The following is a 57,520-nucleotide window of genomic DNA, read 5'->3' as shown; positions in this document are numbered from 1 at the left end:
CCGGTCAACGCCCCCGGCGGTCCGCCGACCCGGGTGTGAACGGTCCCGTTCCCGGTGTGAACGCCGCCCCGCAACCCCCGCCCGGAACGCCCCGACCGGTGACAAACCCCCTTCCACATGTGAATATTCACGACCAGCCGGACCCGCCCCGTCCGCCACCCGAGGAGGCCGCCATGCAGCGGACCGACCACCCCGACCTCGCCACCGCCCTGCGCACCGGCCCGTTCCACCTCGCCCTGCGGACCGCGATCACCACCCGCGGCCTCGCCCTGCACCGCGTCCGCGAACACCTCGCCCTGCGCGGCGTCCACATCGGGGTCACCAGCCTCAGCTACTGGCAGCAGGGCCACCGGCGCCCCGAACGGGCCGAATCCCTGCGCGCGGTACGAGCGTTGGAGGACGTCCTGGACCTCCCCGAGCACTCGCTCACCCGGCTGCTCGGACCTCGGCGCACCACCCCCGACGGCCCGGCCGGCCCTCCCGTCCGCCCCTACCGCGACCTGATCGCCCCGGCCGCCGCCGTCGACGACCTGCTCGCCACCATCGCCGGACCGCGCGACACGGGGCTGCACACCATCACCCACATCGAGCGGATCCGGATCGGCGCCGACCGCCAGCTGGTCCGCCGCGACTCCCAGCACGCCCTGCGCGCCCACCGCGACGGCATCGACCGCTACCTCGCCATCCACCAGGGCGACCCCGGCAGCGACATCACCCGGGTCGGGGTCAGGGCCGAGGAGAACTGCCGCCCGGGCCGGATCCGGCGCGACCAGACCCACGACCTGCTGGTCGCCGAACTCCTCCTCGACCGCCGGCTCCGGGCCGGTGACACCCACCTCCTCGGCTACGGCTTCGACGACGCGCCGTCACCCACGCCCAGCTGCGAGTACGTCCGGGACTTCAACTCCGGGGCCGGGCAGTACGTCCTCCAGATCACCTTCCACCCCGCCGCGCTCCCCGTCCGCTGCCGCCGCTTCGCCCGCCGCGCCCCGGGCGAGAAGTCCTACGAGAGCGAGGAGTTGACGCTCGACGGCCACCGCTGCGTCCATCTGGTGGCCACCGCGCTCCGGCCGTGCCTGCTGGGCATCCGGTGGGACTGGGAGTAGCCGCCTCCCTTCACGGCGCCGGGTTCTCCGCCGTGCGGCGGGTGTCGTAGGCGGGGTCGATGGTGCCGAACAGCCGGTCCCAGACGGTGGTGTAGAAGCCCAGGTTGACCCCGGGGTCGACGTGGTGGCCCGCGTGGAACATCGGCAGCGCCACCCAGCGGAACACCGCGAGCCGCCGGGCCCGGGCCGGGAACGGCTCCACGCCCAGGTGGCCGAGCAGGCCGAAGACCAGGTTGACCACGACGTACCCGGCCAGCGCCAGGGCGGAGATCTCCCGGAGGCAGAGCACCGCGAGCCAGGTACCGCCGAAGCCCAGCACCTCCAGGGGGTGCAGGACGAAGAGCGTGGACGGGCGAGGGTCCGGGTAGCGGTGGTGCAGTTCGTGGGCCAGCCGGTAGAGCCGGCGACGGTGGGCGAGCCAGTGGCCCGCGTACATCAGGGCGTCCATCACCAGGGAGAACAGCAGCAGCTCGGCCACCGCCCGCAGACCGGTGTCCGCCGAGAGCCGCAGCAGACCGTGCCGCCAGAGTGCCCAGCCGGCCACTCCCACACCGGAGTTGAGAAGGACGGCGGTGGCCGTCAGCAGCCACTCGCGGCGGTCCGGCGGCGGGGGCGCCGGCGCCACCCGCCGGTCGCCGAAGCGGCGGACCAGCAGGCTCCCGGCGACCAGCGCCACCGCGAACAGGGCGAGGTTGCCGGCCAGCGCGCCGGCCACCACCTCCCCCGGGCCCAGCCGGCCCGCCCGTTCGAGCAACCCGTCCACCGTCACGGCCACCTCCCCCGGCGGCCGTGGCGGCCGCCCCGTCCGGATCGGACGCCGGCCCGGGACGGGCGGTTCCCCCGTCCGCACCGGCCGGCGGCGCCGCTCAGGCTACGCGGGCCCGCCGGGCCGCCCGGCCCCGGAACTCCAGCACGGTGCAGTCCTCCACCGGCCGGTAGCCGATCTGCTGGTAGATCGAGTTGCTCGTCGGATTGGCGAGGTCGGTGTACAGCAGCACCTCCGTCGCACCGAGCCCCAGCGCGTGGGCCGAGGCCGCCGCCGTGACCCCGCTCCCGTAGCCGCGTCCGCGGTGGTCGCCCGGCGTGTAGACCGGGCCGATCCGGGACATCCCGGCGATCACCGCACTGTGCCCGGCGAGCGCCACCGGGCGCCCCCCGTCCTCCCAGAGGTGGAGCTGCCGGGCGGCGATCCGGTCGTCGGCGAGCGTCGCGACGCCGGAGGCCACCAGCCGGGCCTCGACCACGAACCGTCCGAGCCACTCGATCACCAGCTGCCGGTCCGACGGGTCGGCGAGCCTGGCGCCGCCGGCCGGCGGACGCGGCGGTTCGGTCGGCTCGCCGAGCCGGTAGAGCCGCTCCCTGGTCCGGACGGACCCGGTGGCGCCGGTGGCGGCCTGCCAGGCCGCGGAGAACGCCGCCACGGCCGCGTCACTCCCGGCGACCTCGACGACGTCCGCCGAACCGGCCCCGACCGCAGCCCCTACCGCCGCCCCCGCTCCGGTCCGGGCGGCGGCGAGTTCGGCCGCCAGCTCGCCGGCCGCCGACACCGGCATCTCCCCGAGCCGCAGTCCGAACGGGGGCGTTCGCAGGAAGGCCCCGCCGACCGGCCCGCCGGGCTCGGGGCACCACCAGCCGAAGACCGGCGCGTCCTCGCCGTAGTAGCGCGGACCGCGCTCCCTCAGCCGGTCCGTCACGGTGAGCAGCACGGTGTTCCGGGCCGGGCTCGCGGCGAGGAACCCGCCCGCGCGGGTGTGGAACTCGTCGACGGAGGTGCTCAGGGTCCAGGCCATGGACCATCTTCGCCCGCCCTTTCGTCCGCGCACCACCCGATTTCCGGGGCACGGTCAGGAGGGCGCGCCGCCCGCCTCCGCCGTCGCGCCCAGCCGCTCCGCCAGCACCGCGGGGTCGGTGGTCGGCGCGTCGCAGACGAAGTGCCGGCAGACGTACGCGGCCGGCGCCCCGCCCACCAGCGGTCGGTCGGCCAGCAGCGGCACCTCGTCGCTGCCCGCTCCCGGCTCGCCGAGCGCGACCACCGCGCCGGGTGCGGTACCCAGCAGGGCGACCCGGTGCAGCGCGGCGGTGGCCGGGTCGCCGGCCGACCCGATCACGGCCACCTCGCGCGGCCCGTCGGCCAGGGCCTCGGCGGCGGCCAGGCCCCAGCCGATGAAGCGGGGAGCGCGCGGGGCGAGTGCGCCGACGATGCCGAGCGCCCGCTCGGCCGCGGTCCGGTGACGTGCCGAACCGGTGTACGCGGCGTAGGTGAGCAGGGCGTTGGCGGCGGCGGTCCAGCCGGACGGGGTGGCGTTGTCGGTCGGGTCCTGCGGACGCCGGATCAGCTCCTCGGCGTCGTCGGCGGTGTCGAACAGCGCCCCGGTGGTCCCGTCGGCGAAGTGCTTGAGCACGGTGTCCAGCAGCCCGCCGGCCAGCTGGAGCCACCCGGCCTCACCGGTCACGGCGAACAGGGCGAGGAAGCCCTCGGCGGTGTCGGCGTAGTCCTCCAGCACGCCCGCGTTCGGACCCGGGCGGCCGTCGCGCGAGGTGCGCAGCAGCCGGCCGTCGGGGGTGAGGTGAACGGCGAGCAGCAGGTCGGCGGCACGCTCGGCGGCCTCGACGAGGTCGGGCCGGTCCAGCAGGGCGCCCGTCTCGGCGAGGGCGGCGACGGCCAGCCCGTTCCAGGCGGCGACCACCTTGTCGTCCCGGGCGGGTGCGGGCCGGGCGGCCCGCGCCTCGAACAGCCGGGACCGGACGCGCTCGTGGGCGGCGTCGTCCGCCGGGTCGGCGAGCAGCTGGAGCACCGAGGCCCCGTGCTCGAAGGTCCCCGCGCCGGTCACCTCGAACAGCTCGGCGGCGTACCCGCCGTCCGCGTCCCCCAGCACCTCGGCCAGCTGGGCGGGCGTCCACACGTAGTACGCCCCCTCGACCGAGCGGCCGGTCGCCGGGTCCGTGCTGTCCGCGTCCAGCGCGGAGGCGAACGCGCCCTCGGGGGTGCGCAGTTCGCGCAGCAGGAAGTCCGCGGTGGTCAGTGCGGTGCGGCGGGCGAGCGGGGAGCCGGTGGCCCGCCACAGGTGCAGGTAGGCGCGGAGCAGCAGCGCGTTGTCGTACAGCATCTTCTCGAAGTGGGGGACGACCCAGTCGGCGTCCACCGCGTACCGGGCGAACCCGCCGCCGAGCTGGTCGTGGATGCCGCCGCGGGCCATCGCCTCGCCGGTGCGGACGGCCATCTCCAGCGCCGCCTCCGAACCGGTCCGGGCGTGGTGGCGCAGCAGGTACTCGACGACCATGGCCGGCGGGAACTTGGGTGCCCCTCCGAACCCGCCGCGCCGTTCGTCGAAGTCACGGCTGAGCGCGACCAGCGCCTCGTGCAGGCCGGTCTCCCCCGGCGGCTGGTGCACGCCGCTGCCGACCGCGTACACCGACGCCCGCTCGGAGAGGTCGGCCCGGATCCGGGCGGCGACCTCGCCGACCTCGTCACGCCGGTCCCACCAGGCCGCGTGCACGCCTTCCAGCACCTGCCGGAAGGACGGCATGCCGTGCCGCGGCTCGGGCGGGAAGTAGGTGCCGAAGTAGAACGGCTCCTTGTCGGGGGTCAGGAAGACGGTCATCGGCCAGCCGCCCTGCCCGGTCGCCGCCTGCACCGCCTCCATGTACACGGCGTCGACGTCCGGCCGCTCCTCGCGGTCGACCTTCACGGCCACGAACCGCTCGTTGGCGTACGCCGCGACGCCCTCGTCCTCGAAGGACTCGTGCGCCATCACGTGGCACCAGTGGCAGGCGGCGTACCCGACGCTCAGCAGGACCGGCACGCCGCGGCGGCGGGCCTCCTCGAACGCCTCGGGGCCCCACGGCCACCAGTCCACGGGGTTCCCGGCGTGCTGGAGCAGGTACGGGGACGTCGCGTCGGCGAGGCGGTTAGGCATGCCCCCATCCTTGCGCATCGGGCCGGCGCACCGGCGCGCGGACGGGCGCCGGACTCACTCCTTCGAGGCCTCCGGCTGCTCGACGAAGTCGACCTTCTTGAACTGTCGGTTCATCGACTTGGCCAGGAACCAGGTGGCCACGCCGAGGACGGCGAAGACCACGAAGCCCAGCAGGCCGGGGGTGACCTTGGCGTCGTCGACGGCGAGCTCGGCGGCGAGGTGGGTGAGGTTCACGGAGGCGCTCATATCTCTATGGTGGCCCGGCTCACGGGGAGCCGGGCCGTCGGGGGGTGGTTCAGTCGCGCGTGTCGGCCGATTCGGCCGTCAGGCTGGGCGTGCGAAGGCCGGCGAACAGGTCGTCCTCCGGGAGGTCCACGTCGATGAGGGTACGGGCGAGCTCGTAGTCCTCCGTGGGCCAGACCTCGCGCTGGACCTCCAGCGGGACGCGGAACCAGGGGCCGTCCGGGTCGATCTGGGTGGCGTGCGCGATCAGCGCGCGGTCCCGGGTCTCGAACCAGTCGTCGCAGCGGACCCGGGTGGTGATCTCGCGCTCCTTGCGGCCGCTCTTCTCCCAGCCGGCGATCCACTCGCCGTAGGGGGACTCGTGGCCGTTCTCGGAGAGGTACTGGTGGAGCGCGCGGATCCGGCCCATCGGGAAGCCGTGGTTGTAGTAGACCTTCAGCGGCTGCCAGGGCTCACCGGCGTCCGGGTAGGCGTCCGGGTCCCCCGCGGCCTCGAAGGCCAGCATGGTGATCTTGTGGGTCATGATGTGGTCGGGGTGCGGGTAGCCGCCGTTCTCGTCGTAGGTCGTGATGACCTGCGGCTTGAACTCCCGGATCAGGCGGACCAGCGGTTCGGCCGCGTCCTTGACGTCCTGGAGGGCGAAGCACCCCTCGGGGAGCGGGGGCAGCGGGTCGCCCTCCGGCAGGCCCGAGTCCACGAAGCCCAGCCAGGCCTGCTTGACCCCGAGGATCGCGCGGGCCTCGTCCATCTCCTTGGCCCGGACCTCGTGGATGTTCTCCTCGATCTCCGGCCGGCCCTGCAGCTTGGGGTTGAGAACCGACCCGCGTTCCCCTCCCGTGCAGGTGGCCACGAGCACGTCCACCCCCTGGTCGACGTACATGGCCATGGTCGCCGCGCCCTTGCTGGACTCGTCGTCCGGGTGGGCGTGCACCGCCATCAGTCGCAACTGCTCAGTCAACGCGTGCGTTCCTTCCACAATGTCTGGGCGTCCCGCGCAAGCCGGTCTGCCCACCGTCTGAGCCGCTCGGTACGGGACCGCGTCACCGCGGGACCGGCCGCCGCACCTGTCGCCGACACGGCCGAGCCCCGCCCCCGCCGGACCGGCCGTGGGCGTGCCCCTCCTATAGTGACGGACTGGAGGAGCACCGCATTCCCCCGCACCACCCGCGCGGCCCCCTCCCCACGAGAGGACTGAGCCCGATGACCGCAGGCACCAGGACGCCGCAGCTGCCCGAGGGGCGCTACGGACGGCGCGGCGACCGCGAGGCGGACCGGCGGCTCAAGGTGATCGGCGCGGTCTGCGGAGTGCTGGCGCTGGGCCTGGTCACGTGGCTGGGAGCCTCGTACCTGATCCGCGAGACGAAGATCAACGGCGCCGTGCCGTCCTTCGAGGCGGTCTCCGACGTCGAGATGCAGCTGCACCTGTCGGTGCGCAAGAGCGACGGCACCGCGGGCAGCTGCACCGTCCGCTCGCAGGGCGAGAACGGCGCGGTGGTCGGGGTGGCCGACTTCCCGGTACCGGCGGACGGCTCCGGCTACGACGCGGTGGTCAGTCTGCGGACCACCTCCCGCGGCACCACCGCCGAGCTCCTCGGCTGCACCCCCGCGTAGCCGCCCGCGGAGGGCCGGCCCCCGGTAGTCACTGGCGGCGACGGCCACCCGGAGCGCATATTCGATCTGGAGAGCGGGCATCCGTAGAGGAGTCGCGCACCGCTGCTGTACATCTCGGCGCAATGTCGTCGTCAATGACGCGCCAACGGCCCTCCCGCTTGTCGGTGGGAGTTGTTAGGCTCGTGGTTTCGCCCCTTCCGCACCAGCTGGTACGGGAGCGGGCGTTGCTTTGTAGTTAAGACCGATATCAGCACCACCAGACGCGCTGACGACTCACACCCTCAGCACAGCCCCAGCACCTACGAGGAGCACCCGTGACCCAGACCAGCGAGAACGTGACCTGGCTCACTCAGTCCGGCTACGACCAGCTCAAGGCCGAGCTGGACCACCTGACCGGCCCCTGGCGCATCGAGATCGCCCAGAAGATCGAGGCGGCGCGCGAAGAGGGTGACCTCAAGGAGAACGCCGGCTACCACGCGGCCAAGGAGGAGCAGGGCAAGTACGAGCTGCGCATCCGCCAGCTCACCCAGCTGCTGGAGCGCGCCAAGGTCGGCGAGGCTCCGGCCGACTCGGGTGTGGTGGCTCCGGGCATGGTCGTGACGGTCGCCTTCGACGGCGACACGGACGACACCATGAAGTTCCTGCTCGGCTCGCGCGAGGTGGCCGGCGACGACGACCTGGAGATCTACTCGCCGCAGTCCCCGCTGGGCCGCGCGATCGACGGCAAGACGATCGGCGACGAGGCGACCTACGAGCTGCCGAACGGCAAGCGGGCCATGGTCAAGATCGTCGAGGTCAAGCCCTACGCCGGCTGACCCTTCCGACCGGCATCGGCCCCGGGACCGGACCACCCGTCCGACCGGCGCCGGCCGACCCCCGCAGAACGCCGACGAGGGCGGCCGTGGCACGAGCCACGGCCGCCCTCGCGCGTACCCGCCCACGGGCCGCGCCGCGGGTCAGCCCACGGCCGAGCGGTACTTGCGCACCGACAGCCACGAGAACGCCGCGATGATCGCCAGCGACCAGAGCACCGACATCAGTTCCGCGTGCTGCATCGGCCAGGCGTCGTCCACCGGGCCCACCTGGTTGCCGAAGAGGTTCCGGCAGGCCTGCACCGTGGCGCTGAACGGGTTCCAGTAGGCGATCCCCTGCAGCCAGCCGGGCATCGAGCTGACCGGCACGAAGGCGTTCGAGATGAAGGTCAGCGGGAAGAGCCAGATCAGCCCGGCCGAGGTGGCCGCCTCGGGGCTGCGCACCGAGAGACCGATCAGTGCGCCGATCCAGGAGAAGGCGTAGCCGAGCAGGAGCAGCAGTCCGAACGCGGCCAGCGCGGACAGCAGGCCCTCGTGGATCCGCCAGCCCACCAGGAGCGCCACCAGCGCGAGCACCACCAGCGTGAACGCGGTCTGGACGAGGTCCGCCAGGGTCCGGCCGACCAGGACCGCCGAGCGGGCCATCGGCAGCGAGCGGAACCGGTCGACCAGGCCCTTGGACATGTCCTCGGCGATGCCGGCGGAGGCGCCGGCCGTCGCGAAGGTGACCGTCTGGGCGAAGATGCCGGCCATCAGGAACTGGATGTACGTCGAGGAGCTGGACTGCGTCCCGGGGATCTGGATCGCCCCGCCCATGACGTACGAGAACAGCAGGACGAACATCACCGGCTGCATCAGGCCGAACACCACGATCTCGGGTATCCGGGACATCCGCCGCAGGTTGCGCTTCGCCACCACCCAGGAGTCGTGCAGGGTGGCGGCCGCTCCGCGGCGCTGTTTGGGTACCGCCCCGCCGATGGCGTGCTGGGTGGCCGTCGTCATCTCACAGCTCCTTGCCGGCCGTGACGGCCTGCTTGTCGGCGCCCGGGCCGCTCCCGGCCGGTCCGCCGCGGCCCTTGCCGTGGCCGGCCCCGCCCTTGCCCGCGGCGCCGTTCTCCTCACTCTCGGCCTCGGTGGCGTGGCCGGTGAGCGAGAGGAAGACGTCGTCCAGGGTCGGACGGCGCAGGCCGATGTCGTCGATCTCGATCGAGCGGGTGTCCAGCTCGCGGATCACGTCCGCGAGCACCCGGGCGCCGCCGCTGACCGGGACGGTGATCCTGCGGGTGTTGCGCTCCACGGTCGGCTCGCCCTGGGCGTACCCGGAGAGCGCGGCGAGCGCGTCGGCGACCAGGTCGGGCCGGTGCACCACGACCTCGATCCGCTCGCCGCCGATCTGCGCCTTGAGCTGGTCGGCCGTCCCGCGCGCGATCACCCGTCCGTGGTCGACCACGGCGATGTCGTGGGCGAGGCGGTCGGCCTCCTCCAGGTACTGGGTGGTGAGCAGCAGCGTGGTGCCCTGGTCGACCAGGGTCTCGATGACCTCCCACAGGGCGAGCCGGTTGCGCGGGTCGAGGCCGGTGGTCGGCTCGTCCAGGAACATCACCGGGGGGCGGACCACGAGGGCCGCGGCGAGGTCGAGCCGGCGGCGCATGCCGCCGGAGTAGGTCTTGGCGGTCCGGTCCTTGGCCTCGGTGAGGTTGAACCACTCCAGCAGTTCGAGCGCCCGGACCTTCGCCTCGCGGGCGGTCATCTGGTAGAGCTCACCGACCATCTGGAGGTTCTCGAAGCCGGTGAGGTACTCGTCGACCGCGGCGTACTGGCCGGAGAGGCCGATCAGGCTGCGGACCTCGTTGGGGTGCTTGAGGACGTCGACCCCGGCGACCACGGCACGGCCGGAGTCGGGGCGGAGCAGGGTGGTAAGGATGCGCACGGTGGTGGTCTTCCCGGCGCCGTTCGGGCCGAGCAGCCCGAGCACCGTGCCCTCGGGGACGTCGAGGCTGACGCCGTCCAGGGCTCGTACGTCGCCGAAGGTCTTCACCAGGTTCTCGGCTTGGATGGCTGGCGCCATGGCCTGCCTCATCTCCTTGGACGGTTGAGCGGTTCTGTCCCACTTTGCCCCGAATGAGGGCACGCAAGCGACTCGGTTCTCGCCTGCACGGCAACAAGACGCGATGTATCGCGAGTTTTGCAGAACGCGATATATCGCGCAAGGGAATTCGCTCCGCCATGGTGACACGCACCACTGACAACGGGAGCCCCACGGGAACCCCACCCGGGCCCCACCCCCCTGCCCGGGCACCCCGCACCCGCACCCCGCCTAGCGGGAGACCACGAACCCCGCGTCCCGCAGCTCGCCGAGCACCGCCGCGCAGTGCTCCGGCCCCTTCGTCTCCAGGTGGAGGTCCACCTCGACCTCGGTCAGCCCGAGCTGCGGGTCGACCCGCACGTGCGCCACGTCCAGCACGTTGGCGTCGACCTTCGTCAGCACCCCCAGCAGGTCCGCCAGCGCGCCCGGCTTGTCCGCCAGCCGCACCCGCAGCGACAGGTAGCGGCCGGCCGCCGCCAGCCCGTGCCGCAGCACCCGCTGCATCAGCTGCGGGTCGATGTTGCCCCCGGAGAGCACCGCCACCACCGGCCCCTCGAAGGAACCCGGCTGCTCCAGCAGCGCCGCCACCGGACTCGCCCCGGCCGGCTCCACCACCAGTTTCAGCCGCTCCAGGCCCAGCAGCAGCGCCCGCGAGAGCGAGTCCTCGGAGACCGTCCGGATGCCGTCCGCCAGGGTGTTGACGATCTCGAAGGGGATGTCCCCGGGCCGACCGACCATGATCCCGTCCGCCATGGTGGCGAACCGCTCCAGCGAGACGGGGCGTCCGGCCGCCAGCGAGGGCGGGTACGCGGCCGCGCCGGCCGCCTGCACCCCGATCACCCGCACGTCCGGCCGCAGCGGCTTGACCGCCGCCGCGATCCCGGCCAGCAGACCGCCCCCGCCCACCCCGACCAGGATGGTGCGCACCTCCGGGCACTGCTCCAGGATCTCCAGCCCGACGGTGGCCTGCCCGATGACGATGTCCCGGTGGTCGAAGGGGTGGATGAACACCGCGCCGCCCGCGTCCGCGTACCGCTGCGCGGCCTGCAGCGCCTCGTCCACGGTGGCGCCGTGCAACCGGACCTCGGCGCCGTACTCGCGGGTCGCGGCGACCTTGGGCAGCGGCGCGGCCACCGGCATGAAGACCGTGGAGCGGACCCCGAGCAGCGAGGCCGCCAGCGCCACCCCCTGGGCGTGGTTCCCGGCGCTCGCCGCGACCACCCCGCCGGCCCGCTGCACCGGCGAGAGACCCGCGATCCGCACGTACGCCCCGCGCAGCTTGAAGGAGCCGGTCCGCTGGAGGTTCTCGCACTTCAGGTGGACCGGCGCGCCGACCAGTGCGGACAGGTGCCGGCTGCCCTCCATCGGCGTCACCCGGGCTACCCCGACGAGCATCTTCTGGGCGCCGCGGACGTCGTCGAGGGTGATCGGCCAGCTGTGCATGACAGCAGCGTATGCCTTGGTGGAGGACCACCCGGGGACGTCGGACCTGTTCCCGGGCCCGCCCGGCCCGCGTACGCTGCTGGTTCTGAGCCTCTCTCACCGCACGACGATCGTGAGCCGCGATGACGACGACCTCGCCCCAGGCCACCGACCTCACCGACCCCGTGCACACCCAACTGCAGTACCAGCTCGCGGTGTTCGCCCGCAGGATGGAGCAGGTCCGCGGCTCCGACGGAGTGGCCGCCCTGGTCCGGGCCGCCTACCTGCTGCTGGAACGCCTGGAGCGGGTCGGGCCCGCCAACGTCAAGGCCCTGGCCGACGCGCTCGGCGTCGACTCCTCCACCGTCACCCGGCAGGTCGCCCCGCTGGTGGCGGCCGGCCTGGTCGGCCGGGTCCAGGACCCGGCCGACCGGCGCGCCGTCCGGCTCGCGCTGACCCCGCTCGGCTCCGACCGGCTGGCCGAAGTCCGCGCCGGCCGGGCCGAGTTGACCCGACAGCTGGTGGCCGACTGGCCACTGGAGGAACAGCGCGAGTTCTGCGCCCTGCTGGCCCGCTTCAACCACTCGATGGAGTCGTACTCGGCGGGCCGGCAGAGCGCCTAGGCGTACTCGGGCCGGGAGTTCAGCCCAGCGCCCGCGTGAGGTCGGCCAGCAGGTCGTCGATCGACTCGATGCCGACCGAGACGCGCACCAGGTCCGCCGGCACCTCCAGGGCCGAACCGGCCACCGAGGCGTGGGTCATCCGGCCGGGGTGCTCGATCAGCGACTCCACGCCGCCCAGCGACTCGCCGAGGGTGAACAGCTCGGTCCGGTTGCAGACCTCGACCGCCGCCTCCTCGCCGCCGTGGACGCGGAACGACACCATGCCGCCGAACGCCTTCATCTGCTTCGCGGCGATGTCGTGGCCGGGGTGCTCGGGCAGGCCCGGGTAGAGCACCTGGCTGACCTTGGGGTGGCCGGCCAGCAGCTCGGCGACCTTCTCCGCGTTGGAGCTGTGCCGGTCCATCCGGACGCCGAGGGTCTTGATGCCGCGCAGCACCAGCCAGGCGTCGAACGGGCCGGAGACCGCGCCCATCGCGTTCTGGTGGTACGCGACCTCCTCGCCCAGCGCCGCGTCGGCCAGCACCAGGGCGCCGCCGACGACGTCCGAGTGGCCGCCCATGTACTTGGTGGTCGAGTGCACGACCGCGTCGGCGCCGAGCGCGATCGGCTGCTGCAGGTACGGGCTGGCGAAGGTGTTGTCGACCACCAGCAGCGCGCCGGCGCCGTGCGCGATCTCGGCCAGCGCGGCGAGGTCGGTGATGCCCAGCAGCGGGTTGGACGGGGTCTCCACCCACACCGCGCGGGTGTTCGGGCGCAGCGCCCCGCGGACGGTCGACAGGTCCTGGGTGTTGGCGACGGAGAACTCGACGCCCCAGCGGGTCAGCACCTTGGCGAAGAGCCGGAAGGTGCCGCCGTAGGCGTCGTTGGGGATGACGATGTGGTCGCCCGGCTTGAGGATCGTCCGCAGCAGGGTGTCCTCGGCGGCGAGGCCGGACGCGAAGGCGAGGCCGCGGGCGCCGCCTTCCAGCGCGGCGAGGCACTCCTCCAGCGCGGTACGGGTCGGGTTGGCGCTGCGGCTGTACTCGTAGCCGCCCCGCAGGCCGCCCACCCCGTCCTGCTTGTAGGTGGACACCTGGTAGATCGGCGTGACGACGGCCCCGGTCTGGGGGTCTGCTTCCTGACCCGCGTGGATGGCGAGAGTCTCGAAGCCCTGGGGAAGCTGGTGCTCGGTCATGCTCCGAGCGTAGTCGGCGAACGGCGGGGTGCCGCCCCGAAGGCGGCGACGCCCCGCAGGCCCGGCCGCCGCAGGCCCTACCGCCGCCGACCGCCGCCCGACCGCCGCACGCCCGGCCGGGCGGGGGCGGGCGGGGCCTCCCCCGGAATCCCCGGCGTCCCGTCCGCGTTGGAACGTCCGCAACCCTTCCCGACCCGCTGGAGCAGGCCGTGCTGTTCAACCGCCACAAGACCTCGCTCGTCCCCGCCGACCAGGCGCTCCCCGGCCGGGAGGCCCCGGCCTTCACCCTCGGCGAGCCGCACACCGTGCTCGGCCACCCGCTGACCGGCCCGTACCCGGCGGGGCTGGAGGTGGCCGACTTCGGGCTGGGCTGCTTCTGGGGCGCCGAGCGCACGTTCTGGCGCCTGCCGGGCGTCTGGACGACGCTGGTCGGCTACCAGGGCGGCCACACCCCGAACCCGACGTACGAGGAGGTGTGCAGCGGCCTGACCGGGCACACCGAGGCGGTCCGGGTGGTGTTCGACCCCGCGGTGATCTCCTACGAGCAGCTGCTGAAGACCTTCTGGGAGTCGCACGACCCGACCCAGGGCAACCGCCAGGGCAACGACGTCGGCACCCAGTACCGGTCCGCGGTCTACACCCACTCCCCCGCCCAGGCGGCGTCCGTGGCCGCCACCCGGGACGCCTTCCAGCCTGAGCTCACCGCGCTCGGCCTCGGCCCGGTGACCACCGAGATCGCCCCGGCCGGCCCGTTCTACCCCGCCGAGCCGTACCACCAGCAGTACCTGTCGGACGCCAAGAACCCGAACGGCTACTGCGGCCTCGGCGGCACCGGTGCCAGCTGCCCCATCGGCGTGGCCCGGACCACCGAGGGCTGAGCCCGCGGGTCCCTCCGGCTTTCCGCCGCCTCCCGGCGGGCGCAGACTGGAAGGACCAGTAGGGCGGCCCCGCCACCCCTCCTGGTGGCGGGGCCGCCTCGTCCCCGAGGAGCCCCTCATGGCCGGCCTCATGCGCAGAAGCTTCGACACCGATCCCGAGGAAGTCCGCCCGTTCGAGGGCGGCAAGGGAGAGGTGCGCCTGGTCAACCTGGACGGCGGTGCCGTCGGACGGGGGGTGTTCGAGCCCGGCTGGCAGTGGTCGAAGCACGTCAGGCCCATCGCGCAGACCGACAGCTGTCAGGCCGCCCACGTCGGCTACGTCGTCTCCGGCCGGATGGCGATCGCCATGGACGACGGCGAGGAGGCCGAGTTCGGCCCCGGCGACTTCATGATCTGCCCGCCCGGCCACGACGCCTGGGTGGTGGGCGACGAGCCGGCGGTCATCCTGGACTGGCAGGGCTTCGGCGACTACGCCAAGCGCGGCTGAGCACCCCGCGGCGCCCCGGACGCGGGTCAGGCCCGCCGGACCTCGTGCATGAAGCACCCGAAGTGCAGCGCGCGGACGTGCACCACGGCCACCTCCGGATCGGCGAGCAGGGCCGCCGCGCCCGCCTCGGCGGTCTCCGGGACGACCGGCACGCCGCCCAGGATGTGCCCGCGCCGGTCGTACGCGCGCAGCACCCGCTCGCTGCCGTGGAACCCGGTCGGCCAGCCGTCCCCGCCGACGCCCGCGCACGGCCCGTCGTGCACGAAGACCGGGCCGACCTCGTCGTACGGGCCCGGTTCGGCCCCCGTCTCGGCGGCCCAGCGGCGCAGCGGCGCGTAGGAGACCAGGGCGATCCGGTCCCCCGGCAGGCCCTTGCTCAGGCAGCAGCGCAGCGGGGCGCCGCCGGTCTCGTCGACGGACCGGACCGGCGGGCGGCCCGCGTCGTCGCGGACCAGCAGGGAGCGGTGGACGCCCGGGTCGATCGGGCGGACGGCCAGGGCGGGCGTGGTGGTTGTCGTCATGCCGTCCACCCTGCCGCCGGAGCCGCGCCGGGTCCGGCGGGTTTCGGTCGTCGCGTTCGGCGGCGCCGGGAGGTCCGGCCCGCCCGGGACGGGGCCTGCGGCGGGGCCCGTGACGGGCCCGCGGCGGGGGTCAGACGGCGCTGGCGGCCTTCCAGTCGGCCCAGTCCATGTTCCAGCCGTTGAGGCCGTTGGACGGCACCACGGTCTTGTCGCCGGAGTTCACGACCTCGACGACGTCGCCGATCATCGAGCTCTTGAAGAACCTGGCGCCGTCGGCGCCCTGGTCCTGCCCGCCCTTGACGTCCCGCAGGCCGATGCAGCCGTGGCTGGTGTTCTGGCTGCCGAAGATCGACGGCGAGGACCAGTAGTTGCCGTGGATGAAGGTGCCGGAGGTGCTGAGCCGCTGGGCGTGCGGCACGTCCGGGATGTCGTACTCGCTGCCGAGGCCGACGGTCTGCGAGTTCATCCGGGTCTGCTGGTACTGCTCGGTGATCACCATCTTGCCGCCCCAGGTGCGGAACTCGGGCGAGCCGCCGGAGATCGCGTAGACGGCGCTGACCTGGCCGTCGGTGGTGACGGTGAGCTTCTTGGTGGCGAGGTCGGCGACGCTGGTCTGCGCCCGGCCGACGGTGAAGCGGACGTCCTTGGACTGGGTGCCGTAGACGCCCTTGGCGCCCTGGACGTCCTTGAGCCTGAGCTTGACGGTCACCTTGGTGCCCTTGGCCCAGTACTGCTGCGGCCGGAAGTCGAGGCGGGTGCTGGAGAACCAGTGCCCGACGATCTCGACGCCCGGCTCGGCTATGACGGTGATCGCCTGCTGGACGGTCCTGCGGTCGGTGACCGGCTTGCTGAAGTTGATCGAGACGGGCATGCCGACGCCGACGACCGAGCCGTCCTCGGGGGTGAAGTAGCCGACGAAGGTGTTGGCCGGGGTCGCCGTGGTGAAGACGGCGTTGGCGTCGGCCTCCAGCTTGTCCTTGTCGGTGGCGGCGGCGGTCACGGTGTACTTGGTGCCGCTGGCCGGCGCGGCGGCCGAGGTCCAGCCGGTGCCGTCGGCGGAGAGCTGGCCGGCCAGGGCCTTGCCGGTGGAGTCGGTGACCTTGACGGCGGTGAGGGTGCCGTTCGCGACGGTGACCTTGACCGGGTCGCTGAAGCTGGCCGAGGTGGCGCCGTCGGCGGGCGTGACGGTGATCACGGCGACCGAGGTCTTCGGCGTGCTGGTGGCGCTGGGCGTCGCCTGGCCGCCGCCCGTACCCGCGCCCGTGGTGCCGGTGGCCGTGCCACCCGTGCTGCCGCCGCTGCCGCTGCCGGTGCCAGGACCGCCGCTGCCTCCGGCCCCGCTCTCGCCGCCCTTGGTGTCGTTGCAGGCCGCCAGCAGCAGGACCGGGGCCCCGATGAGACCGGCCAGCACACCGCGCCGGCTCCAGCTGCCTCCGGCCGACCGGCCCTGACCGTCCCCTGCCGCCACGTCGCCCACTCCCTGCTCATCATCCGGGCATTACGGATAGAGAAACGCAATCCATGCGTTCACGGTTCCATCACCAACGGGTAGCGATCGTACGAGATGACGAAACTTACCGCCAAATATGGACAAAACGCCCGGTCTGCGAAGGCAGACCGGGCGATCACGGGCCGTGACGGACAGGCCCTACTGGGCGGGCCCTACTCGGCGGGCTCCTCCACGGTGTACTCGTCCCACTCGTCGCCCTCGGGATCGAAGTCGGTCTTCGCGGACTCCCAGGTCGCCGAGGCGAGCTCGACGCCCGGAACGTCGCCGAGCAGCGCCACCGGGTCGATGAAGTGGGCGAGCGAACCCGACGGGTCCACCTCGATGGCCTCGACGGACTGCGCGCGCTCGTCGTCGTCGAGGTACTCGTCCACCGCCACCTGCTGCAGGGCCGCCGCCTTCAGCGCCCCCTCGTCGGTGATCTCGGCGATGAGCTCGATGTTGAGCCGGACGTAGCGGGGAGCGTCCTGGCCGGTCGTGTCAGTGCTGGTCATGCGTGCGAGATTACGGGAAGGGCCGGCCCCTCCGGAGAGGGACCGGCCCTGCCGCCTCCGCCGGACTCCCCCACCCGGGAGTCGCGGAGACGCGCCAAGCGGCGCGGTTGCCGCGGGAGCCGCCGCACCCTGCGGTCCGGCCGGAGCCGGGCAGGGGCGGGACGACGGCGTCTCCCGCGGGCAAGGACACCGCCGGCCGGGTCAGGGCCGGCCGTCGTGCCCGGAGACGATCGGCGCCGCCGGGGAGCCGCTCCCGGACCGTCGTCGTCGCCTCACTCGGCGTCTTGCCGTTGACCACAACGATGGCGCAGCGTTGTTAAGCGCGTGCTGCGCGCAGGTGACGCGGGTGTACCAGTTCGCCCGGAAACGGAACCTCAGCCGTCCGGTCGGGGAGGGCGGCTGACCGGGCCTCAGTGCCCGGCGCGGCTGCCGGCCAGGAATCCGAGCAGGTCCTGGCGGGTGACGATGCCCTGCGGCTTGCCCTCCACCAGCACCACCGCGGCGTCGGCCTTCTCCAGCACCGACATCAGGTTGGTGACGGTCTCGCCCGAGCCGACCACCGGCAGCGGCTTGGACATCACCTTGTCCAGCGTGTCGCTCAGCTGGATCTCGTTCGCGAAGACGCCCTCCAGGAGCAGCTTCTCCGCCACCGAGCCGATCACCTCGCCGGCCATGATGTCCGGGTGGCCGGCCCCCGGCGAGACCACCGGCATCTGCGAGACGCCGTACTCGCGGAGCACCCGGACCGCCTCGGCGACGGTCTCGCTGGGGTGCATGTGGACGAACTGCGGGATGCCCTCGTGCTCGATGGCGTCCTTGCGGGCCAGCACCTCGCCGATGTGCGCCTCGTCGGTGGCGGACGGCAGGAAGCCGTAGTCGGCCATCCAGTCGTCGTTGAAGATCTTCGACAGGTAGCCGCGGCCGCCGTCCGGCAGCAGCACGACGACCACGTCGTCCGGGCCCAGCTTCTTGGCGACCTCCAGCGCGGCGACGACCGCCATGCCGCAGGAGCCGCCGACCAGCAGGCCCTCCTCCTTGGCGAGGCGGCGGGTCATCTGGAAGGAGTCCTTGTCGGAGACCGCGACGATCTCGTCGGCGACACCCCGGTCGTAGGCGGTCGGCCAGAAGTCCTCACCGACGCCCTCGACCAGGTACGGACGGCCGGTGCCGCCGGAGTAGACCGAACCCTCCGGGTCGGCGCCGACCACCTTGACCTTGCCGCCGGACGCCTCCTTCAGGTAGTTGCCGGTGCCCGAGATGGTGCCGCCGGTGCCGACGCCGGCCACGAAGTGGGTGATCTTCCCGTCGGTCTGCTCCCAGAGCTCCGGACCGGTGGAGTGGTAGTGCGAGGCCGGGTTGTCCGGGTTGGAGTACTGGTCCGGCTTCCAGGCGTTGGGGGTCTCGCGGACCAGGCGGTCGGACACGTTGTAGTAGGAGTCCGGGTGCTCGGGGGCGACGGCGGTCGGACAGACGACCACCTCGGCGCCGTACGCGCGCAGGGTGTTGATCTTGTCGGTGGACACCTTGTCCGGACAGACGAAGATGCACCGGTAGCCCTTCTGCTGGGCCACGATCGCCAGGCCGACGCCGGTGTTGCCGGAGGTCGGCTCGACGATGGTGCCGCCGGGCTTCAGGGCGCCCGAGGCCTCGGCGGCCTCGATCATGCGCATCGCGATCCGGTCCTTCACCGAGCCTCCGGGGTTGAAGTACTCGACCTTCGCGAGCACGGTCGCGCTGATCCCCTCGGTGACCTTGTTCAGCTTGACCAGTGGCGTGTTGCCGACCAGGTCGATGATCGAGTTGTGGTACCGCACGGGGGTCCTCCCGGTCTGTGGGCATGCGAGTGCTTTTCGGTACTGCAAAGCCTAGGCCGTGCCATCGACCCCGGCCCGCCCCTTCCTCCCCGCCCTGCACCCCGGCCACACCGGGGGCGTCCCGCCCCTCTTCCGCACCCGCGCACCGGGCGCCGCCCGGACCGGCTCCCGGCGGTCCGGGCAGCGCCCCCGCCGCACCGTTCCGGTCCGGGGACCGGCCGGAAGCCGGCCCCGGCCCGGCCTCCCCGCCCCGCTCCCGGTGCCACGAACGGCCCACCCCCGTCGTAGCCCGGCGCCAACCCGGGTAGGAGGGGTGTACACGCATCGGCAACGGCCCCGTCGGGGCGGCACGAGGACGCGAAGGGGGTACCGGATGCCAGGGGCACACGAGTCGCGGGCCCGGGTGGCGCGCCGGATCGCCACCGCGGCGGCGTACGGCGGAGGCGGGCTCGGCCTGCTGGGCGTGGGCCTCGTCGGCCTGCTGCTGACCGAGAGCAAGCTGGCCGTCCAGGCCATCGGCGTCCTGGAGGGCGATCCGCCCCGGGCCGACGGCGTCTACGGCGAGGCGTTCGCCGACGCCTCGGCCGGTTCGCGGCCCCCTCTGGTGCTGGCCTTCCTCGGGGACTCCACCGCCGCCGGCCTCGGCGTGCTGCGGGCCCGGGACACCCCGGGCGCGCTGCTCGCCGCGGGCCTGGCCTCGGTGGCCGAGCGCCCGGTCCGGCTGGTCAACGTGGCGTTCTCCGGCGGCCGGTCCGCCGACCTGGCCGGCCAGCTGGACCTGGCCCTGCCGCACCGCCCGGACATCGCCGTGATCATGGTCGGGGCCAACGACGTGACCCGGCACAGCCCGGCCCAGCTCGCGGTGCGCCAGCTCGGCGAGACGGTCGCGGCGCTGCGGGCGACCGGCTGCGAGGTGGTGGTCGGGACCTGCCCGGATCTCGGCACGATCAAGCCGGTCCACCCGCCGCTGCGCTGGGTGGCCCGCCGGCTCAGCCGCCAGCTGGCCGCCGCGCAGACCATCGCCGTGGTGGAGGCCGACGGCCGGACGGTCTCGCTGGGCTCGCTGCTCGGGCCGGAGTTCGCCGCCCGCCCCGAGATGTTCGCCGCCGACCGCTACCACCCGTCGGCCCAGGGGTACGCGACGGCCGCGATGGCCGTGCTGCCCTCCGTCTGCGCCGCGCTGGGCCTCTGGCCGGAGGAGGAGCGGCCGGCCGGCCGGGTGCCGGGCGAGACGGTGCTGCCGGTGGCGGTGGCCGCGGCGGCAGCGGCGGGGCGGTCCGGCACCGAGGTGGCGGCGGTCGGCACCGAGGGCGCGGTCCGGCGCTGGGCGCTGCTGCGGAACCGGCTGCGGATCGGCCTTCCCGGCTCCTGGGCGGTCTCGGACCCCGACACCGGGCGGACCGCCGGGCCCGCCCCCGCACGGGGGCCCGGGCAGGGCCCGGCGCGGGCCGCGGCGCCCGGTCCGGCACAGGGCCCGGCGCACGCCCCCGCGAAGGCCGCCCCGGCGCAGGCCGCGGACGACGGGAACACGTCGGCCAGCTCACACGCCGGGGCGGGTGACGCCTGACCTACCAGGCGGTAACTTTCCTACCCGGGCGTCCGTCGTCCGGCCCGCGCCCACCCGGCCCGGGGCCGCCCCGGGCACCCGTAGCCGAAGGTCACCCAGCGAGGAGCCCGCCATGCCCGAAGCCGTCATCGTCAGCGCCGCCCGTTCGCCGATCGGCCGGGCCTTCAAGGGCTCCCTCAAGGACGTCCGCCCCGACGACCTGACCGCGCACGTCATCGGCGCCGCGCTCGCCAAGGTGCCCCAGCTCGACCCCCGCGAGATCGACGACCTGATGCTCGGCTGCGGCCTGCCCGGCGGCGAGCAGGGCCACAACCTGGCCCGCATCGTGGCCGTGCAGATGGGCATGGACTACCTGCCCGGCACCACCGTCACCCGTTACTGCTCGTCCTCGCTGCAGACCACGCGGATGGCGCTGCACGCGATCAGGGCCGGCGAGGGCGACGTCTTCCTCTCGGCCGGCGTGGAGACCGTCTCGCGCAGCGTGAACGGCACCTCGGACCTGCCCGGCACCACGAACCCGCTCTTCGACGAGGCCCAGGCCCGCACCGCCGAGCGCGCGGCGCAGGGCGGCGGCGAGTGGCACGACCCGCGCGAGGACGGCCTGCTGCCGGACGCCTACCTCGCCATGGGCCAGACCGCCGAGAACCTGGCCGCGCTCAAGGGCATCACCCGCGCCGAGCAGGACGAGTTCGGCGTCCGCTCGCAGAACCTCGCCGAGGCCGCCATCCGGGCCGGCTTCTGGGAGCGCGAGATCACCCCCGTGACGCTGCCCGACGGCACCGTCGTCTCCGCGGACGACGGCCCGCGCGCCGGCGTCACGCTGGAGGGCGTCTCGGGCCTCAAGCCGGTGTTCCGCCCGGACGGCACCGTGACCGCCGGTAACTGCTGCCCGCTGAACGACGGCGCCGCGGCGCTGGTCGTCATGTCCGACACCAAGGCCCGCGAGCTGGGCATCACCCCGCTCGCCCGGGTGGTCTCCACCGGGGTCAGCGCACTCTCCCCCGAGATCATGGGCTACGGCCCGGTCGAGGCCTCGAAGCAGGCCCTCAGGCGGGCCGGCCTGACCATCGGCGACATCGACCTGGTCGAGATCAACGAGGCCTTCGCCGCCCAGGTCATCCCGTCCTACCGCGACCTCGGCGTCGACCTGGACCGACTGAACGTCAACGGCGGCGCCATCGCGGTCGGCCACCCCTTCGGCATGACGGGCGCCCGGATCACCACCACCCTGATCAACTCCCTGCAGTGGCACGACAAGCAGTTCGGCCTGGAGACCATGTGCGTCGGTGGCGGCCAGGGCATGGCGATGGTCGTCGAGCGGCTCAGCTGACCGCTCCGGCGTCAACCCCCAAGGGTCCAGACCACCCGTTTGGAGTGACGCTGCGTAATTGAGGGCCGGATCACACCGAAAGGTCGATCCGGCCCTCGATTCATTCATTTCCGGGCCGAAAATCGACAGTGCGGAGCGGATCAACTCCGCAGCGTAGAACGGTGTTACCTAACAATTTGGGGACAAGGAGGAAAGTCGCTGACAAATTGGACATTCACCCCTGCGGTAACACGGCCGCATGCGGCAATGTGGAGACGTAACCCCGTTCCACTCCTCCCTAGGAGTACGTTCCGTGAGCGTCGTCTACGCCATCCTGCTGCTGATCCCGATCGCCCTGTCGACCACCGTCCTGTTCCACCTCCGGGGAATCTCCCGCCGTCTGGACGCGCAGGCCGCGGCCGCCGACCACCCCGCCGCGGTCGACGAGGCCGCGATACGCCGGGCCGTCGCCGAGGCACTGGCCGCCGACCGCGAGCGGGAGATCACCGAGGCCCGGGCGTTCTGGGCCGAGCAGGAGGCCCGCGCGGCCGAGGACGCGCCGCTGTTCGACTCCCCCTTCACCGGCGTCCTCAGCAGCACCGAGGAGTGGCCGCTCTTCTTCCCCCGGCCGACCGGGCCGCAGGAGGCCGCCGACAACGCCGGCACCATGGACCCGGAGTTCGGCGAGGCGCTGCGCTCCGCCCTGGAGGACCTGATCAACGAGGGCGGCGCCCACCCGGCCGATCCCGTCACCGAGGGCGGCAGCCCGCTGCGCCCCGGCCACCCGGCCGGCCACCCGGCCGGTGGCCCGGCCGGCGAGACCGCCGGGGACGCCCGGGCCCGGCGCGAGGCCGACCTGCTGGCCACCGGGCTGGAGGCCGGGCTGCTGGACGCCGGCTCGGCCGTCGAGGAGGCCCCGGTGGCCGCCCCCGACCCGCGCCGCCACCCCTCGCACCCCGACTTCGTGCCCAGCCAGGCACCGTCCCGCGAGTGGACCGACACCCGGCTGACCGCGCTCGCCGAGGAGGGCACCGCCCTGGTCGACGTCCGCCCCGGCCCGCTCGGCACCCTGGACGTCTACGCCTTCGCCGACGGCACCACGCTCTGCGTGGCCCCGGGCGACCGCGAGGCCGCGTACCGGCTGATCGACGCCGTACGGGCCGGTGAGAACGTCCGGCTGCTCGGCGGCTCCCGGTTCTCCGGCTCCTACTCCCTGACCTTCTCCACCGACGAGGACGCCGTGTACGTGCTCGCCGACCGGGTGGTGGCCAGCATCTGACGCAGCGGCGGGAAGGCCGGCCGGGTCAAGGGGTTACCGACCCGGCCGGCCTTCGGCGTGTCCGGGACCGGCGCGGCCCGGCGAGGGCCCGGACGAGGGCCCGGCCCGGCCCCGGCGCGGCAGGCTCCCGGTGACGTTCCCGGCGGGGCACTCGCCCGTCCCGCTCAGTGGCAGAGCGCGGCCGCCCGCGCCACCCGGGCCGACGCCTCGGCCCGGACCGCCGCGACCGTCGACGGCCCGCCGAGCTCCGCCGGCAGCGCCACCCCGTCGTCCCCGGGCAGCCCGGCCAGTGCCGCCACCAGGTCGTGCCCGGTCACCGCGAGCTGGTCGCCGACCGCGAACGCCCCGGCCTCCGGGAGTTCCCGCACCGGCCCGCCCTCGACCGCCCGCGCCGCCGCGGCCAGCCACCGGGCCAGGGCCAGCGCGGCCGCCGCCCGCGACGCGTGGCCGGGGACCACACCGTGCAGCCGGCTCTGCGGCATCGAACGGAACCGGTCCGCCAGGGCGTCGACCGCCTCGGCCAGGGTCTTCTCATCGGACATGCCGCGAGCATACGGCGCGGCCCGCGAGCGCCCGTACGCGAAAGCCGCCGGGCCCCGGAGCGAGTGCTCCGGGGCCCGGCGGCCGTGTGCGCACGAGGCGCGAGAGGCGTCCGCGAGGACCGGCGGCTAGTCGTCGCCGCGCAGGATCGCGATGAGCCGCAGCATCTCGATGTAGATCCAGACCAGCGAGAGGGTGAGCCCGAAGGCGGCCCGCCAGGACTCCTTCTGCGGCGCGCCCTGCGCGATGGCCTCCTCGATGGCGGCGAAGTCCAGCGAGAGGAAGAAGGCGCCGAGGGCGATCCCGATCAGGCCGACCACGATGCCCAGCGGGCCGGAGCGCAGGCCCATGTCCGCGCCGAACAGCGACGCGACCATGTTGATCATCAGCAGCAGCACGAAGCCCATCGCGATCGCGATGCCGATCCGCGTGTAGCGCGGGGTGACCCGGATCCGGCCGGTCTTGTAGGCGATCAGCATCGCCGCGAAGACCGCCGCGGTGCCCAGGACCGCCTGGATCGCGATGCCCGGCAGGGCGGCGTTGAGCATCTTGGTGATCGCACCGAGCGCGAAGCCCTCCAGGGCCGCGTAGGTGAGGATCAGCGGCGGGCTGACGCTCCGCTTGAACGAGACCACCATGCCGACCACGAAGGCGACCAGACCGGCGCCGATGGCGAGGCCGTAGTTGCGGTCCGGCAGGAGGAACCAGGCCAGGCCGCCACCGGCGACCAGGGTGAGCAGCGTCATCGCGGTGCGCGCGACCACGTCGTCGAGCGTCATCCGGCCCGTCGCCAGCGGACCGGCCGACGGAGCCCGGTACATCTCGACCAGCTGGTCGTCGGTCAGCGGAGCCTGGCCCTGCGGCTGCTGCGCGTAGGGGCTGCCGGCGTACGGGTTGTTCCCGTACGGGTTGTTGCCGTACGGGTTGGTGGCGGACGGGCCCCCGGCCGACGGGGTCTGGGTCGTCCCGAATCCCGCGTAGCCGGACTCGCGGGTGAAGGACCCTTCCCGCGAGAAGACCGGGTTGCTGCTTCTCATTGCTCATTCCCTCCGTGGCGGTACTGCACCGCCCGTCACAAGGGTAATGGCTTGGCAAAAAAACCAACATCCGCCGCGAGGAGGATCCGGCGGGAACGTGCGGCGGGGGACGTCCGGCGGGGACGCCGGTCGGCGTCCCCGCGAGTCGGTCGGTGCCCGGAGCCGGACTCGAACCGGCACGGCCTCACGGCCAAGCAGTTTTAAGCTGCCCGTGTCTGCGTTCCACCATCCGGGCGTCCTGCGGACCCGGCCTCGCCTGCGGACCGGAGAGCAGCGCTCCGCCCCCGTACGGGCCACCCCTGAGCCTAGTATCCCGGCCTCCCCTTTCGCATGTTCCGAGCCAGGGAAGTTGTCATGTTTCCTTGCCATCTGACGAACAGTTCGTGATTTGGCCACCCAGGGCGTGCGATCCGGCCACCGGCCCTCCGGTCAGGGTCGGTGTCATACCGCAGGAGGAGGGCGTCAGCTGGGCGTACGCCCAGCGGTGGTCAGGCCAACCGTCCGGCGGAGCGACGAGAAACCATGATCACGTGGCCGAGCATGGAGGTACGGCTGGACACCCCCGGAAGGGGCCCGGCCGGCCAACGACTTCCCCGGCGCCGTCCGGGCCCGTCCTGCCCGCGACCCCAAGGAGCACCCCGTGACCACGTCGACCGCAACCGCCGTCCGCACCGGCCGGGCGGCCGCCCGCGCCACCGGCCTCAACAAGGTCTACGGGGAGGGCGAGACCCGCGTCGTCGCCCTCGACAACGTCAGCGTCACCTTCCCGCAGGGCGAGTTCACCGCCATCATGGGCCCCTCCGGCTCCGGCAAGTCCACCCTCATGCACTGCATGGCCGGCCTCGACACCGTCTCCTCCGGCTCCTCCACCATCGGCGACACCGAACTCGTCGGCCTCAAGGACAAGCAGCTCACCCAGCTGCGCCGCGACCACATCGGCTTCGTCTTCCAGGCGTTCAACCTCCTCCCCACCCTCACCGCCCTGGAGAACATCACCCTCCCGATGGACATCGCCGGCCGCAAGGCCGACAAGCAGTGGCTGGACCGCGTCGTGGACACCGTCGGCCTCTCCGGCCGCCTCTCCCACCGCCCCAGCCAGCTCTCCGGCGGCCAGCAGCAGCGCGTCGCCTGCGCCCGCGCCCTCGCCTCCAAGCCCGACATCGTCTTCGCCGACGAACCCACCGGCAACCTCGACTCCCGCTCCGGCGCCGAGATCCTCTCCTTCCTGCGCAACTCCGTCCGCGAACTCGGCCAGACCGTCGTCATGGTCACCCACGACCCCGTCGCCGCCGCCTACGCCGACCGCGTCGTCTTCCTCGCCGACGGCCGCATCGTCGACGAACTCCACCAGCCCACCGCCGACACCGTCCTGGACCGCATGCGCCGCTTCGACGCCAAGGGCCGCACCAGCTGACACCGCGACAGCCGACCGCCCCCTCACCGACCCCAGGACACCCGGGAAACCCCATGTATCGCACCGCACTGCGCAACGTGCTGGCCCACAAGGGCCGACTGCTGATGACGGCGCTCGCCGTCATGCTCGGCACCGCCTTCGTCGCCGGCACCATGGTCTTCTCCGACACCTTCGGCAAGGCCATGCGGGACAGCAACTCCAAGAGCTACTCGGACGTGGCGGTCCAGGTCGTCGACAACTCCGCCGGAGCCACCGCCAGCGCCCGGGAGAAGAGCGAGAAGAGCCCGGCGACCCTGACCGACGCGACCGTCCAGCAGCTCGCCGCGCTGCCCGGCGCCGCCTCGGCCCGCGGCGTGGTGAGCGGCTTCACCGGCGTCGCCGACAAGGACGGCACCCTGATCGGCCAGGCCTGGTCGGCCAAGGGCGGCAACTTCGCGCCCGGTCCGGACGGCAAGGACACCCGGTACCCGATGGTCGAGGGCCAGGGCCCGAAGACGGCCAAGGAGATCGCCCTCGACCGGAAGACCGCCGACAAGGCCGGCTACAAGGTCGGCGACACCGTCCGGGTCGGCTCCAACGGCCCGGTCGTCGAGGCGAAGCTCACCGGCGTCTTCACCACCGACGACCCGGTGGTCAGCACCGGCGGCACGCTCACCCTGTTCGACCGCGCCACCGCCCAGCAGCTGCTGCTGGAGCCCGGCCGCTACAGCGGCATCGTGCTCACCGCGAAGCCCGGCACCGCCCAGGACGCCCTGCTCTCCCAGGTCGACGAGAAGCTCAAGCCCGGCCAGCAGATCGAGGTCCGCACCGGCGAGCAGCTCAAGGCCGAGGAGGAGCGGATGATCACCAGCGGCACCGAGGGCATGCGCATGATGCTGCTCTCATTTGCCGCGATCTCGCTCTTCGTCGGCATCTTCATCATCGCCAACACCTTCACCATGCTGGTCGCCCAGCGCACCAAGGAGCTGGCACTGCTCCGCGCGATCGGCGCCAGCCGCAAGCAGGTCACCCGGTCCGTCCTGGTCGAGGCCCTGGCGATCGGCACCGTGTCGGCGCTGGCCGGCCTGGTCGCCGGTGTCGGCATCGGCGCCGGGATGCAGTCCCTGATCGCCTCGCTGGGCGACGGCATGCCGACCGGTTCGCTGGTCATCAAGCCGCTGACCGTCGCGGTCACCCTGGTCGTCGGCGTCCTGGTCACGGTGCTCTCCGCCCTGATGCCCGCCATGCGCGCCTCCCGGATCGCCCCGGTGGCCGCGATGAGCAGCGGCGACCAGCCGGCCTCCCAGAAGTCGCTGGTGGTCCGGAACGTGATCGGCTCGCTGCTGGCCGCCGGTGGCATGGCGCTGGTCGCCTTCGGCGCGGCCAAGGGCAACTCCGACGGCCGGATCCCGGTCGCGATCGGCGCCGTGCTCACCGTCCTCGGCGTCTTCATCCTGCTGCCGCTGCTCTCCCGCCCGATGATCGCGCTGGTCGGCCCGGTCCTCGGCCGGCTGTTCGGCATGCCGGGCAAGCTGGCCCGGCAGAACGCGGTGCGCAACCCGCGCCGCACCGCGGCCACCGCGGCCGCGCTCACCATCGGCATGACCCTGGTCACCGGGCTGACGGTGATCGGCGCCTCGGTCTCCGACACGCTCGACAAGGCCGTCACCAGCTCGATGAAGGCCGACTTCCTGGTCTCGGCCGCCAACGGCATGAGCCTGTCCGACAAGGTCCCGGGCGAGATCGCCAAGGCCCCGGGCGTGACCGCCTCCTCGCCGCTGACCACCGTCTACTGGGAGCTCAACGGCACCTCCAAGGCGATCACCGGCCTGAACGCGGACACCTTCGACAAGCTGGTGTCCGTCGAGCTGAAGAGCGGCTCCGTCGCGGCCGTCGGCAAGGGACAGCTGCTGGTCGACGAGGACGTCGCGAAGAAGTTCGGCGTCACCACCGGCTCGACGATGAACGTCACCTTCCCCGACGAGACCACCGGCACCCTGACCGTCGGCGGCGTCTACACCAAGGGCGGCCTGCTGGGCCCGGTCATGCTGGCCAACAGCGAGATCGTCAAGCACGAGCCGCAGCCGTACCTGAACAACGTCCTGGTCAAGGGCGCCGACGGGGAGAGCGACAGCCTCAAGCAGTCGCTTAAGAGCGCCACCGGCGCCAACCCGGTGATCGAGGTCAAGTCCAAGCAGGACGTCCGTGACGACTTCAGCCAGATCATCACCTTCGCGCTGAACATGATGTACGGCCTGCTGGCGATGTCCGTGATCGTCGCGATCCTCGGGGTCATCAACACCCTCGCGATGTCGGTCTTCGAGCGGAAGCGCGAGATCGGCATGCTGCGGGCGATCGGCCTGGACCGCGGCGGCATCAAGCGGATGGTCCGCCTGGAGTCCGTGGTGATCTCGGTCTTCGGCGCCGGCATCGGCGTCCTGCTCGGCGCCTTCATGGCCTGGGCGATCAACGGCACGCTGAAGTCCGACCTGCAGGGCCTGACCACGGTCCTCCCGTTCGGCCAGCTGCTGATCTTCCTGGTGCTGGCCGGCCTGGTCGGCCTGGTCGCCGCCTTCTGGCCCGCCCGCCGGGCGTCCAAGCTGGACATCCTCGCCAGCATCAAGACGGACTGACCCCGGGCCGGTTCGGCACCGGACACGGAAAGGCCCCCGCCAGAGGGTTCGGCGGGGGCCTTCTCGTACTTCTCGTACTCCGCCCGACTCGCACAGCCGGCTGAGCACCACGGAGGTCGTGGTCCGGCAACGCTGCCGGGCGGAGGGCCTCCGACTCATACCCCGGTGCTCCCACACCGGGGTCCGCAGTCGCCTACTTGCTGCCGGCGAGCTCCTTGTCGGCAGCAGGCTTGGCGGCCTCGGCGGGCTTGGCGGCCTCGACCGGCTTGGGCGCGGGCGCCGCGGCCTCCTGGAACGCCTCGAACGGCTTCTCCATCTGCGACAGGCCGACGGCCTCGCGCTTCAGGAAGACGGCCAGGGTCCAGTCGGTGAAGACGCGGACCTTGCGGTTCATGGTGGGGACCATGGCGCCGTGGTACAGGCGGTGGAACCACCAGGCCGGACGGCCCTTCAGCTTGTACTTGCCGAAGAGGATCGCCACGCCCTTGTGCAGGCCGAGACCGGCGACCGCACCCAGGTTCTTGTGCTTGTACTCCTGCTGCGGGAACCCGCGCATGCCGGAGATGACGTTGTCACCGAGGACGGCGGCCTGGCGGACGGCGTGCTGCGCGTTCGGCGGGCACCAGGCACCCTCGCCGGCGGCGAGGTCCGGCACCTGGGCGTTGTCGCCGGCGGCCCAGACGTAGTCGAAGCCCTGGACCTGCAGGGTCGGCGCGGTGTCGACGTGGCCGCGGGGGCCCAGCGGCAGACCGAACTCGGCCAGCACCGGGTTCGGCTTCACGCCGGCAGTCCACACGATGGTGGAGGCGTCCGCCTCGACGCCGTTCTTCAGCACGACGTGCTGGTCGACGCAGGAGTCCATCGAGGTCTCGATGTAGATCTCGATCTGACGCTCTTCGAGCTTCTCCTTGGTCCACAGACCGAGGTCCGGGCCCATCTCCGGGAGGATGCGGTTGGCCGCCTCCACCAGGATGAAGCGCATGTCGTCGCGGCTGACCGTCTTGTAGATCTTGGCGGCGTCGCGCGCCATGTCCTCGATCTCGGCGATCGTCTCGACGCCGGCGAAGCCGCCGCCGACGACGACGAAGGTCAGCGCCTTGCGGCGGATCGCCTCGTCGGTGGTGGACTCGGCCTTGTCCAGCTGCGCCATGACGTGGTTGCGGAGGCTGATGGCCTCCTCCACGGTCTTCATGCCGATGCCGTGCTCCGCCAGACCCGGGATCGGGAAGGTGCGGGAGACCGAGCCGGTCGCGACGACCAGGTACTCGAAGGGCAGCTCGTACGAGTCGCCGGCCGCGGGCTGGATGGTGGCGACCTTACGGGCGTGGTCCACACCGGTGACCGCACCGGTGAGCACCTCCGCCTGCTTGAGGGCGCTGCGCAGCGGCGCGACGAGGTTGCGGGGCGCGACGTTGCCGCCGGCCGCCTCGGGGAGGAAGGGCAGGTACGTCATGTACGACCGCGGGTCGACGACCGTGACGGTCGCTTCGCCGTAACGCATCTTCTTGAGGATGCGCATCGCGGCATACAGGCCGACGTAACCACCGCCGACAATGAGGATGCGAGGACGCTCCGTGGTGCTCATATCCGAAAGTATCCAGCACCGTTCGGAGCAGCCTTCGTGAGCCCGCTCACAAGCTTCTGGACACCCCGTGCTACACTTCGCGCCCCCAAAATCGCTTCCCGGTCGACTCCTCGCGGCCCGTCCGACCCCTCCGTGAGCACGTCCGTTCGAACGGCCCCGCTGAGCAGCAACGATCCGTACGGGGCCCGGGTTCCCCCACAGGATTTCGATTTTCAAACCTCTGGCGGGACGGGACCTGCGATCCAGCGGCTGTCATGCCGGGCGGGCCTTCGGTCCCACATATCGGACGGACCGGGCCCGTCCCCGGGGCGAATGACGGGATCTCCATGTGAAGAAATTCACGAACTTTCCCGCACGGCCCCGGGCGCGCCCCGGCCCCGGCACCCGCAACGGGGTGCCGGGGCCGGGAAAACGGCGTGGCAGGGGGGGCGGGGCCCGGTCAGGAAACGATGCTCCAGGCGATCCCGTCCAGGATGTCGTGCTCGCTGACGACCACCTCGGCGGCGCCGGTCCGCTCCATGATCTCCAGCAGTTCCAGCGCTCCGGCGGCGATCACGTCCACCCGGCCCGGATGCATCGACGGGATGGCCGCCCGCTCCGCGTGGGTGGCGCGCAGCAGCCGCTCGGCGATCGCGGCCACCTCGGCGCGGCTCATCCGCGAGTGGTGGATCGCCTCGGAGTCGTACCGGGGGAGGTCCTGGGCGATGGCCGAGAGGGTGGTCACCGTGCCCGCCAGGCCGACCAGGGTGGCCGCACCGGTCAGCGGGACGCTCTCCGCCGCCCGGTCCAGCTCGGCCCGGACGTGCGCCCGCGCCTCCTCGACCTGCTCCGCCGAGGGCAGCTCGGCGCCGCCGAAGTGCCGCTCGGTCAGCCGGACGCAGCCGATGTCCACCGAACGCGCGGCCCGCACGTCCTCGTCCCCGAGCACGAACTCGGTCGAGCCGCCCCCCAGGTCGAAGACCAGGTACGGCGCCGGGAACTGACCGCCGGTGAACTCCTTGGTGGCGCCGACGAACGAGAGGTGCGCCTCCTCCTCGCCGCTGACGACCTCGGGCTCCACGCCCAGGACGGCGCGCACGCCCTCGATGTACTCGGCGCTGTTCTCGGCGTCCCGGGAGGCGCTGGTCGCCACGAAGCGGATCCGCCCGGGGTCCACCCCGAAGCCGGACACGACCTCCGCGTACTCCCGGCAGGCCGCGAAGGTGCGGGCCAGCGCGTCCGGGTGCAGTCGGCCGGTCCGGTCCACGCCCTGGCCCAGCCGGTTGATCACCATCCGCCGGTCGAGGTCGGTGATCGCGCCGGTCTCCGGGTCGAGGTCGGCGACGAGCAGCCGGATCGAGTTGGTGCCGCAGTCGATCGCGGCGACCCTGGTGACGGTCACGCGCCGTCCTCCCCGGCCTCCTGGGAGGCCCGCTTGGCGGCGCGCTCGGCGGTCTTCTGCTCCTTGGCCGCGATCACGGCCGCATCGTCCTTCGCCTTGGCCCGGTTGCGGGCCACCCGCTCACCGGCCGCGGTGACCTCGGCGGGGGAGACGCACGGGCCCTTGGCCCACCAGTCCTCCAGCAGGCCGATCGCCTCGTCGCCGAGCGGGTTGACGCCCTCGCCGGCCGCCAGCGAGTGGCCGACCAGCACGTGCAGGCACTTGACCCGGTCCGGCATGCCGCCGGCGCTCGGGAAGCCCTCCAGCACCTCGATGGCGTCGCGCCGGGCGATGTAGTCCTCGTGCGCCTTCCGGTAGGCGGCGGCCAGCTCCGGGTCCTCGGCCAGCCGGGCGCTCTGCTCCTTCATCACGCCGTCCGCCTCCAGGGTGCCGATCAGCGAGGCGGCCTTGGGGCAGGTCAGGTAGTACAGGGTCGGGAACGGCGTGCCGTCCGGCAGCCGGGGGGCCGTCTCCACGACGTCCGGGTTGCCGCAGGGACAGCGGTGGGCCACGCCGCGCAGGCCGCGCGGGACCCGGCCGAGCTGCGCGGCGATGGCCGCGACGTCCTCGTCGGAGACGGTGGGGTGGTTCTCAGTGGTCATGGGAGGAGCTGTCTCCAGCGGGGGCGGGGGCGGGTGGTGAGGGAGGGGCGGAGGCGGCGGCCGGGGCGGCGGCAGGGGCTGCGGCGGCGTCCACCGAGTCCCAGATGCCGGCGTACCAGGGCCTGGCCGCCTTGGCCGGCCCGGTGGCCGGGCCCTGTGCGGGCGGCGGCGCGCCGACGGACGACCTGGTCGCCTCCCCGGCGGCCGGGTCCACCGCGATGTACGGGGTCTCCCCCGGCATCGCGTAGTGCAGCCGGGCGCGGGCCTGCACCTTGACGTACTCGGGGTCCTGCCAGCGGGCCTTCTCCCGGCGGAGCTGCTCGACCTGCTGCCGGGCGTGCTCGGCCTTGGCCCGCTGGGAGGAGATCTCGGAACGCTGCGAGATGAACTGCCGCGTCGGGTACGCCAGGATCGCCACCAGCGAGCAGAGCACCAGCACGAGGACGGTCGCCCGGCTCGTGAACCGAGGCCGGGCCGCCAAGCCCGGGATCCTCCAGCCTGCCATCTCCGGTGTCCCCTCCTGGTCGCGACGGTGCCCCGCCGTCCACCCTACGGGGTGAACAGGCGGGGCACCGGCGGGAGCTGTGTGTGTCAGCCCTCGTACTTGAACCGCGGGAAGGCGCCGCGGCCGGCGTACTCGGCGGCGTCGTCGAGGATCTCCTCGATGCGCAGCAGCTGGTTGTACTTGGCGACGCGCTCGGAGCGGGCCGGGGCACCGGTCTTGATCTGGCCGCAGTTGGTCGCGACGGCCAGGTCGGCGATGGTGACGTCCTCGGTCTCGCCGGAGCGGTGCGACATCATGCAGCGGTAGCCGTTGCGCTGGGCCAGCTCGACGGCGTCCAGGGTCTCGGTCAGCGAGCCGATCTGGTTCACCTTCACCAGCAGCGCGTTGGCGGTGCCGGTCTCGATGCCACGGGCCAGGCGGGCCGGGTTGGTGACGAACAGGTCGTCGCCGACGATCTGGACCTTGTCGCCCAGCTTGTCGGTCATGGCCTTCCAGCCGTCCCAGTCCGACTCGTCCAGCGGGTCCTCGATGGAGACCAGCGGGTAGGCGGCGACCAGGCCGGCGTAGTACTCGATGAGCTCGGCGGAGGTGAGCGCCTTGCCCTCGAACTGGTAGGCGCCGTCCTCGTAGAACTCGGAGGAGGCGACGTCCAGCGCCAGCGCGACGTCCTTGCCCGGCACGTAGCCGGCCTTCTGGATCGCCTCGACGATGAGGTCCAGGGCCTCGCGGTTGGAGTCCAGGTTCGGGGCGAAGCCGCCCTCGTCGCCCAGGCCGGTGGAGAGGCCGCGCTCCTTCAGCACACCCTTGAGGGTGTGGTAGACCTCGACGCCCCAGCGGACGGCCTCGGAGAAGGACTCCGCGCCGATCGGAGCGATCATGAACTCCTGGATGTCGACGTTGGAGTCCGCGTGCGAGCCGCCGTTGAGGATGTTCATCATCGGGACCGGCAGGACGTGCGCGTTCGGGCCGCCCAGGTAGCGGAACAGCGGCAGGTCGCTGGCCTCGGAGGCGGCGTGCGCGACGGCCAGCGAGACGCCCAGGATGGCGTTGGCGCCGAGCGAGGACTTGTCCGGGGTGGCGTCCAGGTCGAGCATGGCCTGGTCGATCAGGCGCTGCTCGGTGGCGTCGTAGCCGACGAGCTCCGGGCCGATCTGCTCGATGACGGCCAGGACGGCCTTCTCCACGCCCTTGCCGAAGTAGCGGTTCTTGTCACCGTCGCGGAGCTCCAGCGCCTCGAAGGCGCCGGTGGAGGCACCTGACGGGACAGCGGCGCGGCCGGTGCTGCCGTCGTCGAGGCCCACCTCGACCTCGACCGTGGGGTTGCCACGCGAGTCGAGAATCTCACGGGCTACGACGACATCGATGGACGGCACGAGGCATCTCCTAGCGGAAACAGGTTCGGCTGACGGTGGGTGCTGTCGGCCGGACGATTGCGGAGTCGTTACGACCAGAGCCTAACCGCACGGGCTCTCCGGGCCACGTCGGCCCGGGTCCCGTCTCAGCGTGTGGCACGGCTACCCGCCGGTAGTTCACCTGGTTGCCCCACGGAAGGGGGCCGGATCGGGACGAAGGGGCCGGACCCGGTCGAACCCGGCCCCCCCTCGCGATCCACCGGCGAAACGGCATCAGCCGAGGGTGAGCACCTGGCCGGGGACGATCAGGTCGGGGTCGCCGCCGACGGTGCCGCGGTTGCCGTCGTAGAGCGCCTGCCAGCCGCCGGAGACACCCTGGCCGGCGGCGATGCCGGCGAGCGTGTCGCCCGCCCGGACGGTGTAGCCGTGGCCCGCGCCCTGCTGGGCGGCCGGGGCGCTCTGGGCGGCGGCCGGACGGGCGTCCTGGACCGCGGCCTGACCGGCGTACTGCTGGTAGACGCTCTGGTGGCTGGTCCAGTACCAGCCGCCGTTGTTCTCGTACCAGAACACCTTCGCGTCGGCGTCCCAGCCGGACATGCCGGAGAAGGACGGGGCCTGCCCGTACTGCTGCACCTGCGGCCGGTCCTGCTGGGCCTGCGGCTTCGGCGCGGCGTGCTTCGGGGCCTGCTTGGCCGCCTGGGCCGGCTTCTCCTGCTGGGCCGACTTCGGCGCGGCGTGCTTCGGCGCGGTGGTCTGCGGGGCGGTGGTCTGCGGCGCGCTCGGCTGGGTGGCGGCCTGCGGGACGGCCGGCTTGGCGTCCGCCGAGGTGTCGACCGCCGCCGGGGCGCCGCCCTTGCTCAGGCCCGCCTTCTTGGAGCAGACCGGCCAGGCGCCCGGCCCCTGCGAGGCGAGGACCTTCTCGGCCACCGAGATCTGCTGCGCCTTGGAGGCCTGGTTGGCCTGCGGCGCGTACGAGGTGCCGCCGAACGCCTTCCAGGTGCTGGGCGTGAACTGCAGGCCGCCGTAGAAGCCGTTGCCGGTGTTGATGCTCCAGTTGCCGCCGGCCTCGCACTGGGCGACCGCGTCCCAGGTGGAGACCGGGGCGGCGGAGGCACCGGTGGCGCTGAGGATCGGCAGGGCCAGCCCGACACCGGCGACGCCGGCGACGGCGATGGCCTTCTCGGTCTGGGTACGACGACGATGACGGCCGGTTCCGACGAACAGCATGAAGAGGTCCCTCTCCGCACGCCTGCGAGGTGAGCTGTCGGGTTCGGACCGGGAGGTGGCCCGGCCGCGCGAGGCGGCTTCACCCCAAGCCGTGGGGGACGGCAACAAACCTGGTTCCCCCGCCCCTGCCCAGGGTCTGGTCGGTTTCCCGGGGCACGACGGGCAGGACTCGGCGTTCCGTGCTCGGGGCTCGCAGCTGCGAACTCCACGGAGAGTAGACAGATCCGTAGAGCAATCACAAGCTCATATCGTCGGTATCACACGGAAATCACGTCAGGTGATGGATCGCCCACCAACGGGGGCGCTATGTCCGGGTTGGTGACGGTTCAATCTCGCCGTCCTGCCTGGTCGGAGACCTTCCGTCAGCGTGTCGCGGGTCGCCTCACCGATCGGACGGAGCACCGGACGACTGCCCGGAAGAGGCCCTTTCGGGCATCTTCTCGGGGGTGAATTCCACGGGAAGTTCACGAAGTCCACGCATGATCAGACCACCGCGCCACCGCAGGTTCTCCGGGCTCTCGGCGAGCCGCAGGTCGGGCAGCCGGGAGAGCAGCGTGGCCAGCGCGGACCGCCCCTCCAACCGGGCCAGCGGGGCGCCGATGCAGTAGTGGATGCCGTGCCCGAAGCCCAGGTGCGGGTTGTCCGCGCGGGCCAGGTCGAGGGTGTTCTCGTCGGCGAACCGCGCCGGGTCCCGGTCCGCCGCCGCGAGCACGACCAGCACCGGGTCCCCGGCCGGGATCAGCACCCCGCCGATGGTCAGCGGGCTGGTCGCGAACCGCCACGTCGCCAGCTCCACCGGCCCGTCGTAGCGCAGGAGTTCCTCGATCCCGGTCTCCAGCAGACCACTCTCGCCACGGGCGATCGACTCCTGGAGCAGGGCGCGCTGGCCGGGATTGCGCAACAGCGCGTACGTGCCGTTGCCGATCAGGTTCACGGTCGTCTCGAACCCGGCGAAGAGCAGGATGAAGGCCATCGCCGCGGCCTCGTTCTCGGTGAGGTGCTCGCCGTGGTCACCGGCCCGGATCAGCCCGGAGATCAGGTCGTCCCCGAGGTCCGCCCGCTTGCGGTGGATCAGCTCCGCCAGGTACTCGCGCATCCGCTTCACCGCGCGCCCCACACCGCCGCGCCGGCCACCGCCGTGCCGGATCATCATCCCGGCCCAGTCCCGGAAGTCGTCCTGGTCCTCGGCGGGCACCCCGAGCATGTCGCAGATCGCGTAGATGGGGAGCGGGAAGGCGAACTCGTGGATCAGGTCGGCGCTCCCGCGCTCCGCGAACCCGTCGATCAGCCGGTCGGTCAGCTGCTGCACCCGGGGCTCGAAGGCCGCCACCCGGCGCGGCGTGAACGCCTTCGACACCAGACGGCGGAGCCGGGTGTGGTCCGGCGGATCGATGTTCAGCAGGTGCGTCATCAGGTCGGCCTGGCGCTCGCCCGGGATGCCGACCCGGCCGGCGCGGTGCGCCTGCTCGCTGTGGTTCGCCGGGTTCTTGGAGAGCCGGCCGTCCGCCAGCGCCTGCCGGGCGTCCGCGTACCGCGTCACCAGCCACGCCTCCACGCCGCTCGGCAGGGTGGTGCGGTGCACCGGCTCGTGCTCGCGCAGCCACGCGTACGCCGGGTACGGGTCGGCGGCGAAGTCCCAGGTGAAGAGCGGAGGGCGGGCGGAGGCGGGCTGGACTGGCATGGAACGACGGTATCCCGGGTGCAAGTCGGACACGACAGGCGTGAGTCTGGTCACCTGAGGGGTATTCCCTGTTGCGGAGGGTCAGGACGTGCCTACGATCCTCCGCAAGATGTCCGTGGGCGCCGGTGCGGGGCCGCCCACAGGGAGGAGCAACACCATGCGGGACACCGGTTCGGTCGTCGTGATCGCGGTACTCCACGGCGGGTCGGGGGCCGACCTCGCCCGCAGGTTCACCGCCGCCGGAGCAGCCGGGATCCTCATCGCCGACCAGCAGGTCGGCATCGCCGAGGACCTCGCCACCGAGCTCGACCGGCCGGGCTGCCCGGTCGTCGGCGTCTGCGGCGACATCCGCCGCCCCAGCGACGTCGCCGCCCTCGTCGACACCGCCGAGAAGCACCTCGGCCCGATCGACCTGTTCTGCGTGGCCGGACCGGACGGCGAGCGGATCGTGTCGCTCGCCGACCTGCCCGACCACCTCGACCTGGAGCGGCTCGCCGAACTGGTCGCGCTGGTCGGCGAGGCGATCGGCGAGGTCGTCCCGGCGCAGCGGCGGCCGGCGAGGGACGTCGCGCGGGTCTGACCCGCGGTGGCGGGCCGGGCGCCCCGGTCCGCCGCGCGCGGGTGGCCCGGGCGGCTCCGACTACTCGGGCTGCTCGGGCTGCTCCGACTGCTCCGACTGTTCGGGCTTGAGGCCCTCGGCCGCGCGGACCGCGTCCCGGTAGCCGCGTGCCGCCGCCCGCAGCGCGGCGTCCACGTCCACCCCCGCGTCGTGCGCGCGCTGCGCCACCGCGAGCAGCAGCCCGCCCGCCGACTCCGGCGTGAGCTCCGCGGGCAGCTCGTACGGCTCGTCCGACACGCCCGCGAACCCGGACCGGCGCACCCGCGACACCAGCTTCGCCGCGTACGCCAGCGACGGCAGCCCGGCCGGCACGCCGTCCAGCACCGACTCGCGCTCCGACTTCTCGGCGGCCTTCAGCGTCTCCCAGTTCGCCTCCACCTCGGCGGCGCCCGTCGCCTCGGCGTCCCCGAACACGTGCGGGTGCCGGTACATCAGCTTCTCGACGATGTCGCCCGCCACGTCGTCCACCGAGAAGGGGTCGGTGGGGTGCTCCTCGGCGATGCGGGAGTGGAAGAACACCTGGAGCAGGACGTCTCCGAGCTCCTCGCGGAGCGTGTCGCGGTCCCCCTCCTCGATCGCCTCGACCAGCTCGTAGGCCTCCTCGACCAGGTACTTCACCAGGCTGGCGTGGGTCTGCTCGGCGTCCCACGGGCAGCCGCCCGGCGAGCGGAGGCGGTCCATCACGGAGGCCAGGTCCAGCAGGCGGGCGCCCGGCAGGTCGTACGAGCCCGGCAGCACCTCGATCTCCGGCACCTCGCCCGCGTGCTCCACCGCGAGGCGCGCCAGCGCGTCGGTCAGCCCCGGGTCCCCGTCCGGACCACCCAGCCAGACCGTCGGGCCCTCCCCGGCCTGCTGCCCGGTCAGGAGCCTGGCCAGCGACGGCGCGGAGCCGGCCGGCACGACCTCCACCTCGACGCCGGCCTGTCGTACGGGGGCGAGCTGCGGATGCCCGGCGTCCCCCGCCAGCACCCGCCCCGCCGACCGCAGGGCCTCCCACGCGGACCAGGACAGCAGCCCGGGGGCCACCCGGTGGGTGGTGGTGAGGAGGATCAGCTTCGCGCCCGGAGGATTCGTCGTCACATCCCCGAACCTACCCGGCGCCGTCGTCTCCCCGCTCGCGGGTTTCGGTGCCCGGCCGCCCGGGAGTGCCTGCCGCCGTCCGCCGCTCCGCACCCCGCCCGCGCCGTCCGGAGCGGTCAGCGCGCGAGCCAGGGGTGGGCGGCGGGGGCGAGGCCGACGCGGTCCGGGTCCCAGGTGCCGTACCGGGGGTTGACCCGCAGGTGGAGGGCGACGGCGGCGGCGGCCAGGGCCCGGCGGACCGCCCTGTCTCCCGTCGGGGTGCCGGCGTCCTGGCCGGCGGCCGCGGCGAGGCGGTGGATCCCCAGCCGGCGGCGGAGGTGGTCGTCGATCGCCCCGCCCGGCACGCCCAGCCAGGCGAGCGCCCCGGCCAGCGGTTCCGCGCCGCCGTAACGCACCTCCTCCGCCGCGCGGGCCGCCGCCACCTCGGCCGCACCGACCGCCGGCCCCCGGTCGGCCACCGCCCGGGCCACCACCGCGTCGAGCACCAGATCGGTGACGGCCCGCCTGACCAGTCCGTCCGACTCCTGCCGGGCATCGGCCGACGCGCCGCCGGACACGTGCCGCAGTGCGGCCACCCGCGCCTCCACCGCCCCGACCGGGATCCGCCGGCCGTCCAGCACCGCCGCGGTGCCCGCCGTCAGCCCGGCGTTCCCGCACGCGGACAGGCCCGCAACGGCCAGCAGGGCACCGGCGGCGGCGGTCCGACGACGGTGCATGGCGATCTCCGGGAGGCTTCCGTGGCTACGGGGGAAGGCGCGCGGCGGGGTCGGGGCTGGGCGGCGAGGGGGCGGCCGGGCGTTCCTCCCGAGCCTAGGCCGGGGCGGGCGGCCAGGCGCGGACCGTGGCCCGAACGGGTCACACGGGGCGGCGCGGGCTTCGGTCCTCGTGTCTCGGGCTTCGGGCTTCGGGCTTCGGGCTGCGGGCTTCGGGCGTAAACCCTGACGATCGTCCAGGTCGCCGTCTGCCTTTCGGGTCAGGTCGTGGCCCACCTGCTGCTCCTACCGTCCCGATCATGTCGAAAACGGTCAGGAACAACGCTGCCGGGAGGCGGGCGGCCGAGCGCCGGGCAACCGGGAGCGGTCGGGCATCGGGCGGTCGGGCATCGGGCGGGCGGACGAGGAACGGACGGAGGGCGGGAGCACGGACCGCAGGACGGACGGCGGGTCTGCGGGTGACCCTCGCCGTGGTGCTTCCGGCGGCAGGGGCCTGTCTGGTCGGCCTGCTGGCCCCCGCGCACGGGGGTGGGGAAGGACCGGTCCGGGTGGTCGCCGGCGCGTCTGCCACCGGCTACCGGCGGGTGGTGGAGGCCGTCGCCGACGCGCCGCGCCCGGCGGCCGAGCTGGTGGAGCCCGCGACCGAGGCCGGACTGCTGGTGCTGGGCCTGTTGCTGGCGCTCGGCTGGTGGACGGCGCGGGGGCGACGGGACGCCCGCACGGTCGCGGGGGTGGTGCTCACCGGCCTCGGGACGGTGCTCGCGTACGGGGCGAGCGAGGTGCTGAAGACCGTGATCGACGAGGAGCGGCCCTGCCGCGCGCTGGTCGGGCTCCCGGCCACCGTGCTCGCGGACTGCCCTCCGCCCGGCGACTGGTCGTTCCCCAGCAACCACGCGACCCTGGCCGTCTCGCTGGCCACCGGCCTCGTGCTGCTGAGCCCGCGCCGGGCCTGGTTGGTCGTCCCGGTCGGCCTCGGGACGGCGGCGCTGCGGGTGGCGGCCGGCGTGCACTACCCGCACGACGTGGTCGCGGGGGCCGCTCTCGGCGGAACGGTCACGGCCGCGCTGGTCGTCGCGCTGCTGCCCTCGGCGACGGCGCTGGTCGACTCGCAGAACGGCGTCCGGCCGCTCGGGCCGCTGCTGCTGGCCCGGGCCACGACGCCGGCCGCCGCCCCGGGTCCGGAGACGGACCCGGCGGCGGGGTCAGGTTCCGGAGGCCGCGGTCAGACCGGCCTCGTGGGCGAGGACAGCCGCGGCCGCCCGGTTGGCCACCCCCAGCCGCGCCAGGACGGAGCTCACGTGGGCCTTCACCGTCCCCTCCACCACACCGATCCGGCGGGCGATCTGGCCGTTCGACAACCCGGCCGCGACCAGCGCCAGGACGTCCCGCTCCCGGGCCGTGAGTCCGGCCACCTGTTCACGGGCGGCGGCACGCCGGTCGGCAGGCCCGCCGGACCCGGCGGCGGCGAGGTGGGCCACGACCCGGGCGGCCACCCGGGGTGAGAGGTAGGCCGCGCCGTCCGCCACCGCCCGGACGCCGGCGATCAGCTCCTCCGGTTCGCCCGACTTGATCAGGAACCCGTTGGCGCCGCCGCCGAGGGCCCGCAGGATGTAGTCGTCCTCGCCGAAGGTCGTCAGCATGACGATCCCGGTCGCGGACCCGGTCCGGGTGGTCACGGCCGTCCGGCGGATCTCGGCGGCGGCGGTGATGCCGTCGGTACCGGGCATCCGGATGTCCAGCACGGCGACGTCCGGCCGGTGCCGCCGCACCAGCTCGACCACCTCCCGGCCGTCCCCGGTCTCGGCGACGATCTCGATCCCCGGGTCGGTCGTGAGCACCGCCCGCACACCGGCCCGCACCATCGGCTCGTCGTCCGCGATCACCACCCGGATCGGCAGACCGGTCGTGGCCGGCTCCGGGCCGCTCATCCGGCGCTCACGAGACGAGGGCGTCCAGGGAGATCAGCACGTCCCCCCGGAAGCAGAGCCGGTACGCGTCCCCGGAGCGGTCGTTGTTGAACGGCTCGGCCGTGATCGCGTAGTACTCGCACGTCACTCCTTCTCCCCGGGGCGGAGGATCGCCCACGGACGGATGGTACGGAACCTGACGGTCCGGCAGAAACCGCTGCACGGTCGCGCGGTCCTGGCCGACCCGGAGCGACGCGTAGTCCGCCGGGTCCAGCACGGCGCGGCCGGTGGAGTAGATCGTCCACGCGCGCAGGCCCGCGGTCAGCACCAGCGCGGTCGCCAGCGGCGCCAGGACGACCGCCGCCATCATCCGGCCCACCCGCCGGCGGGCGTGCCGCAGTTCGCGGGCCGGCGACACGACGACCGGCCCGGGTGGCGGAACGGCCGGCGCGCCGGACCGCGGCAGGGAGGCGGACACCTCGAAGCCCCCGCCCCCGCCCCCGCCCCCGCCTGCGGCGCACGGCCCGTGGTCGAAGGTGCCGCCCGCCAGCCGGACCCGCTCGGCCAGGCCGATCAGACCCCGGCCACCGCTCCCGGGCACGGCCCCCGGTGCCGACGACGGACGTGTTGACGACGGCAGGGTCGAGGACCGGAGGGGCGAGGACCGGAGGGGCGACGGCGCGAGGGCCGACGGTGACGGGCCGTTGGCCACCAGGACGCGGGCGCCGTCCGCCGAGTACGCGACCCGCACCTCCACCGGCGCCCCCGGCGCGTGCTTGGCAGCGTTGGTCAGCGCCTCCTGGACCACCCGGTACGCGGCGTGCTCGGCCGCCCGCGACAGGCCGTCCGGCTCGCCGGTCACGGTCAGCCGGACCTCCAGACCGGCCGCCGCCGCCTCGGCCACCAGCTGCGGGACACCCGCGTCGGCGGGACCCCGGGCGTCGTGCTCGTCGGCCTCGTCCCGCAGGATCCCGATCACCTCGCCGAGGCGCTCGACCGCTGCCGCCGCACCCGCCCTGATCTCCTGGGCCGTCTCGCGGTGCGGCCCGGCCAGGTCCGGCGCCAGCTTCAGGGCGCCGGCCCGCAGGGCGATCAGGCTCAGGTCGTGACCGAGGGCGTCGTGCATGTCCTGGGCGATCCGGGCCCGTTCGCGCATCCGGGCCTGCTCGGCGACCAGCCGCTGCTCACGTTCCAGGCGCTCCGCCCGCTCCCAGCCGGCCCGCACCAGCTCCTGCGACTGCCGCCAGAACCGGCCCACCATCCAGGGCGCCATCCCGGCGCAGACCAGCAGCGACACGAACGACGTCCCCGCCACCATCCACGCCGGCACCGCCACCGCGGCCAGCACCCCGGCGGCGACCAGGACGGCCAGCACCACCACCGCCGGGCGCGCCCGGTCCATCCGCCGGCCGGCCAGGAAGGCCGCCCCGATCGCCGGCACCACCCACCAGAGGGCCACCGGGCTCAGCCCGATCCCGGCCGCCGCCACCGCCAGCAACCCCCGGTCCGCCCATCGCACGCTCGTCCACATCCGCACGACCCTACGGAACACGCGGGGGCTGCGGATCTGTCGAAAGTCATGCCCGCACGCAGGAAGTCGGACCGGCGGACGCCCCCGGAGGCGATCAGGGACGGTGCGACGGAGGCCAGGGCGTGGCGCGGGGATCGGCGGTGGTGACGTGGTGGGGCTGCAGCGAGTCGAGGGTCCGGCGGAGCCGGCGCACGGCCGGGTGGTGCGGGCCTTCGCGGCGCTCACGGTCGAAGAGCAGTTGGAGCAGCCACGACCAGGCCGCCTCGGCCTCACCGAGCGCCGCGAGCAGTCCGCCGATCCGCTCGCGCAGGTCCAGCACCCGCTCCTGGTCGGTGTCCGGCCAGTCGGCGAGCAGCGCCCGGTACTCGGCGAGTGCCTCGGCCCCCCGGCCGAGCTGTTCGAGGCACTCGGCGGCCCGGTACCGGTACTCCACGGCCGCCCGGCCGCGCGGACCGCCCTCGGCGGTGGCGGCGAGCTGCCGGTACTCCGGGAGCGCCTCGCGGTGGCGCCGCTCCTGCAGGAGGGTGCGGGCGTAGATGGCCCGGACGGTGCCGGCCAGCCCGGAGCCGTCGCCGAGCTCGGCCCGGACCCGGGGCAGCAGCCGGGCGGCGAGGTCGATCACCTCGGCACGCCGTCCGGCGTCGACCAGGTCGGAGAGCCGGGCGCAGGCTGCCGCGAGGTCGCCCTCCACCGGGGAGACCGGACCGGGCGGGGCGAACGGGCCGGCCGGCGGCGGGCCCTGCGAGGTGGGCGGCATCGGCACGGCGGCCATCAGGAACGGCGACGGCTCGGCACGCGGCGGAGCGGGCGGCGCCGCTGGCACCGCCGCCCGACCCGGCTGCGGCGCGGGTTCCGCCGCCCGGGGCTGCGGCTGGAGCGGGTGCCGGTAGGGCCGGGACGGGTCGGGCAGCGGTCCGTACCGGGGCTGCGGCACCGGGACGGCGGCGGGAAGCAGCGGGAGCAGCCGCCCGTAGACCTCCTGCGCGTCGGCCGGACGCTCCTCGGGCCGCTTGGCGAGCAGGTCGAGGACCAGCCGCTCCAACGGCGCCGGCACCTCGGGGCGCAGCTCGCGCAACGGCACCGGCGGGTCGTCGACATGACGGCGCAGCAGGCCCAGCGCGGTGGGTGCGCGGAACGGCCCCTCGCCGGCGAGCATCTCGTGCAGCAGGCAGCCGAGCGCGTACAGGTCGCTGCGCGGGTCGACGGTCGCGGCCAGGGCCTGCTCGGGGGCCATGTACGACGGGCTGCCGATCGGGACGCCGGTGAGGGTGAGGCGGGTGGCCTCGGGGTCGAGTGCGGTGGCGATGCCGAGGTCCAGCAGGACGGTCCGGCCGTCCTCACGGACCATCACGTTGCTGGGTTTCAGGTCGCGGTGGACGACCGGCACCGCGTGGACGGCGGCCAGCGCGGTGCAGAGCTGCGCGGCCACGGCGACCGCACGCTCGACCGGGAACGGCGCGTCCTCGGCGATCAGGTCGGCCAGGCTGACGCCGGTGACCCGCTGCATGACGAGGTACAGCTCGCCGCCGTCCTCGCCGGCGTCGAAGACGGTGACGAGGCCCGGGTGGTCGAGGGCCGCGGTGGTGCGGCACTCGCGGAGGAAGCGGCGGCGGAGGTCGTCGCCGGGCGCGCGGTGGTCCCCGCCGCGCCCGGCGTCGGCCCCCGTGGCGGCGAGGAGCCGGTCGGGGCGGAGCAGTTTGACGGCGACCGGGCGGAAGAGCCGTTCGTCGTGGCCCGCCCAGACCTGGCCCATGCCGCCGTGGCCGATCTTCTCGGTGAGGCGGTAGCGGCCCCCGATCACCCGGGCCACCGTCACGGCCGGCCCTCGCGGGCCTGGCGGCGCAGCAGTTCGCCCAGCTCGCGCAGTTCGTCGGAGGTCGCGGGGCCGGCGTCCGGGGCCGGCGCGGGCGGGTACGGCGCGGCGGCGGCGAACGGCTGGGCGGGGGTGCCGAACGGCTGGGCCGGAGTCCCGAACGGCGCCGGAGTGCCGAAGGGCTGGGCGCCGAAGGGCTGGGCGGGGGCGGTGAAGGGCTGGGCGGGGGCGGTGAAGGGCTGGGCGGCCGTGGGCGCGGCGGGGGCCGGGTAGCCGTACGCCGGCTGGGCCGGGTAGGGGGCGGTGACGGCCCGCGGGGCGTAGTGACCGCCCGGCGCCGCCGGGTGCGGGCGGCCCGCCTCCCAGACCGCACGCCGGTCCATCACCAGGAAGTGCGCCGGCGGGACGAACCACATCAGCACCATCATCACCATGCCGACCGTGTCGGCGGTGGGGGCGCTGCCCTTGGGGCCGTTGCCGGCGACCCCGATCGCGACGATGTAGGCGAGGAAGAGCCCGGCGAAGGCGACCGCACCGACGATGTCGTACGCCCGGCGCCGGCGGACCGCCAGCAGCAGGGACGGCACCATGCCGAGCAGGCCGATCGAGAGCAGCGGGGCGAGCACCACCAGCACCCGGCCGAGCACCCCGTACGGGCCGGCGGGCCGCGGCCCGGACGGCACCGGGCCCATGACGGTCGGCGGCCCGGGGTAGGGCACCGCGCCCGGTATGCCCCCGGCGGGCCCACCGCCAGGGAAGGCGCCGCCGGGCGGTGGGCCGAACTGCCCGGGGTACTGCCCTGACATGCGCGCTCCTGAGCGGGTGAGTACGGCGGCCGTCCGGGTCACGGAGCGACCCCGCACACCGTACCGCCCCCACCCGACGGGCCGGGATCCCTCGGACCGCCTCCGCAGCCCGGGCAGTGGACCTCCCACCCGCCCCGGTCTGCCGCGGCCGGTCCGCCGGACGGCCCGTCAGGGGGTGTGCGGCGGCGCGGCCGTCCCGGTGGCGAGGGCGTCGGTGAGGGCCTGGGTGAGGACGCGGCCGAGCACGGCGGCCTGCTGCAGGGTGGTGTCGAACGCGGTGAGGCGGGCGAACGCCTCGCCGAGGCGCCGCTGTTCGGCGATCGGGAGGCGGGGCAGCTCGACGCGCCGGATGTCGAGGCGGGTCGTGGTGGAGGCGTGGCTGGCGGCCCGCCGGGTGGCCGCGGTGGAGCGGAGGTGGCCGGCCAGGAAGTGCGGGTCGAGGGCGTCCGGGTCGGGCCGGAGCAGGTGGAGCTGGCGACCCAGGGCCGCGCCGGCCGGCGGTCCCGCCGGGCCGACGACCCGGGCACCGGCCCCGCCGAGGGCCGGCACGACGACGTCGCCGGGCCTGGTCAGCGGCGGGCCGTCGGCGGTCGCGGCCGACCGGTCGAGAACGGCACCGGGCGGGGTACCGGCGGCGAGGTCCTGGTCGGTGAGCACGGGCGTGCCGGTCGGGTCGGCGTCGACCGGCCGGCCGGGTGCGCCGCTGCCGGAGGAGTACACCTCCAGGACGCCGGCCCGGACCAGTTCCCCCAGCGTGACGACCGCGCCGGTGCCCACGCCTGCGCCCGCCCCGGAACCGGCCCCGAAACCCGCTTCGGAGCCCGCTTCGGAGCCCGTCCCGAAGCCCGAGCCGGTCGGCTCCGGGAGCAGCGCGCCGGGGTCGCCCAGGGCGTCGAGCATCTCGGTCAGCCGGCCGCTGAGGTGGGACAGTTCGGCCGCGCCGCCGAGCGGGGCGGCGGGCGGGACGTGGCGGGTGGGCGAGAGGTCGGTCTCGTCGTCGAGCAGGTCGATCGCCGCCATGGTCCGGTACTCGCCGGGGCGGTCCGGGGGGAGCGGCAGGCTCTCACGGGCGGCGAGGTCGAAGGCGCGCCAGGCGTCCAGGACGGTCCGGTGCAGGTCGGGCCAGCGGACCTTGTCCCGGCCGCCCTCCGCGGTGTCGGCCGGGGAGGCCGGGGCGGAGGTCGCGTCCAGCAGCAGCACCTGCCGGAAGTCGTCCCCCGGGCGCGGGGCGCGCAGCACCCAGAGGTGCAGCGGCACGCCGTACGGGGGTGCGGCGCCGGCGGGGAGCGCGACGACGGCGCGCAGGGCGCCGCTGCGCAACAGTTCGGCCCGGACCCGGCGGCCTGCCCGGCGGGTCGCGACGGTCGGGGGGAGGAAGAGGGCCGCGAGGCCGCCCGGGCGGGTGTGGGCGAGGCAGTGCAGCACCCAGGCGAGTTCGGACTCGCCGCGCGGCGGCACGAGACCGCCGGGCCACCGGTGGTCGAACTGCAGCTCGTCGTGGCCCCAGTCCCGCTCGTTGTACGGGGGCTGGCAGAGCACCGCGTCGAAGGTGCGGCCGGGGTGGGCGTCGGCGCGCAGGGCGTCGCCGGCACGCAGGTCGAGCGGGAGCGGCCCGGGGTCGGCGGCGGGCGTGTGCAGGGCGAGCCGGAGCCGGGCGAGCGCGGCGGTGACCGGGTCGGCGTCCTGGCCGTACCGGCCGGTGGTCGGGGGCAGGGCGAGCAGCAGCGCGCCGAGGCCGGTGGCCGGGTCGAGCACGGTGGCGGGCACACCGGCGACGGCGGCGAGCAGGCCGGCGGCCTCCGGCGGGGTCGGGCTGAGCTGCCGGGTGTTGGCCTCGGCGTAGCGGGTGAGCAGTTGCTCGAAGGCGGCGGGCGGTCCGGCCGCGGCGGAGAGTTCGGCGAGCAGGCGGGCGAGGTCCAGCTGGGTGGAGCCGAGCAGCCCGGGCAGGTGGAGGTCGGCGGCGCCGTGGGGGCCGAGGGCGGTGTCGGCCGCGTCGGCCAGCGCGCGGGGCAGGCCGGTGGCGAGCCGGGCCTCGGACTGGGCGGCGAGTGCGGTCCAGCGACCCGGTTCGCGGTGGTGCAGCAGGAGGACGGCGCCGGCCTGGACCAGCGGGGCGGCGGGGTGGCCGGCGGGGTCGCGGAGGGTCTCGACCAGCCGCCAGACGCGTTCGAGCAGGGGCAGTTCGGCGATCTTGCCCTGGGCGCGGAGCCAGGTCTCGACCTCGGCGAGGGCGAAGGCCGGGCTGCTGTCGGTGCCGCCGACCGGTCGCGGGAAGTCGGGGTGCCGGCGGCGCCAGTTGCTGACGGCGGCCCGGCCCACCCCGGCCAGCCGGGCGATCTCGACGGCGGTCACCTCGGGACGGTCCGGCATGGGGGCTCCTTCGGCGACGGCCACGACTACTACGGCTACTACGGCCTCGGCGGCGCCGGGGCTGCGACGCGCGCGGGGGCGGGCTGGGCGGGGCACCGGGCCGGCCGGTGTGATCACACAGCATAGCCAGCACCGACCTCCGGGCCGTTCACACGTGAACAGAGAGGTTTCACAACTCGTCGTTGACATCGTTCACAGTCGGTGGTGTGATTTCTCCTGTCACCGCCGCACCGGGCGGCACACCGGAAGTCCAGGAGAGCCTCATGTCCACCACCCGTCGCACCGCCGCCCTGCTGCTCGGCGCCGCGCTCGTCACCCTGACCGCGACCGCCTGCGACGCCGGCGGCGGCGCCTCCGTCTCCACCGAGGCCAAGCAGACCGCCGCCGCGACGCCGGCCGCCGAGGGCGGCTCCGCCCCGGCCAAGCCGGCCGACGGTCAGCCCGCCGCCGAGAGCAAGCCGGCCGAGGCCGCCAAGGCGCCCGACGCGGCCAAGGCCCCCGCCAAGATCGGCGACACGATCGGGCTCAAGGGCAGCCTGGACAAGGGCAACACCGCCGACGTCACCGCGGTGAAGGTGGTCGACCCTGCCGAGAGCGCCAACGCGTACCTCAAGGCCGAGGACGGCAAGCACTACGTGGCCGTGCAGTTCCAGATCAAGCCGACCGGCTCGAAGGCCTACAGCGAGGCGCCGTGGAGCAGCGCCAAGGTGGTCGACGCCCAGGGCCAGTCCTACGGCCCGACGCTCGCCGAGACCAAGGCCGGCCAGTCCTTCCAGACCCCGACCAACATCGCCGGCGGCGAGACGGGCAAGGGCTTCGTCGTCTTCGAGGTCCCGAACGGCACCAAGCTGGACAAGGTCCAGTTCTCCCTCGACAACGGCTTCGCCCAGCAGGTCGGCCAGTGGAAGATCGGCTGACGGCCCTGTGCACAGCCCCGCGGCGGCATCGGTCCGGGCCCGGCGGGAACGGCGCGAACGCGAACGGCGCGAACGGCGGGCACGGCGCGAACGCGAACGGCGGCCCCGGGCGTCACCGCCCGAGACCGCCGCCCACCGGGGATCCCCGGCTACTGCTTCTTCGCCCCCGCCAGGTCGTCGAACATCGCCGACAGGAACTCCCGGCACCACGCCAGCAGCTCCCGCCCGACCAGCGGCTTGCCGCCGATCCGGCCCGTGGCCGGCCGCGGCACCAGAAGCAGCCGGGTGGACGCCTTCACCTGGCTCCGCGGGTAGAGCCGGTTCAGCCGCAGCTGCTGCGACTCCCTCAGCTCCACCGGACCGAACCGCACGTTGGAGCCCTGCAACGTGATGTCCGAGATCCCGCAACGCCGGGCGTACAGCCGCAGCGCCGCCACCATCAGCAGGTTCTCCACCGCGTCGGGCAGCTTGCCGTACCGGTCGACCAGCTCGTCCCGGACCTGCGTGATGTCCTCCTCCGAGTTGACCGCCGCGATCGAGCGGTACGCCTGGAGCCGCAGGCGCTCGCCGGGCGCGTAGTCGTGCGGCACGTGGGCGTCGACCGGAAGCTCGATCTTCACCTCCAGCGGCTCCTCCTCCGGCTCGCCGCCGTTGGTCAGCGACTCCCGGAACTCGGCCACCGCCTCGCCGACCATCCGCATGTAGAGGTCGAAGCCGACACCCGCGATGTGCCCGGACTGCTCACCGCCGAGCAGGTTGCCCGCCCCGCGGATCTCCAGGTCCTTCATCGCGACGTACATGCCCGCACCCATCTCGGTGTGCTGGGCGATGGTCGCCAACCGCTCGTGGGCGGTCTCGGTCAGCGGCTTCTCCGGCGGGTACAGCATGTACGCGTACCCGCGCTCCCGCCCACGGCCCACCCGGCCGCGCAGCTGGTGCAACTGGGAGAGGCCGAAGGTGTCGCCGCGCTCGACGATCAGGGTGTTGGCGTTGGAGATGTCGATGCCCGACTCCACGATCGTGGTCGACACCAGGACGTCGAACTCCTTCTCCCAGAAGTCGACGACCACCTTCTCCAGCTGGGTCTCCCCCATCTGCCCGTGCGCGGTGGCGACCCGCGCCTCGGGCACGAGGTCCTTCAGCCGGGCCGCCGCCTTGTCGATCGACTCCACCCGGTTGTGGATGTAGAACACCTGGCCCTCGCGCAGGAGTTCACGCCGGATGGCGGCCGAGATCTGCTTCTCGTCGTACGGGCCGACGAACGTCAGCACCGGGTGCCGTTCCTCCGGCGGGGTGGTGATGGTGGACATCTCGCGGATCCCGGTGACGGCCATCTCCAGGGTTCGCGGGATCGGGGTGGCGGACATCGTCAGCACGTCCACGTTGGCCCGCAGCTTCTTCAGCTGCTCCTTGTGCTCGACGCCGAACCGCTGCTCCTCGTCGACGATGACCAGTCCGAGGTCCTTGAAGCGGGTCTCCGAGGAGAACAGCCGGTGGGTCCCGATGACCACGTCCACCGACCCCTCGAACAGGCCCTCCAGCACGGCCTTCGCCTCGGAGTCGCTCTGGAAGCGGGACAGCGCCTTCACCGTGACCGGGAAGTTGGCGTACCGCTCCGCGAAGGTCGAGAAGTGCTGCTGCACCAGCAGCGTGGTCGGCACCAGCACCGCCACCTGCTTGCCGTCCTGTACCGCCTTGAAGGCGGCCCGCACCGCGATCTCCGTCTTGCCGTAGCCGACGTCGCCGCAGATCAGCCGGTCCATCGGGACGGACTTCTCCATGTCCGCCTTGACCTCGGCGATGGTGGTCAGCTGGTCGGGCGTCTCCGCGTACGGGAAGGCGTCCTCCAGTTCGCGCTGCCAGGGGGTGTCCGGCCCGAAGGTGTGGCCGGGCGCGGCCATCCGGGCCGAGTACAGCTTGATCAGGTCCGCGGCGATCTCCTTGACCGCCTTCTTGGCGCGCTGCTTGGTCTTCGCCCAGTCCGCGCCGCCGAGCCGGTGCAGCGTCGGGGCCTCGCCGCCGACGTACTTGGTGACCTGGTCCAGCTGGTCGGTGGGCACGAAGAGCCGGTCGCCGGGGTGGCCCCGCTTGGCCGGCGCGTACTCCAGCACCAGGTACTCGCGGGTCGCGCCCTGCACGGTGCGCTGCACCATCTCGACGTACCGGCCGACGCCGTGCGCCTCGTGGACGACGTAGTCGCCGGCGGCCAGCGCCAGCGGGTCGATCGCGTTCCGGCGCCGGGACGGCATCCGCCGCATGTCCTTGGTCGAGGACTTCTGGCCGGACAGGTCGGTCTCGGTGATCACGGTCAGCTTGAGCGTCTCGTCGACGAAACCGTGCTCGATCGAGCCGCAGGCGACGTAGACCACGTCCCGGGTCGGCGCCTCCGCGAGGTCGGCGACCAGCCGGGCCGGGATGCCCTCGTTGCCGAGCACCTCGGCGAGGCGGCTCGCCGGTCCGTGCCCCTCCGTCACCATGACGACCCGCCAGTCGGCGGCCAGCCGCTCCTTGGCGTCGGCGATCGCCCGGGCGGTGTCGCCCCGGTACGCCTCGACCGCGTGCATGCCCAGCGTCAGGGTGTTGGCGTCGAACTCCAGCACCTCGTGCACCGAGGACTCGCTGGTGGCGAACGGGCTGACCGACCACCAGGGCAGCCCGATCTCGGCGGCGTGCTCGCGCACCTCGGCGAGTGAGCGCAGCGAGGCGGCCGAGACGTCGATCGCCTCCAGGTCGATCGGCCGGTCCCCGCCGGCCGCGGCCGCCACCCAGGAGGCGTGCAGGAACTCCTGGCTGGTCGCCACCAGGTCGGCGGCCCGGGTGCGGACCCGCTCCGGGTCGCAGACCACCGCGACCGAGCCGAGCGGCAGCACGTCCAGCAGCAGCTCCATGTCGTCCACCAGGACGGGCGCCAGCGACTCCATGCCCTCGACCGCGATGCCCTCGGCGATCTTGTCCAGGATCTCGGCCAGCCCGGGGTGGTCGGCCGCCAGCGCGGCGGCCCGGGCCCGGACCTCGTCGGTCAGCAGCAGCTCGCGGCAGGGCGGCGCCCAGAGGCCGTGCTCGGCGATCTCCAGCGACCGCTGGTCGGCCACCTTGAAGTAGCGGACCTCCTCGACGTCGTCGCCCCAGAACTCCACCCGCAGCGGGTGCTCCTCGGTCGGCGGGAAGACGTCCAGGATGCCGCCGCGCACCGCGAACTCGCCGCGCTTCTCGACCAGTTCGACCCGGGAGTAGGCGGCGCCGGCGAGCTTGCGGGCCACCTCCTCCAGGTCGTGCGACTCGCCCCGCAGGACGGCCACCGGCTCCAGTTCGGCCAGCCCCTTCACCTGGGGCTGGAGCACCGAACGGACCGGCGCCACGATCACCTGCACCGGACCGGCCGCCGGGTCGTCCGCGCGGGGGTGCACGATCCGGCGGAGCACCGCCAGCCGGCGGCCCACGGTGTCCGAACGGGGCGAGAGCCGCTCGTGCGGCAGCGTCTCCCAGGCGGGGTACTCGGCGACCGCGTCCGGCGGCAACAGCGAACGCAGCGAGGCGGCGAGGTCCTCGGCCTCCCGGCCGGTGGCGGTGACGGCCAGCACCGGGCGGCCCCGCTCCCCCGCGGCCTGCCCGGCGAGCGCGCGGGCCAGCGCGGCGATCGCGAACGGCCGGGCGGCGGGCGGCCCGACCAGGTCGAGGTGGCGGCGGCCTCCGGCCGCGGTGCCGGTGGCGGTCGCGGCCTCGATCGCCTCGGCGAGCGCCGCGTCCCGCGCGACGACATCGAGCAGTCCGGTCAGGCTCATCTGGAGTCTCTTCTTCGTCCCGTGGCTGGTGCTGCCCCGGGGCCTCGAAGGCCCGCCCGGGCAACGCGAACGGCCCGGCGCGCCGAGCGGCCGGGGGTCTCCAGACTACGCCGCGAGGCAGACGCGCACGCGGCGCACGGCCGGGGGTCGCGACCGGCCCTCACCGAACGCCGTCCCGACGGCGTCCGGACGGCGTTCGGACGGAGCCGGGGGCGTCGACGGGGGCGTCCACGGTCCGGATCCGGAACGGGGCCCGCCCGGCGGCCGGGCGCGGACGAACCACCGCCCGCACGCTGCCGCTCCGGCTGTTTCGCCGCATTGTTCCCTCGCCGTCGCGATCTGCCACGAACTGGACATACTCCTGTCACTGCCCGTCCATGGAGATCGCGCACCATGGTGAATGTGCCCGCCGCACCCAACCGTGGGGGATGGCTGCGGAAGGCACGGTCGCACACCCGATGGGGGTCGGGAGTGCGAGGCCGGGCGACCCTGGGTGGGGGCGCCCGCCCAAGCGCCGGGAACCGTGGCGCCCTTTCCTGGAGGGCGCCACGGGTCTCGGCCTCCAGCGTTTCCGGGGCCCGCGGGCCGCGACCGTCTGCGAGTCCGCTCCCGGCTCCGTTCCCCGTGGCCGCTCCCCGCGTCCTCTCCCCGGAACCGTTCACCAGCCGCTTCCGGGCCGTTGCGAGCGACGTGCGGCGCCTCCTCCCGGCGGGACCGCTCCGCGATCCGCCCCGGAGGGCCACCTTCCGCACCTCCCGGCGCGATGCCGGGAAAACCCACGCGGTCCGGCGCCGCTCCCTACCCTGTGGTGAAGACCGTGTGGGGACGCCCGGAGGGGCCCAGGGGCGTCGCGATGGAGGGGGTTCTTCGTCATGCGCGTTGTCATCGCAGGCCAGGGCTACGTGGGACTGCCACTGGCGGTCCGCGCCGCCGAGGTCGGGCACCGGGTGGTCGGCTACGACGTGGACGAGCGCCGGATCAAGCGGCTGGCCGTCGGCGAGTCGTACGTCGAGGACATCCCCGCCGAGCGGCTGCGGCCGCTGCTGGAGAACGGAAGCTACCTGCCCTCCGCCGATCCGTCCGACGTGGCGGGCTTCGACATCGCGGTGATCACCGTGCCGACACCGCTGCGCGACGGCGCGCCCGACCTCTCCTACATCGAGGCCTCGGCCGCCCTGCTCGCCCAGCACCTGAAGCCGGGGGCGACCGTCGTCCTGGAGTCGACCACCTACCCGGGCACCACCGAGGAACTGCTCGCGCCGCTGCTGGAGGAGGGCTCCGGGCTGACCGCGGGCCGGGACTTCCACCTCGGCTACAGCCCCGAGCGGATCGACCCGGGCAACCCGACCTGGCGGCTGGAGAACACCCCGAAGGTGGTCTCCGGGATCGACCCGGCGGCGCTGGCCGCGGTCGAGGGCTTCTACGGCGAGCTGGTCGACCGGACGGTGCCGGTCTCCTCCTGCAAGGAGGCCGAACTGACCAAGCTGCTGGAGAACACCTTCCGGCACGTGAACATCGCGCTCGTCAACGAGCTCGCGATGTTCGCGCACGACCTCGGGATCGACGTCTGGGAGGCCATCGACGCGGCCTCCACCAAGCCGTTCGGCTACCTGCGCTTCACTCCCGGGCCCGGCGTGGGCGGACACTGCCTGCCGATCGACCCGTCCTACCTGTCCTGGCGGGTGGAACGGGCGCTCGGCCAGTCGTTCCGGTTCGTCGAGCTGGCCAACGACGTCAACAGCCACATGCCCGACTACGTGGTCCGGCGGCTCGCCGAGGCACTCAACGAGCGGCAGCGTTCCGTCAAGGGCTCCCGGGTGCTGCTGCTCGGGCTCGCCTACAAGAAGAACACCGGCGACGCCCGGGAGACCCCGGCCGCCAGGGTCGCCGAGCTGCTGGTCCGGATGGGCGCCGAGGTCCGGGCCGCCGACCCCCACGTGGTGGTCGGGGTGCACGTGCCCGAGCCGGTGATCCCCGGCCAGCGCGCGGCCGAGCACGACCGGCACGGCGACCCGTTCGCCGCCGTCCACCGGGTGGAGGCGAGCCCGGAGGAGCTGGCGGCGGCGGACGCGGTGGTCCTGCTCGCCGACCACGACGAGTTCGACTACGAGGCGGTCGCCACGCACGCCCGGTACGTCCTGGACTGCCGGCGCCGGCTGACCGGCGCCACGGTCGAGGTGCTCTGACTCCGACCCGTCGCGGCGGGCACCGCCCTGCGCACGGTCGTCCGCGGCTCGGCGGGGAGCCCCGATCGCGTACGGGCCGACGGACCGCAGGCCCCGGTGCCCGGTGGGGCGCCCGGGGCCTGCGGTCCGTCGGGGCCGGGGCGGGGCCGGAGCCGAAGCCGGGGCCGGGGCCCCGGGGAAGCCTCCCCCGACCGGTGTCGCACCAGAGTCAGCGGCGACGGTAGGAGACGGTGTTGGGCGTGGCGTAGCCGCTGCCGTCGTCGACGATCACGATCTTGGGGATGATCCGCGTCTCGTCCTCGACCGGCTGCCCGGCGCCCGCCACCGCGTCCTCGACCGCCGACGCCTCCGGGGGCGAGGCCGGCCGGGGAGGCACCGGACCGGTGGCCACCGGCGCGTCCACCGGTCCCGGGGTGACCCGGAGCACCGCCGTCGCCTCACCGGCGGCCGGTGCCGTGACGGGGACGGGGACGGGCTCGGGGACGGGCTCGGTCGACGCCGCCGGGACCACCGGGGCGTCGTCCTTGCGCAGGTTGGCGACCGGCAGCGGGATCTCCCCGGTGTCCGCGTCCGGGTCCACCACCGGGGCGTCCGCGGGGACGTCCGCGGGGGCGTCCGCCAGGACGACGGCCGCGCCGTCGGCCGGAGCGCCGAAGCGGCCGTCGTCGGCACCGCCGTCCGCCCGGACGCCCGCGGCCAGGGCCGCACCCGCCAGGGACCTGGCCCCGGGCTCGATCGCCCCGACCGCCGCGCCGGTGAGCGAGGCCAGGGTCCCCTTGATGTGGTCGAGGTGCTGCTGCACCGTCTCCAGCCTGGTCGCGAACTCGCGCTGCTCGCGCTCGCTCGCCGCGTTGATCCGCTCGGCCTCGCGCCGGGCCTGCTCGATCAGCTGGTCCGCCCGGGCCTGGGCCTCGGCGTCGGCCTGCTTGATCTGGCCGAGCACGGTCTCCCGGTGCTGCTCGGCCTCCTTGAGCCGCCGCTCGGCGGTGGCAGAGACGGCCGCGTCCTCGGTGTCGGCCTTGGCCTGGGCCTCGGCGAACGTCTCGTCGGCCTTGCGGCGCAGCTCGGCCAGCTTGGCCTCGGCCCGCTCGGAGGCCTCCGCCGCCGCGACCCGGACCTTGGCCGCATGGGCGGTGGCGGAGTCGCGGACGGACCGGACCTCGCGGTCGGTGTCGGCCCGGATCGCCTCGGCCTCGGCCCGGGTGCGCTCGTCGGTGCGCCGGGCGGCCCCGTCGGCGTCGGTCCGGGTGGTGGTGGCGTACTCCTTGGCGGCGCGGTCGAGCGCCTGGCCGGCCTCGTAGACCTCGTCGCGGAGGTCCTCGGCGTGGCGCTCGGCCTTCTCGCGGACGGCCAGGGCCTCGTTCTCGGCGGTCCTGGCCAGACCGGCGGCCTGGTCGCTGAGCACCTGGTAGTCCGGCTCCGGGGCGTCGGCGGCGGCCTGCTGGATCTCGGCCAGGCGGCGTTCCATCTCCCGGATCCCGGCCCCGAGCACGCTCAGCCGTTCCCACGACTCGTCTCGCCGGGCGGTGAGTGCGGTCAGGGCGCGGTCGACCTGCTCGGGCGCGTAACCGCGCCGGGCAACGGTGAAGCCGTACTGGGGGACGGCGTCGCTCATGGGCTCTTCCCCTCGTGTCGCGGGCTGCGGAGCCCATGATCGGACGGATCGGCCTGTTCCGGAACCGGGTCGGGAGATCCGGTCAGGAATCAGGCATCGAACGGATCGAAACGTACCGAGGGTGGCCGGTTGCGACCATCCTCTTGACCTATTTTGCGCAGATCGTGGCGAAACCCCAACGAAGCAGAGCCGCACCAGCACGCCGAAGGGGTCGCTCCGAACACCGGAACGACCCCTCCATCTGCACGGATCCGCGACGGCCCGCTAGAGCAGGCCGTCCCAGAACTGCTCCAGCAGCACGGCCCACCAGGTGTCCGCGGACTGGAGCGCAGCCGGGTCGATCGCGGCGAGCTGAGCCTGGAAGTCGGTGGTCCAGCGACCGGCCTGATCCGGGGTCAGCCCGTACCGCAGCCGCCACATCCGGCCCAGCAGGGCCATCGAGCGGACGAACTCCGGTACACCCGTGTTGACGAATCGGGGCGGCTCCCCGGTTCCTTCGAGATCCACCGCGACCACGTGCGCTGTGCCGTATTGCACACAGAGCTGGCGGCCGTAGTCGTTGCCGAGCACCAGGTAGCCGCCGAAGTCGGGGCCGCCCGGCAGGCCGCGTTCGGCGGCCAGCTCGGAGAGCGTCGGGATCGGGCGGCCCTCCTGGGCCTGCGCCCAGAAGAACGGACCGAACTCTCGCGGCAGGCCCGCCCACATCAGGGTCTGCGCCACCGGCTCGGGGACGCCCTGGCGGGCCACCGCGCGCTGCTCGAAGTGGAACACGTTCGGACCGAAGGCCTGGCCGAGTTCCTGTCCGAGCTGCTGCGGCGGGAGCGGCGGCAGCACCGGGACGGTGCCCGGGGCGGGCAGCGGCACCCGGAACGGCCGGACCCGCTGCGGACCGGAGGCCAGCTGGTGCAGCTCGTCCAGGTGGTCCAGCAGCTGGGCCATCCCGGCCTGCCGGGAGTGGTGGTCACGGCCGTAGTCGGCGGTGTGGGTGAGCCGGACGTTCGGCCAGGAGGCCGCGATCATCCGGTTGCAGTACCCGCCGGGCAGGTCGCACGCCTCCAGCTCGGTGTAGAGCTCCAGCACCTGCTCCGGCGGCACGTTCAGCCGGCGGAGGTCCTGGAGGATCTTCCACTCGGGGTGCGGGGTGCCGGGCTCGCTGCGGTGCAGCAGCTTCTGCTCCGAGCCGTCCGGCCCCCGGTAGCTGAGCGCGGCGAAGTAGCCGGGGCCGACCGCCGGCACCCCGGGCGGCACCGGGGCCCCCGGCGGCGGTCCGGGCACCGCGGCGGGCGGGACGGGAGCCGGCGGCACCGGCGGCCCGGCCGGGGCCGGTGCGGGCGCCTGCGCGGCGGGGGCGGGCGC

46 protein-coding genes, 1 tRNA gene, 1 pseudogene and 1 riboswitch are annotated in these 57,520 nt (G+C 73.8%); of the genes and pseudogenes, 15 read left to right on the top strand and 33 right to left on the bottom strand.

From position 1 onward, the window contains the following. Positions 1-173: 173 nt before the first annotated feature. On the top strand, positions 174-1,106 hold the full coding sequence (locus ACFWOG_RS07060; protein WP_380355568.1) for a hypothetical protein: 933 nt from the start codon (positions 174-176) through the stop codon (positions 1,104-1,106). A 10-nt stretch (positions 1,107-1,116) separates the two neighbouring features. On the opposite strand, the gene ACFWOG_RS07055 is transcribed toward ACFWOG_RS07060, so the two are convergent. The 5 genes from ACFWOG_RS07055 to mca form a co-directional block, all read right to left on the bottom strand. Further along, on the bottom strand, positions 1,117-1,875 hold the full coding sequence (locus ACFWOG_RS07055; RefSeq protein WP_380355565.1) for a sterol desaturase family protein: 759 nt from the start codon (positions 1,873-1,875) through the stop codon (positions 1,117-1,119). Between the two features lie 97 nt (positions 1,876-1,972). Beyond that, complete coding sequence (locus tag ACFWOG_RS07050; protein ID WP_380355562.1) at positions 1,973-2,896, bottom strand: GNAT family N-acetyltransferase; 924 nt, start codon at positions 2,894-2,896, stop codon at positions 1,973-1,975. A gap of 54 nt (positions 2,897-2,950) precedes the next feature. Then, positions 2,951-5,023, bottom strand: coding sequence for a thioredoxin domain-containing protein (locus ACFWOG_RS07045; RefSeq protein ID WP_380355559.1), 2,073 nt, complete (start codon positions 5,021-5,023; stop codon positions 2,951-2,953). 54 nt (positions 5,024-5,077) lie between these two features. After that, positions 5,078-5,269 (bottom strand): hypothetical protein, encoded by a 192-nt coding sequence (locus tag ACFWOG_RS07040; RefSeq protein WP_329879706.1) that lies wholly within the window; start codon positions 5,267-5,269, stop codon positions 5,078-5,080. Positions 5,270-5,318: 49 nt separating this feature from the next. Then, positions 5,319-6,224: a mycothiol conjugate amidase Mca gene (mca, locus tag ACFWOG_RS07035; RefSeq protein WP_329879705.1), complete on the bottom strand. Its 906-nt coding sequence runs from the start codon at positions 6,222-6,224 to the stop codon at positions 5,319-5,321. Positions 6,225-6,466: 242 nt separating this feature from the next. Between mca and ACFWOG_RS07030 the strand changes: the two genes are divergently transcribed. After that, complete coding sequence (locus ACFWOG_RS07030) at positions 6,467-6,877, top strand: DUF4307 domain-containing protein (protein ID WP_329879704.1); 411 nt, start codon at positions 6,467-6,469, stop codon at positions 6,875-6,877. Positions 6,878-7,191: 314 nt separating this feature from the next. Further along, entirely contained in the window at positions 7,192-7,692 is a 501-nt protein-coding gene (greA, locus tag ACFWOG_RS07025) for a transcription elongation factor GreA (RefSeq protein ID WP_329879703.1), read from the top strand. A 141-nt stretch (positions 7,693-7,833) separates the two neighbouring features. On the opposite strand, the gene ACFWOG_RS07020 is transcribed toward greA, so the two are convergent. From ACFWOG_RS07020 to ilvA, 3 genes are all read right to left on the bottom strand, one after another. Then, positions 7,834-8,691, bottom strand: a complete 858-nt coding sequence (locus ACFWOG_RS07020; RefSeq protein ID WP_329879702.1) for an ABC transporter permease — start codon at positions 8,689-8,691, stop codon at positions 7,834-7,836. A gap of 1 nt (position 8,692) precedes the next feature. Then, a complete protein-coding gene (locus ACFWOG_RS07015; protein WP_380355552.1) occupies positions 8,693-9,757 on the bottom strand; it encodes an ATP-binding cassette domain-containing protein in 1,065 nt (354 codons plus the stop codon). A gap of 249 nt (positions 9,758-10,006) precedes the next feature. Beyond that, entirely contained in the window at positions 10,007-11,218 is a 1,212-nt protein-coding gene (gene ilvA, locus ACFWOG_RS07010; RefSeq protein WP_380355549.1) for a threonine ammonia-lyase, read from the bottom strand. Between the two features lie 122 nt (positions 11,219-11,340). Between ilvA and ACFWOG_RS07005 the strand changes: the two genes are divergently transcribed. Next, positions 11,341-11,820, top strand: a complete 480-nt coding sequence (locus ACFWOG_RS07005) for a MarR family transcriptional regulator (protein ID WP_329879699.1) — start codon at positions 11,341-11,343, stop codon at positions 11,818-11,820. Between the two features lie 19 nt (positions 11,821-11,839). On the opposite strand, the gene ACFWOG_RS07000 is transcribed toward ACFWOG_RS07005, so the two are convergent. Beyond that, on the bottom strand, positions 11,840-12,994 hold the full coding sequence (locus ACFWOG_RS07000; RefSeq protein WP_380355546.1) for a cystathionine gamma-synthase: 1,155 nt from the start codon (positions 12,992-12,994) through the stop codon (positions 11,840-11,842). Between the two features lie 209 nt (positions 12,995-13,203). On the opposite strand from ACFWOG_RS07000, the gene msrA reads away from it, so the two are divergent. Then, complete coding sequence (gene msrA / locus ACFWOG_RS06995; protein WP_380355543.1) at positions 13,204-13,872, top strand: peptide-methionine (S)-S-oxide reductase MsrA; 669 nt, start codon at positions 13,204-13,206, stop codon at positions 13,870-13,872. Positions 13,873-13,990: 118 nt separating this feature from the next. Then, positions 13,991-14,359 (top strand): cupin domain-containing protein, encoded by a 369-nt coding sequence (locus ACFWOG_RS06990; protein ID WP_329948131.1) that lies wholly within the window; start codon positions 13,991-13,993, stop codon positions 14,357-14,359. A gap of 26 nt (positions 14,360-14,385) precedes the next feature. Here ACFWOG_RS06990 and ACFWOG_RS06985 read toward each other — a convergent pair whose 3' ends face one another. The 4 genes from ACFWOG_RS06985 to ACFWOG_RS06970 form a co-directional block, all read right to left on the bottom strand. Continuing rightward, positions 14,386-14,880: a DUF1203 domain-containing protein gene (locus tag ACFWOG_RS06985; protein ID WP_329879695.1), complete on the bottom strand. Its 495-nt coding sequence runs from the start codon at positions 14,878-14,880 to the stop codon at positions 14,386-14,388. A gap of 130 nt (positions 14,881-15,010) precedes the next feature. Beyond that, the gene (locus ACFWOG_RS06980; protein WP_380355539.1) at positions 15,011-16,348 is read right to left on the bottom strand and encodes an Ig-like domain-containing protein; all 1,338 of its coding nucleotides are present in this window, start codon (positions 16,346-16,348) and stop codon (positions 15,011-15,013) included. Positions 16,349-16,542: 194 nt separating this feature from the next. Next, positions 16,543-16,881, bottom strand: coding sequence for a hypothetical protein (locus ACFWOG_RS06975; RefSeq protein WP_329879693.1), 339 nt, complete (start codon positions 16,879-16,881; stop codon positions 16,543-16,545). 410 nt (positions 16,882-17,291) lie between these two features. Continuing rightward, positions 17,292-18,695 (bottom strand): cystathionine beta-synthase, encoded by a 1,404-nt coding sequence (locus tag ACFWOG_RS06970; protein WP_329879692.1) that lies wholly within the window; start codon positions 18,693-18,695, stop codon positions 17,292-17,294. A 373-nt stretch (positions 18,696-19,068) separates the two neighbouring features. Here ACFWOG_RS06970 and ACFWOG_RS06965 point away from each other — a divergent pair, with 373 nt between their 5' ends. The 3 genes from ACFWOG_RS06965 (at position 19,069) to ACFWOG_RS06955 (ending at position 22,850) form a co-directional block, all read left to right on the top strand. Further along, positions 19,069-20,262: an SGNH/GDSL hydrolase family protein gene (locus ACFWOG_RS06965; RefSeq protein ID WP_329948128.1), complete on the top strand. Its 1,194-nt coding sequence runs from the start codon at positions 19,069-19,071 to the stop codon at positions 20,260-20,262. 112 nt (positions 20,263-20,374) lie between these two features. Further along, positions 20,375-21,592: an acetyl-CoA C-acetyltransferase gene (locus tag ACFWOG_RS06960; protein ID WP_380355535.1), complete on the top strand. Its 1,218-nt coding sequence runs from the start codon at positions 20,375-20,377 to the stop codon at positions 21,590-21,592. 292 nt (positions 21,593-21,884) lie between these two features. After that, positions 21,885-22,850 (top strand): hypothetical protein, encoded by a 966-nt coding sequence (locus ACFWOG_RS06955; protein ID WP_380355532.1) that lies wholly within the window; start codon positions 21,885-21,887, stop codon positions 22,848-22,850. A gap of 164 nt (positions 22,851-23,014) precedes the next feature. On the opposite strand, the gene ACFWOG_RS06950 is transcribed toward ACFWOG_RS06955, so the two are convergent. The 3 genes from ACFWOG_RS06950 to ACFWOG_RS06940 all read right to left on the bottom strand — a co-directional run bounded on the left by ACFWOG_RS06950 (position 23,015) and on the right by ACFWOG_RS06940 (position 24,662). Continuing rightward, entirely contained in the window at positions 23,015-23,392 is a 378-nt protein-coding gene (locus ACFWOG_RS06950) for a hypothetical protein (protein ID WP_329879688.1), read from the bottom strand. Between the two features lie 126 nt (positions 23,393-23,518). After that, positions 23,519-24,427 carry a Bax inhibitor-1/YccA family protein gene (locus tag ACFWOG_RS06945; RefSeq protein WP_380355528.1) on the bottom strand — a complete coding sequence of 303 codons (909 nt, stop codon included), beginning with the start codon at positions 24,425-24,427 and terminating at the stop codon, positions 23,519-23,521. A 153-nt stretch (positions 24,428-24,580) separates the two neighbouring features. Beyond that, positions 24,581-24,662: transfer RNA gene (locus ACFWOG_RS06940), tRNA-Leu, on the bottom strand. A 405-nt stretch (positions 24,663-25,067) separates the two neighbouring features. Here ACFWOG_RS06940 and ACFWOG_RS06935 point away from each other — a divergent pair. Both ACFWOG_RS06935 and ACFWOG_RS06930 read left to right on the top strand, forming a co-directional pair. Further along, entirely contained in the window at positions 25,068-25,841 is a 774-nt protein-coding gene (locus ACFWOG_RS06935; RefSeq protein ID WP_380355525.1) for an ABC transporter ATP-binding protein, read from the top strand. 53 nt (positions 25,842-25,894) lie between these two features. After that, on the top strand, positions 25,895-28,453 hold the full coding sequence (locus ACFWOG_RS06930) for an ABC transporter permease (RefSeq protein WP_380355522.1): 2,559 nt from the start codon (positions 25,895-25,897) through the stop codon (positions 28,451-28,453). Between the two features lie 193 nt (positions 28,454-28,646). Here ACFWOG_RS06930 and ACFWOG_RS06925 read toward each other — a convergent pair whose 3' ends face one another. From ACFWOG_RS06925 to ACFWOG_RS06895, 7 genes are all read right to left on the bottom strand, one after another. Further along, positions 28,647-30,038 carry an FAD-dependent oxidoreductase gene (locus ACFWOG_RS06925; protein WP_329879990.1) on the bottom strand — a complete coding sequence of 464 codons (1,392 nt, stop codon included), beginning with the start codon at positions 30,036-30,038 and terminating at the stop codon, positions 28,647-28,649. A gap of 439 nt (positions 30,039-30,477) precedes the next feature. After that, complete coding sequence (locus ACFWOG_RS06920) at positions 30,478-31,419, bottom strand: Ppx/GppA phosphatase family protein (RefSeq protein WP_329947913.1); 942 nt, start codon at positions 31,417-31,419, stop codon at positions 30,478-30,480. Continuing rightward, on the bottom strand, positions 31,416-32,078 hold the full coding sequence (locus ACFWOG_RS06915) for a DUF501 domain-containing protein (protein ID WP_380355576.1): 663 nt from the start codon (positions 32,076-32,078) through the stop codon (positions 31,416-31,418). The genes ACFWOG_RS06920 and ACFWOG_RS06915 overlap by 4 nt, the downstream gene beginning before the upstream one ends. Then, complete coding sequence (locus ACFWOG_RS06910; protein ID WP_329879993.1) at positions 32,050-32,541, bottom strand: septum formation initiator family protein; 492 nt, start codon at positions 32,539-32,541, stop codon at positions 32,050-32,052. The genes ACFWOG_RS06915 and ACFWOG_RS06910 overlap by 29 nt, the downstream gene beginning before the upstream one ends. Before the next feature lie 110 nt (positions 32,542-32,651). Next, positions 32,652-33,938: a phosphopyruvate hydratase gene (gene eno / locus ACFWOG_RS06905; RefSeq protein WP_329879994.1), complete on the bottom strand. Its 1,287-nt coding sequence runs from the start codon at positions 33,936-33,938 to the stop codon at positions 32,652-32,654. 252 nt (positions 33,939-34,190) lie between these two features. Next, the gene (locus ACFWOG_RS06900) at positions 34,191-35,144 is read right to left on the bottom strand and encodes a transglycosylase family protein (protein WP_380355517.1); all 954 of its coding nucleotides are present in this window, start codon (positions 35,142-35,144) and stop codon (positions 34,191-34,193) included. Positions 35,145-35,149: 5 nt separating this feature from the next. Then, positions 35,150-35,296: riboswitch (cyclic di-AMP (ydaO/yuaA leader) on the bottom strand. Between the two features lie 230 nt (positions 35,297-35,526). Further along, positions 35,527-36,825 carry a cytochrome P450 gene (locus ACFWOG_RS06895; RefSeq protein ID WP_380355514.1) on the bottom strand — a complete coding sequence of 433 codons (1,299 nt, stop codon included), beginning with the start codon at positions 36,823-36,825 and terminating at the stop codon, positions 35,527-35,529. Positions 36,826-36,982: 157 nt separating this feature from the next. Between ACFWOG_RS06895 and ACFWOG_RS06890 the strand changes: the two genes are divergently transcribed. Continuing rightward, a complete protein-coding gene (locus ACFWOG_RS06890; RefSeq protein WP_329947917.1) occupies positions 36,983-37,405 on the top strand; it encodes an SDR family NAD(P)-dependent oxidoreductase in 423 nt (140 codons plus the stop codon). A 60-nt stretch (positions 37,406-37,465) separates the two neighbouring features. Here ACFWOG_RS06890 and ACFWOG_RS06885 read toward each other — a convergent pair whose 3' ends face one another. After that, positions 37,466-38,524, bottom strand: a complete 1,059-nt coding sequence (locus ACFWOG_RS06885; RefSeq protein WP_380355511.1) for a MazG family protein — start codon at positions 38,522-38,524, stop codon at positions 37,466-37,468. 116 nt (positions 38,525-38,640) lie between these two features. Further along, positions 38,641-39,240 carry a hypothetical protein gene (locus tag ACFWOG_RS06880; protein WP_380355508.1) on the bottom strand — a complete coding sequence of 200 codons (600 nt, stop codon included), beginning with the start codon at positions 39,238-39,240 and terminating at the stop codon, positions 38,641-38,643. A 296-nt stretch (positions 39,241-39,536) separates the two neighbouring features. Here ACFWOG_RS06880 and ACFWOG_RS06875 point away from each other — a divergent pair. Further along, positions 39,537-40,250, top strand: a pseudogene (locus tag ACFWOG_RS06875) (phosphatase PAP2 family protein); the annotation flags it as partial. A 189-nt stretch (positions 40,251-40,439) separates the two neighbouring features. On the opposite strand, the gene ACFWOG_RS06870 reads toward ACFWOG_RS06875, so the two are convergent. The 5 genes from ACFWOG_RS06870 to ACFWOG_RS06850 form a co-directional block, all read right to left on the bottom strand. Next, a complete protein-coding gene (locus tag ACFWOG_RS06870; RefSeq protein WP_329947920.1) occupies positions 40,440-41,165 on the bottom strand; it encodes a response regulator transcription factor in 726 nt (241 codons plus the stop codon). A gap of 7 nt (positions 41,166-41,172) precedes the next feature. Further along, a complete protein-coding gene (locus tag ACFWOG_RS06865; protein WP_380355504.1) occupies positions 41,173-42,675 on the bottom strand; it encodes a sensor histidine kinase in 1,503 nt (500 codons plus the stop codon). 94 nt (positions 42,676-42,769) lie between these two features. Next, positions 42,770-44,491: a protein kinase gene (locus ACFWOG_RS06860; RefSeq protein WP_380355501.1), complete on the bottom strand. Its 1,722-nt coding sequence runs from the start codon at positions 44,489-44,491 to the stop codon at positions 42,770-42,772. Then, positions 44,488-45,294 (bottom strand): hypothetical protein, encoded by an 807-nt coding sequence (locus tag ACFWOG_RS06855; protein WP_380355498.1) that lies wholly within the window; start codon positions 45,292-45,294, stop codon positions 44,488-44,490. Before ACFWOG_RS06855 ends, ACFWOG_RS06860 begins: the two co-directional genes overlap by 4 nt. Positions 45,295-45,462: 168 nt before the next feature. Then, positions 45,463-47,664 (bottom strand): N-6 DNA methylase, encoded by a 2,202-nt coding sequence (locus ACFWOG_RS06850; protein WP_380355495.1) that lies wholly within the window; start codon positions 47,662-47,664, stop codon positions 45,463-45,465. Positions 47,665-47,927: 263 nt separating this feature from the next. On the opposite strand from ACFWOG_RS06850, the gene ACFWOG_RS06845 reads away from it, so the two are divergent. After that, the gene (locus ACFWOG_RS06845) at positions 47,928-48,581 is read left to right on the top strand and encodes a DUF4352 domain-containing protein (RefSeq protein WP_355406552.1); all 654 of its coding nucleotides are present in this window, start codon (positions 47,928-47,930) and stop codon (positions 48,579-48,581) included. Positions 48,582-48,730: 149 nt separating this feature from the next. Here ACFWOG_RS06845 and mfd read toward each other — a convergent pair whose 3' ends face one another. Next, the gene (mfd, locus tag ACFWOG_RS06840) at positions 48,731-52,363 is read right to left on the bottom strand and encodes a transcription-repair coupling factor (protein ID WP_329947926.1); all 3,633 of its coding nucleotides are present in this window, start codon (positions 52,361-52,363) and stop codon (positions 48,731-48,733) included. A gap of 872 nt (positions 52,364-53,235) precedes the next feature. Here mfd and ACFWOG_RS06835 point away from each other — a divergent pair. After that, a complete protein-coding gene (locus ACFWOG_RS06835; protein WP_329947927.1) occupies positions 53,236-54,549 on the top strand; it encodes a nucleotide sugar dehydrogenase in 1,314 nt (437 codons plus the stop codon). Between the two features lie 208 nt (positions 54,550-54,757). Here the strand turns inward: ACFWOG_RS06835 and ACFWOG_RS06830 are convergent, their stop codons facing one another. Both ACFWOG_RS06830 and ACFWOG_RS06825 read right to left on the bottom strand, forming a co-directional pair. Further along, positions 54,758-56,164, bottom strand: coding sequence for a hypothetical protein (locus ACFWOG_RS06830; protein WP_380355489.1), 1,407 nt, complete (start codon positions 56,162-56,164; stop codon positions 54,758-54,760). Between the two features lie 264 nt (positions 56,165-56,428). Further along, on the bottom strand, positions 56,429-57,520 hold a 1,092-nt coding region (locus tag ACFWOG_RS06825), incomplete at its 5' end, for an SUKH-4 family immunity protein (protein ID WP_380355487.1).

Source organism: Kitasatospora sp. NPDC058406, assembly GCF_042722765.1.
In the GTDB taxonomy this organism is placed as follows: Bacteria; Actinomycetota; Actinomycetes; order Streptomycetales; family Streptomycetaceae; genus Kitasatospora.
This window is presented reverse-complemented; position numbering and strand designations above follow the sequence as displayed.

Coding starts and splice junctions, on each gene's coding strand:
- ACFWOG_RS06950 (WP_329879688.1), bottom strand. CDS start 23,392: ATGTCCGATGAGAAGACCCTGGCCGAGGCGGTCGACGCCCTGGCGGAC.
- ACFWOG_RS06965 (WP_329948128.1), top strand. CDS start 19,069: ATGCCAGGGGCACACGAGTCGCGGGCCCGGGTGGCGCGCCGGATCGCC.
- ACFWOG_RS07040 (WP_329879706.1), bottom strand. CDS start 5,269: ATGAGCGCCTCCGTGAACCTCACCCACCTCGCCGCCGAGCTCGCCGTC.
- ACFWOG_RS07015 (WP_380355552.1), bottom strand. CDS start 9,757: ATGGCGCCAGCCATCCAAGCCGAGAACCTGGTGAAGACCTTCGGCGAC.
- ACFWOG_RS06855 (WP_380355498.1), bottom strand. CDS start 45,294: ATGTCAGGGCAGTACCCCGGGCAGTTCGGCCCACCGCCCGGCGGCGCC.
- ilvA (WP_380355549.1), bottom strand. CDS start 11,218: ATGCACAGCTGGCCGATCACCCTCGACGACGTCCGCGGCGCCCAGAAG.
- ACFWOG_RS06880 (WP_380355508.1), bottom strand. CDS start 39,240: ATGCACCGTCGTCGGACCGCCGCCGCCGGTGCCCTGCTGGCCGTTGCG.
- mfd (WP_329947926.1), bottom strand. CDS start 52,363: ATGAGCCTGACCGGACTGCTCGATGTCGTCGCGCGGGACGCGGCGCTC.
- ACFWOG_RS07060 (WP_380355568.1), top strand. CDS start 174: ATGCAGCGGACCGACCACCCCGACCTCGCCACCGCCCTGCGCACCGGC.
- ACFWOG_RS06990 (WP_329948131.1), top strand. CDS start 13,991: ATGGCCGGCCTCATGCGCAGAAGCTTCGACACCGATCCCGAGGAAGTC.
- ACFWOG_RS06830 (WP_380355489.1), bottom strand. CDS start 56,164: ATGAGCGACGCCGTCCCCCAGTACGGCTTCACCGTTGCCCGGCGCGGT.
- ACFWOG_RS06835 (WP_329947927.1), top strand. CDS start 53,236: ATGCGCGTTGTCATCGCAGGCCAGGGCTACGTGGGACTGCCACTGGCG.
- ACFWOG_RS06845 (WP_355406552.1), top strand. CDS start 47,928: ATGTCCACCACCCGTCGCACCGCCGCCCTGCTGCTCGGCGCCGCGCTC.
- ACFWOG_RS06865 (WP_380355504.1), bottom strand. CDS start 42,675: ATGTGGACGAGCGTGCGATGGGCGGACCGGGGGTTGCTGGCGGTGGCG.
- ACFWOG_RS06985 (WP_329879695.1), bottom strand. CDS start 14,880: ATGACGACAACCACCACGCCCGCCCTGGCCGTCCGCCCGATCGACCCG.
- ACFWOG_RS06930 (WP_380355522.1), top strand. CDS start 25,895: ATGTATCGCACCGCACTGCGCAACGTGCTGGCCCACAAGGGCCGACTG.
- ACFWOG_RS07045 (WP_380355559.1), bottom strand. CDS start 5,023: ATGCCTAACCGCCTCGCCGACGCGACGTCCCCGTACCTGCTCCAGCAC.
- ACFWOG_RS06850 (WP_380355495.1), bottom strand. CDS start 47,664: ATGCCGGACCGTCCCGAGGTGACCGCCGTCGAGATCGCCCGGCTGGCC.
- ACFWOG_RS06890 (WP_329947917.1), top strand. CDS start 36,983: ATGCGGGACACCGGTTCGGTCGTCGTGATCGCGGTACTCCACGGCGGG.
- ACFWOG_RS06900 (WP_380355517.1), bottom strand. CDS start 35,144: ATGCTGTTCGTCGGAACCGGCCGTCATCGTCGTCGTACCCAGACCGAG.
- ACFWOG_RS07050 (WP_380355562.1), bottom strand. CDS start 2,896: ATGGCCTGGACCCTGAGCACCTCCGTCGACGAGTTCCACACCCGCGCG.
- ACFWOG_RS06870 (WP_329947920.1), bottom strand. CDS start 41,165: ATGAGCGGCCCGGAGCCGGCCACGACCGGTCTGCCGATCCGGGTGGTG.
- ACFWOG_RS06895 (WP_380355514.1), bottom strand. CDS start 36,825: ATGCCAGTCCAGCCCGCCTCCGCCCGCCCTCCGCTCTTCACCTGGGAC.
- ACFWOG_RS06925 (WP_329879990.1), bottom strand. CDS start 30,038: ATGAGCACCACGGAGCGTCCTCGCATCCTCATTGTCGGCGGTGGTTAC.
- ACFWOG_RS06960 (WP_380355535.1), top strand. CDS start 20,375: ATGCCCGAAGCCGTCATCGTCAGCGCCGCCCGTTCGCCGATCGGCCGG.
- ACFWOG_RS07000 (WP_380355546.1), bottom strand. CDS start 12,994: ATGACCGAGCACCAGCTTCCCCAGGGCTTCGAGACTCTCGCCATCCAC.
- ACFWOG_RS07020 (WP_329879702.1), bottom strand. CDS start 8,691: ATGACGACGGCCACCCAGCACGCCATCGGCGGGGCGGTACCCAAACAG.
- ACFWOG_RS07030 (WP_329879704.1), top strand. CDS start 6,467: ATGACCGCAGGCACCAGGACGCCGCAGCTGCCCGAGGGGCGCTACGGA.
- ACFWOG_RS07005 (WP_329879699.1), top strand. CDS start 11,341: ATGACGACGACCTCGCCCCAGGCCACCGACCTCACCGACCCCGTGCAC.
- ACFWOG_RS06945 (WP_380355528.1), bottom strand. CDS start 24,427: ATGAGAAGCAGCAACCCGGTCTTCTCGCGGGAAGGGTCCTTCACCCGC.
- ACFWOG_RS06975 (WP_329879693.1), bottom strand. CDS start 16,881: ATGACCAGCACTGACACGACCGGCCAGGACGCTCCCCGCTACGTCCGG.